This window comes from Caecibacteroides pullorum (assembly GCF_019239235.1).
Lineage (GTDB): Bacteria > Bacteroidota > Bacteroidia > Bacteroidales > Bacteroidaceae > Bacteroides > Bacteroides pullorum.
Genome location: NZ_JAAZTS010000007.1, coordinates 57,672 through 115,342, shown reverse-complemented (window position 1 = coordinate 115,342; position 57,671 = coordinate 57,672). Strand labels below are relative to the sequence as shown.

The window sequence follows — 57,671 nt, the reverse complement described above, 5'->3', positions numbered from 1 at the left end:
CTGGAGTTCCTCCTTCGCCTCGTCCATTTCCTCGGGCTTGGCACCGACCAGTTGCTTGGCGATCTTCGCGCCATACGCGGCATTTACCACATCAATCTTGGCCGTCATTTCCTCGTAAATGGCCTTCACGTAATCCATGCCCGCATCGTGCCGGTCGTCGTTCACTTCGGGCATCGTGCACAGGACGTACCGATCCTCTTCTCCGTCCGAGGATTCCTCCTCTCCGCTTTCCTCGCTGTCCTCGTCCATCGGTTTCTGTTTGATCTTATAGTCGGGATGCGCCTGGGCCACAGCCTTGCAGATGGCAAACAGGTAATCCTGCTCCTTGGGAATCAAAGCGAACTGATCGTCCTGGGGTAACGCCACATCGGCCACGTCTTCCAGATTCATCCGTTCACCGCCCACTTCGACTTCGACCGTCAGGAGGGCGGCCGGCTCGGCCTTCACACCGAAGTGCATGAACTGGTAGTTCATATACACCGCATATCCGTTCATTTTCTGCTGGGCTTCCTGCAACAGCTTATACACAGTCATTCTCATCTGTTTTCCTTTTGGTTATTTATTATTTCAGTTTCAGTTTCACGTTCACAATGTCATTTCCCTTCAGACGAACGAGCGTCTCGGCCGCCTTGCGCCCCTTGACCAGCCGGAGGCGATAGGTGCGATCGACGGGCAGGTTACGCAGTACACAAGGAGCAAAGCCTGCCGCGAGGCCGTTCAGGAAAACGGCCGCATCCACCTCGTCGCACGACACGTTCAGCAATCCGTAATCGGCCAGAGGCGAAATGAGGTTCAACTCCACGCTCTTCCCCGCATCCACCCAGAAGAAGTCGGTGCGCGAGTCCAGCCCCTCTTTCTTCGAACTGACGGCATAAAAGCCTGGCGCCAGCTTTCCCCGCCATTCGCCCTGCCCCACCTGCTCGCGGTTGAGCCAGATTTCGGTGTCGGCGTCGAAAGCGGTAATATGTACGTCGGCCCATTGTTCTGGCTGTACCTGAAGGCTGTCCGAAGCCAAGGAGTCTGCCAAAACCTCATTCGGGAACCCAAGCGTCTCTATGGTCTGTCCTGGCTGCGGGAACGGACGCAACTCGATGCCATGCAGGTCGACCACCTTACGCTCTGCGTTGGCCAGCTCCAACCACTGTTCGTAGTAGAGCGAATCGCCTTGGTCGACGGTCAGCCGATATCGGCCGGGCATCAGACGGGACGTCTCGATGCGCTGCATCCCCAACGGCTGCCCGTCCAGGCAGATGCGGGCATCGGGCCAGTCGGTCTCTACGGTCAGGTAGGCATAAAAAGGCTGCAACACGTAGCGCTTCTCAAAACGGGCGGAGTCTGTCAGTTCGATGGTATCGTTCAAGGTCTGGTAGAAAGGCGATTCAATACGGCAAGCATGCCGGCCCAGTGGCAAGTAAAGGGAAAGGGTCCCGTCCAAAAGAGGATGGATAACGGTATCTACGTAGACGATGGCATGTTCGGGCACCGTCGAAATCAGCGCCCACTGCTTCTGCTGACGGAACTCTTTCTCCAAACTTTCAGTATGGAGATAGGCATGATAGTGCTTTTTCTTTTTCAACACGCCGTCGGGCACCTTCCAGGCCAGCTGCCCGTAGACGGGATGCTTGATGACGAGGAAGCTGGTACGATGGGGCAGCGTCAGGGTGACCATTCCTTCTCCTTCGGTCGTGGCTACAGATGCATCTTCCACGAAAAACTGGAAACCCTTCTCGTTAGTAAAAAAGTCGAGCAGAGCTTGCCGTTTGTCTGTCGTAAAAGGCGACTTTTGCAGGAACGGCCTCTTGTAGCGTCCGAAATCCTCGATGCGCATCCGCTGCGCCATCACGGGAAAAGCCGTCATGCACCACAGAATTATGATCCACCCATATCTCATGCGTACTGTTTCTGAAATCATACCTTGCAAACATACGGAAAAATAACGGAATAACCGACGCTGCTCTCCGATTTTCTTCAAGGGATATCGGCATTATTCCTGTATAAAATGCCACTTTATACTCATAACTATGAACTTTAGCTTCGTCATGTAGATAGTTAGCAAGCGAAAGAAGGCTATTGTCCAAACAAGAGAAAGCAGCCATTTGTCCAGCTTAAAGCATTGCTTTATCCGACTCCAAACATTACTTTATGAATATATCCAAACGGTCAATATTTCACTGACAGATAACTCTCCCTCAAACAAAAGATAAGTCATTTCTCCCGTTTTATCCTTCACCGTTTCACAATGAATGGTAACCGATTGTAAACAAGGCAATAATGGTGAAACATACCCGTCTCATGTGAAACCAGATGCAAGTTTCACAAGAAACCGCTAATTCACACCGAATTACGATGAAACTTCACAAAAGAAATGGAAATAATCTTGTAAAAGAAGGCTTTTTACAGGTTTTCAGCCAAATATTGTCTCAATCGTTTGGGGGCTTTCCCGAATATTTGCTACATTTGAGCAGCCAAACCACAGAAAGCATCTTGCAATGAAAGAAAATGACCCGATACCGACCTTAGCTCCCACATGGGGCGCGGACGTGTTCCCGCTGTTCTCCTGGTTCAAGCAGGAGCGGCTGGACCGAGCCAATGTGATGGTAGTGGGTTGCGGTGCCCTTGGCAACGAGGTGCTGAAGAACTTGGCTTTATTCGGTGTCGGTCACATGGTCGTTGTGGACTTCGACACCATCGAACCATCGAACCTGACCCGCTCCATCCTCTTCAGTCGGGCAGACGCCGAAGCCCGTCGCCCCAAAGCGACCGTAGCAGCAAAGCGCATCCGCGAAATCAATCCATCCATTCAAGTGCTGCCACTCGAGAGCGACATCTGCCACGATGTCGGGCTGGGCCTGCTACGACGGATGGATGTCGTCGTGGGCTGCGTGGACAACCGCTGGGCGCGCTATTGCCTGAACCGCCTGTGCATGCGTGCCGGTGTGCCTTGGGTAGACGGCGGCATAGACGGACTGGAAGGCACAGCGCGGGTGTTCGTACCTGGCAAGAATTGCTACGCCTGCAATCTGGGGCCTGAAGCGCTGAAGGACATGTCGTACCGCCTGTCATGCAGTGCGGCCATCCGACGAAATGAACAGGCGAACCGTGTACCGACCACGCCAGTAATCGCTTCCGTCATCGGTGCCGTAGAAGCACAGGAAGCCATCAAACTGCTACACCCCGATGAACTGGCCAGCGGAGAACTGACCTCGCTATGCGGAAAGATGTTCTATTACGAAGGTCAACACCTGGCCGCACGTATCGCAGACTTTACGGGTTACGACGAAGAATGCCCCGTGCACGACCGATGGGAACCGATAGAAAAAGTAAACCTCACGACGGACAGGCCGATTGGTGAGACACTGGACAGCCTGGCTGGGCAATTGGGATGCCGGGACGTGGAAATCGTACTCAGAGACCACAGCTTCGTGGACTACCTGACCGTACGGAAAGACGAGCGAAAAGTAGCCGCCCTGCTTCCCGACTATGCCATCGCCCGTTTTCTGGAAGAAGAGCCCACCCTACGCCAGCTTCCTTTCCACGCCCTCTACCAACATGAGATAAAAACTGTCGACAGGGATTTTCCCTATCGGGATCTGACTCTGTCACAGATCGGCATTCCGCCGTGGAGCGTCCTGCATGTGCGGACAGAAAACGGCAGCCGCTACGTAGAGCTGGCCGACGAACGAAATTACTCAACCTTCTTATATCAAAACAGACAGGCATGATGAACGAGACAAAACCATTTGACATCAGTGCGGAATTCCTCTTGAATTACCTCTTCCCTGACCACACAGACCAGTGGCAAGCGGAATGCGCCGGCGCATTCTATCGGAACTACAGCCCGGATATCCTGTCGTTCGAAGAGGACAAACGGACGGTACGCCTGGCTCGCGACGGTTTTCTGCGGTTACTCCCCCAAGGAGTTATCGCTCCCGACAATGCCCTGAAAGGAAAAGGTTTCGAACAGAAATACGAACAACTCAAAAAGAAAGAGGAACTTCTGAAAGATCTCTTCAAGCCTGTAGACACCCTGAACTTCAGATTCCGCCTCCACATTGAGAAAGAAACCTCACAACTGTCGGGCGGGAAACTGGCCCTGCTGCTCAAACACTATTTCGGCTACGACCTGGAGAAAGAAGAAAATCCATACATCCGAAAAACAGCCCCGCTGCTTCTCCTCATCAGCCACCTGCGCGCTGATTTCGGTTTCTTGCGAACCCTGCTGAAAAGCCTGTTCGACTGCCCTGTAGAGATGACGACCGGCCGATATACGTGGGACGAAGGCATCGGCTATTCACAACCCGCCATCACCTTCCATCTGATTGTCCCAAACCTGACAACAGAAGCATACAACAAGCTAAAAGCGACCGTAGATCCGTTTGCCGACTTTATTCGCGAATGGTTCATTCCCTTCGACACGCATTGCACCATTGCCATCAAACATCATGAGCGCCCCTTTGCCCTGGGTAACGCCCTGACACTGGACTACAATACCGAGACATCAACCCAGCATATTGACACTAACAGGAACCTATTATGAATATCAACTCAAGAATAGACTGGAAAGCCGGCATGGCAATCTCCGCCCAAACTTTTCTAGAACTGGACGAGAACCTGCGCCACAGACAACAAGCGGCAACCCGAGCCGTCAACGGAAATGAATTCGGCCTCATACCTTTCACCGAATTCGACAGGCAAGGCGGTTTCGTCCGCAACAAACTGGAAATAGACCACCTGGCTTGTATGGCTCTACTCCCCTCCGGAAAAATTCTGCACATCGACGAAAAGGTTGTAGTGACCGTCCCGCTGGTGTATGGCAACGAATACTACCTGGCCTGCGGTTTCGGCGAAAAGGAAGTGGAATTCGACGTAAAGGAGGTACCCTTTGTACGGCCGGAATACACATACGGCATCTATTCCCTGAGCGAACTGGAAGGGACAGACCTTTTCCCGGTCATGAAATTCAAAGTCAGCGACGGTATCTTTTCCATCGACGAATCTTACATTCCTCCTTGTCTATATCTATCGTCTAACAACCGCTTCCAACCGTATTTGGAGCAACTCACAAAGCAAGTCAGCTTACTGGCCGAACATCCGAATCTGGAGTCTGGAGAAGGGAAACGTGCTTTCCAACGCTATGCCTATCTGTTAAAGAGTTATGATACTCAAGGCAGGACATGCCCTTTCATCCAACTGACCTACGAAATAGCCCAAGCCATAGACTACTATATCGTTACGCCAAACACCGAGACACCTGTAACCATACCGGCTTATTCGGGATATGACATCGCAAACTGGCTGGACTGGTTGGACAGCTATCTGCATAACGCGGCAGGCACCCTCGACAAAGTAGTCCTGGAAGACCACACCATCGACTTTGACGAGTTGAAAGCACAAATCAAGGCAGAATTGTACGAACAATTGCGCCCTGAACTGTACGAACAACTTTACACTGAACTTAAGGCCAAACTCTATGCCGAGATTTCCGAAGACCTGACTGTCCGCCTGACCGACTACATCAACCAACAACTCAAGACCGAACTACATGACCTGTTGTCGGGAGAATTGTCGGAAGAACTGTACGAAAGCCTGTACAAGAATCTGTATGAAAGCCTGTACAATGCTCTATATGTCCCAGTAGAAAAAGAAGAGGATGAATTCACACCATTAATTTAAAAGTATGTCATGAACGTTTTACTACCTTTGCAAGTAACAAACGGACGTCTGGCCTACGCTTCCAAGTCGCAAATGGCCATCGACGCGTTCATCGAACTGCTGCTGAGCACACCGTGTGGAGGCTGTGGGGCAGATCCTGAATTCGGATTTATATTCAACAACCTGAAATTCGAGATATTCAACGAAAAGGAAGGGGTCATTTATGACTCATTGCCACAGGACAACTCAAACTCGAAACTTTACGACAAGAAGGTTTCGGGAAACTCCAAAAACCTCAATACATTTGCGGTAGACCTGAAAAAAGCTATCGAACAATACGAGAAAAGGCTGACTGAAGTTTCCGTTTCCATGACATACCTTAAAAACCAAAAAATGATTCAAATCGTCGTTGAAGGCATACTTATGGAGACCAATGAACCCTACAAGTACACAACCAGCATCAACCTCTGGAACTGACTTCCTTCAAGAAACGTCCTGACCATAACTTAAATGAGACAGAAATGAAACAGACGATATTCAATACACGCCAAAGGGCAAAAGAAATCATCAAAGAAGCCATTGCCGTTTGGGAACAAAGCACCAACAGCGAACACCTGGAAGGCATTGAGCAAGATCCGGTTTTCTCCCTGTTTCTGACAGCGCTGGCCTATCAGGCTAACGAAATCGACAACGAAATCGAACAGCTCAAGGCCGAAATCCTTTATGAGCTGGAACAGATGCTCGTCCCCTACGAACGGACTCACGCACTCCCGGCAACAGCTGCCGTAGAAGTGACACCCAGTGAAAGTATCTCAATCCAGACACTGGACCATCGAACGGTCTTCTCCCTTCAGGACACACCGTTCACATTTATTCCACTTCTCAGCACACGGGTATTCAACTGCAAGATATCCTCGATAGTCCGTATAGACAACCGCCGCTGGAAAGTGGGCCTGCAATTCAAAGAACCGGTCAACAACCTGTCTGGCATGACCTTCCTAATCGGCACCCCTCATTTCCAAGATCTGAAGGTTTTTGCCAACGGCCACCCGCTTCCGCTCATCAAGCCGTGGGATTACGCCGATTTGCCCCTGGACAGATGCTTCTCGCTGGAAAACCTGCTCTACAACGAATCGCCCATTTTCCAGCCACGCCACATCTGGTTTGATTTATTTGCGAGACAAAACGTACGACTGTTTGCAATAGATACTTACAAAACCCCGTCGGCCACATCCCTATCAAACGAAAGACTGGAACTGGTTTTCGAATTCTTTGGCATTGACGACCAGTTCCTGTTCGACAAGGAACTGTTGTCGCTGAACTGTACTATCCTGGCCAATGCCTCCATAGCATCTGCCAACCTTTCGTCCAGTTCTCCCATCACGCGCCTAAACGGTGCAAGCGACTTTTCCACATACTGGCAATTCCTGCACCTGCTCCGACCTGCAGATACGCAAATGTTCAAAGAGGAACCCATTGAAATCCGTAAAATGACAGCCAGCCGTTTCAATCCTGAGCATCTGGTCAAATTGGCCACTACGCTTATCAACCGCTTTTCCTCCGATTATTATGCCTTTCAGGGTATCGACTCCCTTCGAGAAGGAAACTTCATGGACAGCTTCTACTCTCTGCTGAAAAAAATGTCGGAAGGATTGGCCAAGACTCCGAACATTTATACGCCGACCCTCTATCTGATGCTCAAGAACGACAACGGTTTCCGTCCCAAAGACAAAAGTCTCCACATAGACTATCTGGTCACTAACGGTAGCGCTGTCAACAGCTTGCTGAACAACAGAAGCCGGTTCAATATCCTGGCAAACGGCTACTTTACAGATGTCAAGCTGGTTGCCGAACCTATGCCCGGCTTTGACGAAGTGCAGAACATGGACGCCGAAAACCTACTCACGCGCTACTACCTGACCACCAACGATCGAATTGTGACACCTGCAGATATCAAAATCTTATGTTATAACGAACTGGGTACCCGCTTTGGCATCACAAACGATATGATAACAAGCATAAGAGTCAGAAACAACCGCCACACGGAACGCTACCATTGCGGCTTGGAGACTCAGGTTTACATATCCCTGAAAAACGATCCCTACATCAAACGAAACTTTCAGGAGAAAATACCAATGACCGAAATGTTGTTGCAAAAAATGATTGAAGTAAGAAGCACCAACATCCTGCCGGTTCAAGTCAGTATCGAGATCAGTTAGGAAGGCGATTGGAAAAACGTCCGACAAACAGAGCTATTGAGAACTCTTAATTTATTATTTTTGCAATCCAAACAAAGACGTAACAATGGAAGATTTCTTTTTAGACATCGTATATAAAGACAAAAAAGTAAGGTTCCGCATCATGAACCCACAGGCTCCCCTGAGTACCCTGATGAACAATCTGCGTCATGCCATCGGGAAAGACGGACGGCTTATCTTCGATTTTCCATCGATAGACCCGACAGGGGCTCCTTTAGACTATTTCTTCGGGAAAGAGGACACCGCGACTCACGAAACACGCGTACTCAGACCCAGGATTGGAAAAACAGACCAGACGTTGGCAGATTACAACGTCAACAATGGAGATACCGTTTTTCTAATTCCTGACCCCTTCCCCGGATAAAGAGTCATACACCCTAACAGAATTCAGCATGCGAACATATCCCACGAATTGGCAAGAGTACTCTTCTCAACAATTGAATGGAAGAAATCGGAGACTGCTCCATGAATGGAGCCAACTGGATCGTGCCCTTGAACAACGAAACGAAATGGAGTATCAAATTATCAGACGTAATGAACAAGGCCTGCCCACAATGTATCTGATAACCTATCATATCCGCTCCATTTGCAATGTAGAACAACTTGAACGATTGAACGAGCCAGGCATAGCCAACAAGCCTATTTTCGCTTCAACCTTTCGCATGCGTATCTACCTGCCCGAGAATTACCCTTGCGTGGATGCACCTGCCGAATTTTATTTCCTGACTTACGATAAAGAAGGCCAAGCAATCCCTCATCCATGGCATCCCAACATCCGATATTTCGGAGACTTTGCGGGAAGGGTATGCCTGAATAGCCCTGACACTTACTCCAGCCTGGCCTGGTGCGTAGAGCGTATTGGACACTATCTGACTTACGACCGTTATCACGCCATTCAAGAACCTCCCTATCCGGAAGACTTGAAAGTGGCAGAATGGGTAGTCAAACAAGGAGAGCCTCAAGGATGGGTTTATTTCGATCAGCAACCCGCTTTAAAATAAGGCAATAGAATAACTATTTTTCAATTTAAATTCGTATTTTTGTTCATACATTTAAATGCTGAAACATGAAATTCCTGAATAATGTCATATATGTTCTCATTCTATTTTGCTTCAGCTGTAACCTGAAAGCACAAACAGTCAAGCAAATAGAAGTGGCAGGAAACGCCCCATACGTGGACCACATCTCACTTATACCGGGAACAACCGACATGGACCTTCTGGTAAAAATCAGCTTCAACGAGCCCAGCAACAAACTGACAGTCAACCTGATATCCTATCGGAAACTGTTCGTTTTCCAAGATAACGTACGCTACTCACATGCTGTCCGCTTTCGCAAACTCCGCCCCAACAGACTGCCCTACGTGGTGGAATCGGATGAAAAGGCAAGATACAAGATGATGAAACCCTTGAGAAAGTCCATCAAGCCCAAAAGAAAACACATCTTCAAGCAGTGGATTGAGTATGAGGGACTTCAACCACAGCCGACCGAATACAAGATGGTGAACGACTACATTGAACAAACATTCGACATTCTTCATGAAGTGGCCGATGTATCTATCACACTCAGAGATATACTCGTCATGAGCGAACAAACAGGTCGAAAGAAAATTAAATACAACCTTTTTTTCCAAACGGACTTGAACCGCAAATACAACATTTCTATCAAAAGAGACCCTTGTTTTGGAAAAGAAGAAGAGATACAGGCTGCAGCAACCCTGCTCGAGAACATCAAAACGGGATATACCACACTCGACCAAAAATTCGGCCAGCACTCCAACCTGAAGAGTCCTGAAAGTGAAGGAATATTCAATGAAATGAAAGCGCTCCTACTGAAACAATACCCCAAAAAGGAAGAAACAAGCGCCTGCCCAGATATCCAATCGAGCATAGAAGCCTACAACAGCTACGTGGACGCTATCCAAAAGATGCAATGTAAATTCCAAGTTATAAGAGAAAAACAGAGCACAAAGTTTGACCTCAGCGCCGACTACATTCTGGCAACAGCCAGACAAATTGACAACAACACCAACAAATGGTTATTGAGTTCAGACGAGATTGAGAAAAAAGACCTGGAAACTGCATGCAAACAAGCTATAACCCTGATTGAAGCGCACGTGCAACGAGCGACAGAAGTCAACCACGACCAGCAGGCAGCCCTCAACATATTCAACAAAGCCAAAGCTTATTTCCGCCAAACCTGCCAAAAGAAATAACGCGTATGAAAGAATTGAGACATCACATACGGCTACTGTTCTGCCTATGCATCGGAATGGTTTTCTCCTGCACCCAAATCTGGGGGCAGGATGAATCAAACAGCTTTGTTGACGAAATGCATCTGCTGGAAATAGAAAGCCGCATGCTCAGCTTTTATCAGGAACTCAAAGATATTTCCGCCAGGGTTGGACAATATACATCGAACGAGCAGCTTACGGAAGCCAGCCAAAAAGTGACAACCATCGACGCCAAATGGAATACCTATTACCAATCGAGGCAGATCGAAATAGCCGAAGACGACTCCCTGCTGCAGATTGTTGCCGACTATCAACTGACCAAACAGAACTTGCTGGACTCGATTGCCATTCAAAAACACTTCTTCGATGCACAAAAAGATTTTGCAGATGCAGAAGTTTTTTTTCAGGCACAAGACAGCGCTTATGCCAAGCTCTATAAGACAGCAGTCGAATATTCACTGATTAAAGCATTGGCTGCTGAACTCGAAAAGGTGAAAGGGAAAGAACAGCTGGTGTTCGCGGAAATTCAAAGCCACTATGACATTGCCAAAAGCCTGTCTGAGGAGTTCAAGAACCTCCTTCCCCGTTTTCAGCCGATAGAAGAAAAGTACATCGAACTGAAAAACATATCCGATAAAATACAGGCCTTGGAATACAAGCCCTGGCTACAGCGAATAAAAGACTATTTGTATAGCCTGGCTGCAGTAGCTATGATATTACTGTTTCTCAACATGCTGCAAGCCAAACTGAAAGCGCTCAAGCAGGCACGAGAGAACGCAAAGAAACTCCGTGAAATGATGGACAAAGACAATAATGACTATCCGACTATCTAATGAAATTATAATCCGAAAATAATCCGCAACAATGAAAAGCCGCCACATCATATCGCTTCTGTTAGTGTCACTCCTCGCCTTGTCGGGCTGCGATCAATTCAACGTCACCAACAATGCGTCCAAGCAAGATTTGAACATCAACATCACCAAAATAGAATTTGAGCCAGATCACAAACGTTTCCATCTGAACGTAGAGATAAACGACACCCTCACGGCAATGTTGCTGAGCAGCAGCGCCGACAGCATTCATTTCGAAACAAAAGAATTTTTAAAAAACAATACCTACGATCCGAAAACCCAGCCCCAACTGGAAAGTTATGAAAACCTTAAACTGAAAGAAATTAACGAGTTAAAATTAGACGCACTTTTCCTGATTGACCTGACATTGGATTCCATTGCGATCAATCAACAAAATCAGATCATCAAAAACCTGGCAAAACTCTTTGCGCTGGATCATCTTCATGTAGCCTTCATGAAAAATGGTGAAGTGACTCCAACCATGATTGCGACAGATTATGTCATGAACAACTATTTCAAATGTGAGCCAGGAGAAAAATACCTCTATCGTGCCCTTTCCTCCAAAATAGACGAGTTCAAAAAGGATTCTTCCGAATATGTCGAGAGAGTCAAAAACACTCCATCGACAGGCCTTCTTGCCTCCGCACGAAAAATCATGTTCATCTTCTCTGACGGAAAGGTCTACAACCATAACAAACCCATTGACCCCAAACACTTCGAACTGCAACACCAAATCATCCAACAAATAGATACAACCCAAACATTACCCATCTTCTATTTCAACCTGGAAAAAGGGAACGAAGGCTACGACGTAGGAGAAAAACAAGACATGCTGGCCAGCCAGGCAGATGAAGAGTCCCAAAACTTCTTGACAGCGCTTTGCCATAAAAGTGGAGGTAAATACATCAATGCCTCCAACCAACAACTGAAATTGAACGACATACTGCATTTGTTCAACAACAATTATATTGACTACACCTTCAACTATGTAAATCCTGACTACAAGATTTACAGAGGAATGGAACGCAAGCTTCAGATTACCTGCTACTCAGGCGACAGCCTGGTTGCTTCCGACTATATTTCCTACAATGTAGGAAGTATCTACAATCCTGTCATTATCAATGGCTCAACAACGCTTCAAATCATCCTTCAAGGCTGTTTGATTGGTATAATAACCATTCTCTTGCTCTATCTGATTTTCCAATTCATTTTACCAGCCATCAGCTATTGGTTGTTCAAGAGAAAATACGTAACCCGATACACTGGTAAGAACATGAGTTACAACGGAATGTTGATTGAGCAATCCTGCTATTTCTGCAAAGCTCCCTTTGTGGAAGGTGACGAAATCGTTGCAAAATGCCGGCATATACTTCACAAATCCTGCTGGGACGAAAACGAATACCAGTGTCCAGAATACGGAAGACATTGCAAACAAGGACGGCACTACTATAACTCAAGAAACTTGTTTGACCCACACAATGCATCGTTTTACCTCGCGTGGATCATCGCCGGAGCCTTTGCAGGCCTTATTGCCTGGATAAACTTTACAGCCAACGTCCATAACAACGAGAATTTGTTACTGGTAAAACTCATATACCTCATTTTTGGTGTAGATTCAGGTTCCCCACAAATCACCACGCTTGTAGAAGAATACGGCAGCCACCTTCTGTTCCTGCCGTTCTACGGTCTGAACATTGGCTTTTTCCTGACTTTCTCATTAAGCCTTCTGACCAGCCATGGCCGTTGGCTATGGAAAAGGACATTGCAAATCATTGCCCGATCGCTCATTGGAGGTCTTTTCAGCTACCTGTCATTTTTCATTGGATGTGTCATCTCCATAGCACTGAACTTCAAGGACAATTCCTTCCTCGTCGATTGGATTCCCTGGATGTTGAGCGGACTCGTCATCGCATCAGCAGTGGCCTATGGAACTGACATCAAATTAAAGAAGGCATTGATCGGTGCGGTCATCTCTATCATTTTCGGACTGGGGTCCATGTACTTGTGGTCATTCTCCTTCAACGCCCAGGTCGATACACGTGAATTCCTGCTCCTGAGCTACATGATCTACTGCATCGGATTTGCCATCAGCGTAGCGGCCACGTGTCCGAAGTCCGAACGATACTTCCTCCGAGTAGAAGGGCCTATCAAGGATATGGATATCGCAATCTATAAATGGATGAAAGCACCTGAACAATCGAAAAGAATATTGATTGGCAAGTCAGTCAACTGTGACCTGCAAATGACGTGGGACATCACCAGCCCCATCGCACCCGAACAGGCCGAAGTGAGAATGGTCAACGGCTACCTTTACCTGACAGCACTGGAAGAGGGCATCCTATTCAATAAGAAGCCACTGAAAACAAACGTCAGGAAGAAACTTTATCATGGAACCAAGTTCGTCATCGGAAAGACGACGTTCACCTACTTGGAAAAAGATCTGTAACCACTATTCCCCCCGTTAGTCGGGTAAAGAAAAAGGCTGTATCAAGAACCTCGATCACTGCTAGTTCTTAATACAGCCTTTTTTCAGGAACAAAAGACCGTTTTTACTCGTTCATCAGATAGTTTTTGAACGCAGTAAACTCTTTCGACATCGCTACGCTTTTCTTTTCGCCTCTCATGAAAGCCTGCAATTTGGCAGGTATATCCACTTCTTCGCCGATGATTTTCTCTACCGTATCCTTGAACTTGGCGGGATGGGCCGTCTCCAGGAAGATACCTGTTTCGCCCGGCTTCAATCCTTCGGACAGGGCACGATAGCCACAAGCACCATGCGGGTCGAGCAGGTAATGATGCGCCTGCCATACGTTCTTCATCGTTTCAGCTATCTGTTCGTCGGTATAGGTAGCCCCACTGATGTCGGCACAGATAGCGTCATGGCTATTGCCATAAAGATCGAGCACACGGGCAAAGTTGCTGGGCGCACCCACATCCATGGCGTTGGCAATAGTGGCTACCGACGGACGAGGTGAATAGACACCTGTCTGCAAGTATTTGTAGAAGATGTCGTTACGATTGTTGGCGGCGATGAAGCGCTTTACGGGCAGCCCCATGCGTTTGCCAAAGAGCCCTGCCGTGATGTTTCCGAAATTGCCGCTGGGCACACAGACAACAACGTTATCGGCTTTACCCGCCTTCTTCAGTTGAGCGTAGGCGTAGAAATAATAGAAGGCCTGCGGCAGGAAGCGAGCCACGTTGATGGAGTTGGCGCTCGTCAGCTGCATGTGGGCGTTCAGCTCCTTGTCCATGAAGGCAGCCTTTACCAGCGCCTGGCAATCGTCGAAAGTGCCGTCCACTTCGAGGGCGGTGATGTTCTGCCCGAGGGTCGTAAATTGTTTCTCCTGTATCTCGCTCACCTTGCCTTTGGGATAGAGCACATAGACGTGGATACCTTCCACACCCAAGAAGCCATTGGCCACTGCGCTGCCTGTATCGCCCGAAGTGGCTACCAGTACGTTGACCTGCCGCTTGCCCTCCTTGCGGATGAAGTGCCCCAGCAGACGAGCCATGAAGCGGCCGCCTACATCCTTGAAAGCCAACGTAGGGCCATGGAAAAGCTCCAGCGAATAGATGTTGTCTGACACGGGCACCAGCGGTGCGTCGAAGCTCAGCGTGTCGCAGACAATCTGCTTCAAGGTGTCGGCCGGTACGTCTTCACCAAAGAAGGCATCGGCCACACGGCAGGCTATCTCCTGAAAGCTGAGATCCTCGATATGGTCGTAAAACGATGCGGGCAGCGACTTGATGACATCGGGCATGTAAAGTCCCTTGTCTGCGGCCAGTCCTTTGACAACGGCCTCTTCCAGGCTGACATCGCGTTCCTGTTGGTTGGTGCTATAGTATTTCATGTTTTTTCGGTATTTGGGTTATTTCATAAATTCGTTCATAAACTCGTCTTCCTTCATCAGGCCATAAGCGCCGTTGCAGGCCGCCACTTCGTCGAAGGTCTGCACCTCGTCGGGTTCGATGCCCGGATACCAGATGAGGAAAGGTACAGGTTCGGCCGTATGTGTGCGCAGTTCGCAGGGCGTGGGATGATCGGGCAGGACAGCAATGGCTATCGGTTCGTCCCAATCCTTCACCACCTCGTAGATGGGGCCAATGGCGCGACTGTCCAAGTTCTCGATGGTGCGTATCTTCAAGTCCACATCGCCCTCGTGGCCCGCCTCGTCACTGGCCTCCACATGAAGGTAAACGAAGTCGTCGGTCTTCAGCGCCTCGAGTGCAGCGGCAGCCTTGTTCTCGTAGTTGGTATCATACAAGCCAGTGGCGCCCTCTACCGTCAGACGTCGCAAACCTGCATAGTAACCGATACCATTGATCAGGTCGACGGCTGAGATGACACTGCCCTTACGGATTTGGGGATATTTCTCAGCCAGCGGCTCCATCTGCGGACGATAGCCAGGGCTCCATGGCCAGATGCTGTTGGCAGGATCCTTCCCCTCGGCCTTGCGCTTCAGGTTGAGCGGATGGTCTTCGAGCAATTCCTGCGAGCGCACGATCAGCTCATTGATCAGGTCGGCTGTCTGCTTGGGGGTCAGTTCGGCACCGCCTTCGGGCCGGGTAATGTGTTCCGTACCTGGCATAGGCTTCACCATCAGAGGGCGGTAGGGCTTGAGCGGCACGTCGTGAGGCGGTGTACAACCGATACGTTTGTCGCCTCCCTTGATCACCAGCAGATGGCGGTACTGCACACCTGTATAGAAGTGTACCCGCTCGTTTCCCAGCTTCTCCTGAAGATACTTCACCAGTATGTCGGCTTCGGGTGTTGTGATGTGTCCCGCCGAATGGTTCTTCAGCAGGTCGCCTTCGATACAGATGATGTTGCATCGCATAGCCATCTCGCCCGGCTTCAGGTCGACGCCAATGCTGGCGGCTTCCAGCGGGCCACGTCCTTCGTACACCTTGGGCAAGTTGTAACCCATGACCGACATGTTGGCTACCTCGCTGCCCGGATGAAAGCCTTCGGCCACAGTAACGAGACGTCCTGTACGCCCCATGCGGGCCAGCTTGTCCATATAGGGTGTATGGGCGGCCTGCAGCAACGTCTTGCCGCCCAGCGACTTGACAGGCCAGTCGGCCATGCCGTCGCCCAATATAATGATGTGTTTCATTTTTTTAATGGATAATTGAAAATTGAAAATGGAGAATTGCGAAGTGACTATACGTTCATTTTCAATTTTCCATTCTCAATTTTCCATTTATTAAACGTTCGCAATGCTCATGATGTCGGCAAAGACGCCAGCGGCCGTCACACTGGCTCCTGCGCCATAGCCTTGAATCATCATTGGATATTCGCGGTAGCGTTCGGTGGTGAGCAGAATGATGTTGTTGCTGCCCTCCAAGCCATAGAAAGGATGGCCGATGCCCACTTCCTGCAGGCCTACCGAAGCTTTGCCATCCTCCAGACGGGCCACGAAACGCCAATGCTTCTTTTCGGCCTCGAGCACCTGGCGACGGGCTTCGAAGTCGGCATCCAATGTAGGCACTTTCTTCCAAAAGTCGTCCAAGGAACCTTCGAAGAAGTCGTCGGGCACGAAGAGATGTTTCTCCACGTCGTCCTGCTCCAGACGGTAACCGGCTTCACGCGCCAGGATGACCAGTTTGCGGATAACGTCCTTGCCGCTGAGGTCGATGCGCGGATCGGGTTCGGAGTAGCGCTCCTCCTGCGCCATGCGGATAGTTTGGCTAAAGGGCACGTCGGCACTGATCTTGTTGAAGATATAGTTCAGCGTTCCGCTCAACACGGCCTCGATCTTCAGGATCTTGTCGCCGCTATGGATAAGGTCGTTGATGGTATTGATGATGGGCAGACCTGCGCCTACATTGGTTTCGAAGAGGTACTTCACCCCACGTTGGCGGGCTATCTGCTTCAGTTCACGATAGTTTTCGTACTCCGACGAGGCGGCAATCTTGTTGGCGGCCACCACGGACACGTTGTGTTGCAACAAGTCTTTGTAGAGAGAAGCAACGCCCGCGCTGGCTGTACAGTCGACAAACACCGAATTGAAGATGTTCATGCCGATAATCTCGTTACGCAACACGCCCAGCGAGCTGTCCATTCCCTTCTGCTTCAAGTCCTCGCGATAGTGCTCCAGGTCGATGCCTTCGCGGCAGAAGAGCGCTTTCGAAGCGTCGGCAATACCCACCACATTCAGCTGAAGGCCGTTCTCCTGCATCAACTTCTGGCGCTGACTCTGAATTTGTTCGATGAGACTTCCACCTACCGTGCCGATGCCACAGATGAAGAGGTTGAGCACCTGGTATTCGGAAAGGAAGAACGAGTCGTGGATGACGTTGAGCGACTTGCGGAGCGACTTGCTTTCGACTACGAATGAAATGTTCGTCTCCGAAGCACCCTGCGCACAAGCTATCACATTGATACCGTTGCGTCCCAGCGTGCCGAACAGCTTGCCTGCGATACCCGGCGTATGCTTCATGTTCTCGCCTACGATAGCGACCGTAGCCAGGTTCTTCTCCGCCTGGATGGGCGAGATTTCACCCATCTCGATTTCCTTGGCAAATTCTTCGGTCAGCACGGCACAAGCCAGATCGGCGTCGGCATTGCGCACACCGATAGAAGTAGAATTCTCCGACGACGCCTGCGACACGAGGAACACGCTGATGCCGTTTTTGGCCAACGCCTTAAAGATGCGGTAGTTCACACCGATAACGCCTACCATACCCAGACCCTGGACCGTGATCAGCGTGGTGTCGTTGATGGACGAGATACCCTTGATGGGCTTGCTCTGCGGATCGGACACCTCCTGCTTGATGATAGTTCCTTCGCCTTCGGGGTTGAAGGTATTCTTGATAAGGATGGGGATGTTCTTGTGGCAAACGGGGTAGATCGTGGGCGGATAGACCACCTTGGCGCCGAAGTTACATAACTCCGTAGCCTCCACATAGCTCAGCTCGTTGATGGTGTAGGCAGTAGATATGACGCGCGGATCGGCAGTCATGAAGCCGTCCACGTCGGTCCATATCTCCAACGAGTCGGCGTCGAGAGCGGCTGCGATGATGGCGGCCGTATAGTCAGACCCGCCCCGTCCCAGGTTGGTCACGTCGCCTGTCGTCACATCGGTGGCAATGAAGCCAGGCACCAGCGAACGTTTGGGCAGGTTGGCAAAGGTGCTACGCACCAGTCGGTTGGTCAGTTCCTTGTCGAGCACATGCTTGGAAAACTTCTTTTCCGTCTTGATGAACTGGCGCGAGTCAAACCATTCGGCTCCCGTCAGCTGGGCAGCAATGATAGACGAAATGCGCTCGCCGTAACTCACGATGGTATCCGACGTTTTCTGCGACAGGTCTTTGATGAGGTAGATACCTTGGAAGATATCTTTCAGCTCGTTCAGCAGTTCGCCCACCTTATGTTGCAATTCCATCTGTTGAGGATCGGCCGGAAAAGCCTCTCTGATCATCTCCACATGGCGGAATACGATTTCACGAAAACCATCCTCGTAAGAGGCATCACCAGCCGCCGCTTTGCGGGAAGTATCTATCAGCTTGTCCGTAATGCCTCCCAAAGCCGAAACAACCACAATCACCGGCTCGTCTGCGGCCTCTACTATCTTTTTGACGCTCAAAATGCTTTTTGCGGAACCTACTGACGTTCCGCCGAATTTCATAACTTTCATTTCTCTGTATATAGATTGAAAGGGTGATACAATGTGTCGGAAGCAAACACCTCGAAAGGGTCTGCACTGACGTTCCTGAAAATGTAAAATTGAAAAAACTGCTGAAAAATAGTGTAACACGTAGAAACACAAATACTATCCCCTAACCCCTAAGGGTCATGGTACACATGGATGTCCCTGTATAAAAATAGTATCCGTTCATAGTCTCTGTTCCTTCGTTGTTTTTTGATAGGTTGCCGCAAATATAGCAATAAAAACATTCAATCTAACACTTTTCCCCACTTTTTTGCGATAAAAGTGCAGAAAGCGCCCCCAAAAGTCAAGACAAATGTCCGAAAGCGCCCTTCTATTTTTCTATTTCCACAGGCGGAAAACAGAACATTCCGCGCTACTTTTCTTTCATTTTGTCAGCACTTTAAAGAAATATAACTATATTTGCAGAGAAATTGTGAAATAAAACATTGTATGGTCGCCAATAATACTTCCGTTTTGCTAATATACACCGGCGGTACTATCGGAATGATAGAAAACCCCGAGACAGGTGCACTGGAAAACTTCAACATGGAGCAGCTCCAGAAGCACATTCCCGAGCTGCAAAACTTCGGTTTCTGCATTGACACATATCAGTTCGACCCTCCAATGGATTCGTCGGACATGGATCCCGAGGCGTGGCAACGACTGGTGCGCATCATTAGCGACCACTACGACCAGTACACGGGCTTCGTCATCCTGCACGGCACCGATACGATGGCCTACACGGCTTCGGCACTGAGCTTCATGCTCGAAAACCTGAACAAGCCCGTCATCCTGACCGGCTCGCAGCTGCCCATCGGCGTCCTGCGTACCGACGGCAAGGAAAATCTGCTGACCAGCATCGAGATAGCCACCGCCTGCCATCCCAACGGACGCCCCGTGGTACCCGAAGTCTGCATCTTCTTCGAAAACCACCTGATGCGCGGCAACCGTACCACCAAGATGAACGCCGAAAACTTCAATGCTTTCCGCTCGTTCAACTACCCCAACCTGGCGTCGGCCGGCATCCACATTAAATATAATAATGTGCAAATCCACGCCCATCCCAGCGCAGCTACGCTGAAACCCCACTACCTGCTGGATACCAACATTGCCATCCTGAAGCTCTTCCCCGGCATTCAGGAAAACATTGTAGCCTCCCTGCTGGCCACCGAAGGGCTGAAAGCCGTAGTGCTCGAAACCTACGGCTCGGGCAACGCCCCCCGCAAGGAGTGGTTCCTACGCCTTCTGCAAGCCGCCAGCCTGCGGGGAATCGTCATTGTCAACGTCACCCAATGCCATGCCGGCATGGTCGAGATGGAACGCTACGAGACGGGCTACTGGCTGATGCAGGCCGGCGTGGTGAGCGGCTACGACAGCACCACCGAATCGGCCGTCACCAAGCTGATGTTCCTCCTGGGTCACAATTACGGCCCCGACGAAGTGCGCCGCCTGATGACTGTCCCCCTGGCAGGCGAAATCACCGTCTGACCCCTATTCCACCGGCGTCAGCTCGCCCGTCACGGAGTCGATGATGTAGCCCGACACGCGTATGTCGTGCGGGATGAGCGGATGGTTCAGGATGGCGTCCACCGTCTGTCGAACCGACTTCTCCGTATCGCCGAAGCCATAAAGCCACGACTCGAAGTCCACGCCACAGAAGCGCATCATGTCAATCGTCTCCTGCTTGATGCCCCGCGCCTTCATGTGGGCTATCATCTGTTCGCTGCTCATGTGGCACGCCCCGCAGTCGGAGTGGGCAATGACCATCACCTCCGTCACACCCAGTTCGTAGATGGCCACCAGCAGACTGCGAATCACGCTCCCAAAGGGATGTGAGATGATGCCTCCCGCATTCTTGATCATCTTCACGTCGCCGTTCTTGATGCCCAGTGCAGCGGGCAACAGCTCCGTCAGCCGCGTATCCATGCACGACAGAATGGCTATCTTCTTGTCGGGATACTTTGTCGTGATAAACCGTTCATAACCCTTTTCGGCCACAAACTGCTTGTTGTATTTCAGAATTTCATCAATCATACGTTTCCTTACCTTTTTTGAGTGAAAACTGTTTCGGAGAGAATACTTCGGCAGGCCGGCATCCGCCACACTTCTCCCCTTGCGTCGATACAGCAAAATTAAAGCTTCACTACGTAACGACCAAAAACAAGCCTCCTATAATCCCTAAAAATCTGTTAACGAAAACCGAATTTCGTGTTAACAAAAACTAAACCGTTGATCTACAAGAACAAGCAGCACGCCCACTCCACACACCCCTTACAGCTGACAGTTGACAGTTTATAAAATCAGGAAGAGACAGAGAGAAAATTGATAATTATAGTTTATATTATATATATATATTTATATATATAATATAAAAGTTGTAAGCGTTTTTTTCCAGACTGAAATTAGAAAACTGTCAACTGTCAGCTGTAAGGGAAATCCTGCAATTTCCAGCCTTACAGTTGACAGTTGACAGTTCTCGTTTTTCATTCACACACCAAATGCATTCCATCCATAAAAACACATAGTGACAGCGTAACGAAAAGAAAACGACGTCCTGCCAGCGCGAAAACGTTGTTTTCTACACTGGAAACCAATGAATTAGTTTTATTAACACAAAACAAGGTTTTTGTTAACAAATTTTTAGCGATTACAGAGGGCCAAATTTTGGACCGTACAAAAAGAAGGAGTATCTTTACAGCGTCGATAACGGAAACGACGACGGATGCCGGCCCCGGCGGAGTTCTCCGAAAAAAGAGTGGAAACGAAAGCATATACACAGAAAAAGCAACAAATGTCCGTCAACAATCGGGACAACAGAAGGAGGAAAGCTGGCAGGGTGCAGCCAAACAAGAGAAGGGCGAAAAAGCCGAAAACTATGTTTTCGCTTTGTGCTTCTCCCGGTTTGCACTATCTTTGAAGCCACAATCTTTTTTAAACGTTCTGATATGGCCAAAGAAAAAACCGTGTACGTGTGCAGCAACTGCGGACAGGAGTCGCCCAAGTGGCAGGGAAAGTGCCCTGCGTGCGGGCAGTGGAATACCTTCGTCGAGGAAATCGTGCGCAAGGAACCCGTAGCCCGACGACCCGAGGCAGGCATCGCGCCGACGAAAGCCAAACCCGTGACGCTGGACGAGATAGAGGCCGCAGACGAACCCCGCATCGACCTGCACGACGCCGAGCTGAACCGTGTGCTGGGCGGTGGACTGGTACAGGGGTCGCTGGTGCTGATAGGCGGTGAGCCGGGCATCGGCAAATCGACCCTGGTGCTGCAGACCGTCCTGCGACTGACGGAGAAGCGCGTACTCTACGTCTCGGGTGAGGAAAGTGCCCGCCAGCTGAAGCTGCGTGCCGAGCGACTGACCAAGCAGTCGTCCGACTGCCTCATCGTCTGCGAGACGTCGCTCGAACAGATCTATGTCCACATCAAGAACACCCGTCCCGACCTGGTCATCATCGACTCCATACAGACCATCTCGACCGAAGCGCTGGAGTCCTCGCCCGGCAGCATCGCCCAGGTGCGCGAGTGTGCCGCCAGCATCCTGCGCTTTGCCAAGGAGACGCATACAGCGGTCATCCTCATCGGCCACATCAACAAGGAAGGCAGCATCGCGGGCCCCAAGGTGCTGGAACACATTGTGGACACCGTCCTCCAGTTCGAGGGCGACCAGCACTACCTGTACCGCATCCTGCGCAGCATCAAGAACCGCTTCGGCAGCACCGCCGAGTTGGGCATCTACGAGATGCGTCAGGACGGCCTGCGACAAGTGAGCAACCCTTCTGAACTGCTACTGAGCCAGGACCACGAAGGCATGAGCGGTGTAGCCATCGCTTCGGCCATCGAGGGTGTACGTCCGTTTCTCATCGAGACGCAGGCACTGGTCAGCTCCGCCGTCTACGGCAATCCGCAACGTTCGGCCACGGGCTTCGACCTGCGCCGCATGAACATGCTCCTGGCCGTGCTCGAAAAGCGCGTAGGCTTCAAGCTGGCACAGAAGGACGTCTTCCTGAACATCGCCGGCGGCCTGAAGGTGAACGACCCTGCCATCGACCTGGCCGTCATCAGCGCCATCCTATCGAGCAACGTGGACACGGAAATCGAAGCCGAAGTGTGCATGGCGGGCGAAGTAGGACTCTCGGGCGAGATACGCCCCGTGAACCGCATCGAACAACGCATCGGCGAGGCCGAGAAGCTGGGCTTCAAGCGCTTCATCCTGCCCAAGCACAACCTGCAGGGACTGGACACGCGGAAGCTGCACATCGAGCTGGTGCCGGTGAGAAAGGTGGAGGAAGCTTTCAGAACACTTTTTGGATAAGGACCTATGACATACGAATATACGATCAGAGTGCTACCCGAGGTAGCAGCCAACGAACAACGATTGAAAGCCTATCTCGTACGCGAGAAAGGCCTTGACGAGAGAACCCTCAACGCCACCCGCATCCTGAAGCGGAGCATCGACGCCCGCCAACGGACGGTCTTCGTGAACCTCACCGTGCGGGCCTACGTCAACGAAGTGCCCAAGGACGACGAATACCAGCATACGGACTACCCCAACGTGGAAGGACGCCCGCAGGTCATCGTCGTGGGTGCCGGTCCCGGCGGCCTCTTTGCCGCCCTGCGCCTCATCGAGCTGGGCCTGCGCCCCGTGGTGGTGGAGCGCGGCAAGGACGTGCGCGAGCGCAAGAAAGACCTGGCCCAGATCGGCCGCACGCAGGCCGTGGACCCCGAGTCGAACTACAGCTTCGGCGAAGGCGGCGCGGGAGCCTACTCCGACGGCAAGCTCTACACCCGCAGCAAGAAGCGCGGCAATGTGGACAAGATACTCAACGTCTTCTGCCAGCACGGCGCCTCCACTTCCATCCTGGTGGACGCCCATCCGCACATCGGCACCGACAAGCTGCCCCGCGTCATCGAGAACATGCGCAACACCATTCTTCAGTGTGGCGGCGAAGTTCATTTCCAGACACGCATGGACGCTCTGCTCATCGAGGGAGACGAGGTAAAGGGTATCGAAACCCACACGGGTCAGACGTTCCTCGGCCCCGTCATCCTGGCCACGGGCCACTCTGCCCGCGACGTCTACCGCTGGCTGGCTGCCAACGGCGTGGAAATTGAGGCCAAGGGTATCGCCGTGGGCGTGCGCCTAGAACATCCTGCCACCCTCATCGACCAGATACAGTATCACAACAAGAACGGACGCGGCAAGTACCTGCCCGCCGCCGAATACAGCTTCGTCACGCAGGTAGACGGCCGTGGCGTATACAGTTTCTGCATGTGCCCTGGCGGCTTCATCGTGCCCGCCGCCAGCGGTCCCGAACAGATTGTGGTGAACGGCATGAGTCCCAGCAACCGCGGCTCGCGCTGGAGCAACAGTGGCATGGTGGTGGAGATACGGCCGGAAGACCTGGAAAATGAAGAATTAAGAATGAAGAATGAAGAATTATTGGGCGATGATAGAAATTCTTCATTCGGAAGCGCAGCTTCCATTCTTCATTCTTCATTAAATATGCTTTCCTTCCAGGAACACCTCGAACGCCTCTGCTGGCAGCAGGGCAATCGCCGGCAGACGGCGCCCGCCCAGCGCATGGCCGACTTCGTGAACCGCCGCCTCAGTGCCGACCTGCCTGAGACGTCGTACGCCCCCGGCCTGATTGCCTCGCCCCTGCACTTCTGGCTGCCCCCGTTCATCGCCGGCCGTCTGGCCAAAGGCTTCCAGCAGTTCGGCCGCAACGCCCATGGCTTCCTGACCAACGACGCCGTGATGATAGCCGTAGAGACCCGCACGTCGGCACCCGTCCGCATCGTGCGCGACCGCGACACCCTGCAACATGTCCGCCTGCGCGGCCTCTTCCCCTGCGGTGAGGGAGCTGGCTATGCCGGCGGCATCGTCTCGGCTGGTGTGGATGGCGAACGGTGTGCCGAGGCTGCGGCAGAATATTGCGAAGGAAATAAATAACCATAACTTAACTCTTGATTATGACATCCACTCCCGAAATCGCCATCATCGACCCCAACACCCTGAGCAACCTGGGGCTGAGCGACCTGCTCGAAGAGCTGATCCCTGGCGCCGTCATCCGTACGTTCCCCTCGTTTGCAGCCTTTATGGACGACACGCCCGACATGTATGCCCACTACTTCATCTCGTCGCAGGTGTACCTCGAGCATACGGCGTTCTTCCTGCCGCGACGGCCCAAGACCATCGTACTGGCCGCGGGCGAAGCCGGTCCGCAACTGGCAGGCGTGCTGACACTGAACATCTGTCAGCCGGAAAAAGAACTGGTGCGGAGCATCGTCCAACTGCATGGACATGGCCATCGGCATGGTCACCCCGGCAAGCTGCCTGCTCTCACCGACCAGCCGACCAATGTGCCTGCCGGTCACGAACTGACGGCACGCGAGATAGAAGTGCTGGTGCTGGTGGTCAAGGGATTTATCAACAAGGAGATAGCCGACCGCCTGAACATCAGCCTGACTACCGTCATCAGCCATCGCAAAAACATCACGGAGAAGCTGGGTATCAAGTCCGTCTCGGGCCTTACCATCTATGCTGTGATGCACGGCTATGTGGAAGCGGACCAGATCTGAAAAGATAAAGTAAACATTAAATAGACAAGCCACAACACATAGATATCAAAGTTTTTTGTAAGAAAAGATAACTCGTTTAGAATAAATCGGTTGGTCGGATTGCTTGAAAATTGGGTAACGAGATAGCAACCGTTCGTATTTCTGAGTTCTTCATTGTTATGCTTCAATGTGATAACTCTGACGGCACAAAGGTAATAAAAGAAACGCAGACAAAAACGAATGATGATTATTTTCTTTTGTCTGCGTTCTTATTTATAGTAGTTTCTTTAATTCTTCAATATCGGGTAGTGCATTGCGCAATCGCTCGGGCATATCTTTCGTTGCCCTATAAGTTGCAACGCCCATAGGCTTGTCATAGTCTCGAATAGCAAACTCAACGAATGACTGATTCATATCGCGACATAACAGGATGCCAATTGCAGGGTTTTCGTGTGGTTTCCTTACATATGTGTCAAGAGCCGACAGATATGTACTCAATTGTCCTAAGTATGAAGAACGGAATTTCCCTGATTTTAGCTCGACGGCAACGAGTGAGTTTAGTTCTCGATTGAAGAAAAGCAAATCAACAAACATTTCCTCTCCCGAAACCTCCAATCTGTATTGGTCGCCTACGAAAATAAAATCTTGTCCGAAGGTCAGGATAAACCTTTTGATGTTATCCACAATGGACTTTTCGAGCACACGTTCGTTCAAGTCTTCATCTTGTGTATCAAGTTCTTCTACATTGATAAAATCCAACAAGTATTCATCCTTGAATGCGTTTACTGCCTTTAATGCCTGCTTTGTACTCGGCATTGTAGCGGTGAAATTATTGGGGAGCGTTCCTCGGTGGTTGTACAAATCAGCCTTGAGATAATCTCGCAAAACGTATTTATTCCAAAACCGTGTGGCTGATTCGTGGATATAGAACAAGCGGGCTTCTAATGATTTTGCTTTTGTTATAATCTCAATATGATGGCTAAAACCGATGGCAACAAAGTCCGCCCAATTAAATTCGTCAGCCATCGGCTGGCGAATTTCAATAAGCAACATTTGCTCGTTAAGTTCCGAATCGCTAACCGCAGTTAGCGTTTTATTTTCGTCAGCCATTGGCTGGCGATTTATAACAGGCGACCACTCTTCGTAGAATGAACGCATATTCTTTATGTTCGATGCCGAGAAACCACGAAGCCCGGGCAACTCCTTTTGCAGTTGCTGGCTAATGGACTCAATTGCACCTTTGCCCCAGAAGCCCTCACGAGAATTTTTAGAAACATAACAACCTATACCATAATACAATGACAATTGTTCCTTATTAGCAGAAGATGCTGCACGATACTGACTACGCAATATCGCTTCCTTAATAACCCGTACCGCCTTGGCGTATGTCTGTAAATCGCTCATATGCTTATTATTTGCCAACAAAGGTACAAAAAGAAATGTGGATAATACGGATGTTGTCTCTTTTTCTTTCTACAAATCCAGCAAGGTTAGTCTATAAACAAATCTTTTGAGATTTGAAATATTACAAAAAGACACCCCAAAAAATTGTAATATCATTTATTTATACTATCTTGGTATACAGGATAATAGCATGGTAATATTGTTAATAATTATATAATCCATATTATTATGAATGATAATAGTTTTAAAATGTGTATTGATTGTGCTAATAAACAATCGAGAGTTAATTTAGCAAAGGGGACATATTATTGTCCTTTTATAAAAGAGATTCTTCCTAATGGAATTGTGTATTATGATACAGATGCTACAGAATGTGTTAATAAAGGCATTTTTAGAGAGATTAGCTCAACAGACAGTGGCAAATAACTTATCTTTGACAGGAAGAGCCCGTCCTAACAATTTGAGACAGGCTCTTTTAATATCACCAAGATTCTTATCTACTCGAATAGTGTAAGCTATGGTTATTATGCCTACTATGATTTGTGAACAACTTAAAATCGGCTGTGGTTATTAAAATCTTTCTACTATTGTTGCAGAAGAAACTTTTACATATTTCTGTCCTGCATTATGTATTATTGGAGTATACTCATTCTTCATCGCCCCATATTCTCCACTACTGGTAGTATTACCTGACACTGCATGAAATTTTATACGTAGACCATTATCTGCTATTTTTGATATACAATGAAAATAGCAGATAATCAAGCTACCCACTTTAACCTCTATAAACTGGACCTCATCACTTGGACATTTTACATTTAGTTTTGCTTTTGTAAAATTTTCCCCAAAGATTGTTTGTAATCTGTTTATGTTGTTGTTTGAAAGATGAGCATTATATTTATTCGAAATAGGAGACATAAATTCTTTAACAGCACTAATGTCCGCTTGTAAGGAATTTAATTTATATCGTTCTTCTTTAGAAACATGAATTTCATTGATGATATTCTGGAGTTCGTCTAAACGGTTGTATATTTCTTCATTTCGTATTTGCTCAGTGGGAAGTTGTAAAAAAGCTTCTATTAAATTATTAAAATCAGTATATGCAACATCACAAACATTATTATACTGCGCAAAACTATTTGCAGAAGAAAATAATAAGCACAATGAAAATAAAATATTCCTCATAAAAATCATTTTATTGAACTGGTAATCGTTTGATGGTTTGTTCTACTAATCCCCATTGTAGTTACTAATATAGAATATCCGTTCCTTTCTTGTAAACTAAATATCAATGCAGGCATTGTTACTACACCTTTGTGTATTTCATAAACTATTAATGTATCATTCTTTTCAACTAATGTCAAGCCCTCACTATCTTTTGTCATCTTCTGAGAAAACTTATCAATATCCCAACCATTTTCAGATTTGTTCCACATAAAGTTTACAAACTTTCCATTACCCTCAAATAACATAGAAGAATTATCTTCTTTTGATTTGTGCATATATGACGGAACATTAAAACATAGAGATGTTTCCGAGTTTTTATATTCTATCATATCATAAGCTTTATTTTTACAAGCAAACAAAGTAATAACAATCATTATTATATACAAAATTTTCTGCTTCATTTTTTAATCTTTAAGAATTACAACTTCTAATAATACTTCCCAATATAGCCAATACAAAACCTGCAATTATCCAAGAAACAGCATATTGTAGTGATTTTTCCGCAGTTCCTTTTACAGCTGCCTTAGAAGCCTCTTTAAATGATTTTAAAAATTCATCTACAAGTTCTTTGGCATATTTTCTTGCATCTGCGATATCGTCTTTTAGAATATCATCTTTTATATCATAGTCATATTCGTACTCTTTTGAAAAATCGTTGTCTGATACCTTATGAGAATTAAAGGATAATTGTGCGTAAAAGATATCATATTCTTGATTATATCTTTCTCGTTTATTCGTATCTTTCAATATTGCATACGCCTCATTTATATCTTGCATGATATTTGTCACATCAGTTCCTGGATTTTTGTCTGGATGCCATTTCATAGACATTGCACGATATGCTGATTTGATTTCTTGTGCAGTAGCGTGTCTATGAATGTCAAGTATTTTATAATAGTCTTTAAACATATCGCTTACTTTTGCAAGACAGGGGTATCGTTATCATTATTATCTTTTTTCTCGCTTTTCCAAATCGCTTTTATACCTCCTATTAACCCCATAAGGAGAATCAAATTGATAAAAGTAGGCGAACTCCCTGAACTTTTAATACCCGCAGTTATTGGAATTGTAATGATAAAAAATAAAAATACAACTCCTACTGTAACTAAAATTTTTGCTAACTTGCTCATTATCTTTCTTTTTTGTTCCTTGGTGTGCCTACAAAGTTAGTTTATTACAAGAAGCGTGGCACTGCAATGCCATCTTCTAAGTCGGAGGTCGTAGGAATAACCTTAATTCAGAGGGTATGGTAATAGCAGCCCACGCTATAGCGCGAGAAACCATTACGCTTTTTCTCTCTGAATAGTCTTGAATTTCCTACGTTCCCGACTTCGAGATAAGCATAACGCTTCTTCTTTTTCTCATATGTCTTTGGATGGAGTTGCCTCAATCCAACTGCAAATTACAAAAAAGCCGTAATAATAAGCACACTATGGGCAAATTATTACGGCTAAAGGTTGCGTTTTATAGCTTCATAGGCATTGCGTACCATTTCGGCAGTTACATAGGCTTCTCTATCCGACAGGCGTTGATAGTGCTTGATGATTTGAGCCTTAATATTATCCAAAGCAAGATTGATTTCTCTTGCTTCCTTGCTCTTACCTTTGGCTCTGTTGCCTTTTACATCCCAAAGCTCTTTTGCAATGGTACGCTTACAACTGAATTGGGCTACTGAGCCGTTGATTGTCACTCGTCCCATGATGGGAACAATACCGTTTTTCTCCTTGCTTGCGTTCACGTAGAACAGCACCTTAAATGTACTTCGCATAATCCAATCTTTTTTGGTTACAAAATTAGTTGTCAGCGAGTTATACATTGATACGCAATATGATGCAGAACTATGAAACGTGACGACACAAAGAAAAATCTTACTCGTTTTCGGGTAACGATTAGGCAACCGTTCTATTTCATTACCTTGCGTTTCTTTGCTAAATTGCTATTTCCCGTATTTCCGAGATTTTCAGTGTAATGCGTTTATTATCAGTACAAGATGCACTATTATTCCGATTTCGGTTGATTATTCCAGCGTTTTCTATATCTTTGTATCTAACAAAATCCCAAGCAACACCTGATTATGGAACTGGACGCATACAAATTAGAACTGGTACGTGAAATCATCAATGGTTTCAATAGCGAAGCTTCCTTGACCAAACTGGCTGCAGCCTGCCACCTGATACGTAACGAAGAAGCAGGCGAACAACTGGCAGCCATGCCCTCCGATTTGCTGTACAAACTAATGGACAAGGCTGTATGTGAGGACAAACAAGGAGAAAGCTTAAGTGACAAAGAACTGGCTCAAGAAATACAGTCATGGTAATACGCTGGTCGAAACAAGCTATTGAAAGCCTAAGGAACATTTTCCGCTTCTATCAACCTCAGACTGGGGCTGATACAGCCCGTAGAATTGTCGGGGAGATTCGAAACGAAACGCGCTATCTACTTATCTTTCCAGAAATGGGAAGTCGTGAAATCATAAACGGACAGCCTTCGGACTACCGTTATATCGTCAAACATCATTGCAAGATTTTCTACCTAATTTATGCTGACCATGTCCTCATTGCTTTTATATGGGACACACGACGCAATCCGCAATATCTGGAAAGCTTACTAAACCAATAAACCTTCCTCTTTTTCTCCTCTCGATTTCCTCATAAGTGAGGATTGCACGTTCCGTGGATTTTCCCTTACTTTGCGGCCGAAAAAATAAGACTGCAATGAAGAAATCTGTTTGGACCTTCCTCGCGTTGCTGACCGTCGGAGTAACGCAAACAGCCTGGGGCGAAGAAGCCCCCAAAGACTCTACCAAAGTAGTGGACATCGAAGAAGTGGTGGTCATCGCCACGCCCAAGGAAAACAGCCGCCTGCGCCAGCAAGCCCTCTCGGCCACTTCTTTCTCGCAGGCCGACATGCGGGGTAATGCCGTCCGCTCGGTCAAGAGCCTGTCGTCACTGGTGCCCAACCTCTTTATACCCGACTATGGCTCGAAACTGACAACCTCGGTCTATGTGCGTGGCATCGGCTCGCGCATCAACACGCCGGCCGTGGGCCTCTACGTGGACAATATCCCCTTCATCGACAAGTCGGCCTTCGACTTCAATTACTCCGACATCGAGCGCATCGACGTGATGCGCGGCCCGCAAGGTACACTATACGGACGCAACACGATGGGCGGACTGATACGTGTCTTCACCAAGTCACCCTTCACCTATCAGGGGACGGACCTCACACTGAGTGCCGCCACCTACAACAACTATAAGGCCAGCGTCAGCCACTACCACCGCATCAGCCCCCAGTTTGCCTTCTCCGCCAACTTCTTCTACGAACACAAGGGAGGTTTCTTCAAGAACTCTTACTTGAACGAGCGCGTGGACAAGGACGACGAATTCGGCGGCCGCTTCCGTGCCATCTACCTGCCCAAGGAGAACCTGAAGCTGGATTTCACTCTGAACTATGAATATACCAACCAGGGCGGATACCCGTATGAATATACCGGCGTGACCGAGGGCGAGGAAGACCGTGCCGACTACATCGGCCGCATCGCCTACAACCACAAGAGCGGCTACAGGCGCAACCTGCTGAACGGCGGCCTCAACCTGGAGCATCAGGCTGATAACTTCATCCTGAGCAGCGTGACGGGCTTTCAGTTTCTGGACGACCACATGGACCTGGACCAAGACTTCACGGAACAAAACATCTACACCATGATGCAGAAGCAGAATTCCAAGACCGTGAGCGAGGAACTGGTGCTGAAGTCCAAACCCGGCCGCCGCTGGCAGTGGACCACAGGCGCCAGCGCCTTCTACCAGTGGCTCGATACCGACGCGCCCGTCACCTTCGAGCAAGATGGTGTGAAAACGATGATTGAGGACAATGTGAATAGTGCTTTCCCTCAAGATAATCCTATGGCTCCCCAGCTGAAGTTTACGGTCAACAATACGACCTTGCCTGTGCCTGGTGTCTTCAGCACTCCCATTCTCAATACAGCCTTCTATCATCAAAGTACTATTAACGATATTTTGGTCGATGGACTGTCGTTTACAGTCGGCTTGCGCCTTGACTACGAGAAACTCATGATGGATTATAATACGGGATGTCAAATGAACTTCGACTTCAGCATGAAGATGCAGATGCCGGGTATGCCCTTCCCCATCCAGGCCGAAGCCCTCGACAAGGATGCTGTGGCCAGTTTCATTGGGCATGAGCAAACCGACTATCTACAGTTGCTGCCCAAATTTGCCCTGCAATACGACTTTGACCGACAGAACAATATCTATGTTTCCGTCACGAAGGGTTACCGCTCAGGCGGATATAACATACAGATGTTTTCCGATGTCATCAGCGGCTCTCTGATGGGAGTGACGATGGATGTACTGGCTCGAGACGAGCAGTTCAAGAAGTATGCGCAAATGTTTGAACAGTTCAAGAAGGAACCGCAGGACATCCGCGAGGCCACGCTCTACCGCCCCGAATACTCATGGAACTACGAGGTAGGCTCTCATCTGACCCTCTGCGACGGCCGCCTGCAGGCCGACCTGGCAGCCTTCTACATGGACACGCACGACCAGCAGATTTCGCGCTTCGCCGCCAGCGGACTGGGACGCATCACCGTCAATGCCGGCAAGAGCCGTAGTCTGGGTGCCGAAGCCGCCCTGCGTGCCCAACTGACCGATGCCTTAAGCCTGAGCGGTAGTTATGGCTATACGTACGCCACATTTACCGACTACGTGGTGAGCAACGAAGTGAATTATAACGGGAAATATGTGCCTTTCGTTCCCAAACACACGTTCAACGTGGGTGGTCAATACATTTTTGCGATGAAGGCAGGCGCATGGCTGGACGACATCACCCTCGACGCCCACTATAAGGCTGCAGGCCGCATCTACTGGACGGAGGCAAACAATGCCAGCCAGGCCCTCTACGGTACGCTGAACGGACGGTTGAGTCTCAATAAAGGCAACGGGCAGATTGCCCTGTGGGTGGACAATGCACTGAACAAGCGCTATCAGGCCTTCTGGTTCGAAACCATGAGCCGCGGCTTCGCCCAGATGGGACGTCCCATACAGGTAGGCATCGACCTGCGTTGCCGCTTCTGATGCCCCCAGCCTGGCATTTTTCTTCCCCAGTCAAGGATTTATTTTTTCCCAGTTAAGAAAAAACCATTTCTTAACTGGGAAAATTTTATAATGTTTCACCAACTTTCTTTTCAGGGAAATTGATGCGGAAACGTGTCAGCCCGTCGGGCCAGGTGCGAAGCGAGAACGTACAGCCATGCTTGCTGAGCACTTCGCGGATAAAGATAAGTCCGATGCCCTGTCCGTTGGGCTTGGTAGAGAAGAAGGGACTGAACAATTTCGCCTCCACCTCGCGTGAGATGCCTGCACCTGTATCTGCCACTTCCAAGACGGCAGGTGAGGCCGACGTGCGAATGTAAATGTCGCCCGACCGGCCGATGCTTTCCGCCGCATTCTTGATGATGTTCACCAGTACCTGTTCGAAGAGGACAGTATCCATCCACACCAAAGGATTGTCTGCACACAATTCATTGTGCAGGGTGATGTCGCGGTCGCGGCAGATGGTCTCCATAAACCGCTTGCAGGCAGACACGCGATCGTTCAGGCGCACCTGCTCCAGTTGCGGGTCGGGTATCTTCACCACGTTGGCGAAGTTGGTGATGAAGCGGCTCATGCCATAGCAACGCTCCACACAGACCTTCATCACGTCGCGTAGGTCGGCGGTGTCGTCCATCTCCTCCAGCGCTTCATTAACGGTCTCTAGTGTGGATGTGATACCCGCCGTCGTGTTGTTCACCTCGTGGGCTATCATACGAATCACTTTCTCATATGCTTTCTTTTCCGCCTTCACCACTTCCGACGTCAGACTCTCGATGAGGATAAACGGATGGGGGAAGCCACGATCGACAAACGAAAGGCGCGAGCAGCGATAAATCATGGAGTCGTTCAGGCGAATGGTATCGGTAGAATCCTTGTCCAGCCGGTTGATTTCTTCTGCCAGCGGAGCATCAAGCGCACTGAAGTTTTTGCCAATCAAATCGGTCTGCGACGTATAGCCCAAGAAACGGAGTGCGGCGGCATTCAGCATCGACACCTTGCCGTCGAAGTCGAGAATGATAACGCCCATCGGCGACACGCTGATGAGCAGGTCGAGAAAATGGTTCTGTTCACGCAGGCGCAGGCGTTCGTTCTTCAGCTGGTCCATCATGCCGTTGAACATGGTCACAATGCGATCGGCCTCCGCCTGCCCCACTTTAGAGAGGCGACTGCTGAAGTCCTGCTCGCGTAGCAGGTCGATACCGTTGGCAATGCTGTTGAGGGGCATCACCAGCTTGCGATAGAAATAGACCAACACTATCAGGCTGAGCGTAGTCACTCCCTCGCCCACGTAGAACAAGGTCTTTCCCGACTCAAGCGCCAGCATAAGCAGAATGCCCCACACCACAATCAGCAGCAGGGCCAAGAGGAAGAACAAGGTTTTCAGTCGCATGGCACAGCAGGATTAATCGTTGGTGCTGATACCGTATTTCTCCAGACGGCGATAGAGTGCCGCACGGCTGATGCCCAAGGCTTGGGCCACCTGCGAAAGGTTGTTCCCATGCTTTTCGAGAGCCTGAAGGATGGTTTGCCGCTCCATCTCCTCGAGCGTCATGCCTTGCAGGGAGACGGTCTGCGGTGCACTTGTAGGATGGTACTGCTGCTTGAAGTCGTCTGCCGTCAACACCTCCTTGCCACATACCAGCAACGTCCGCTCCACAAAGTTCTTCAGTTCGCGAATATTACCCGGATAGGGCAGGCTGCTCAGGTAGTCCAAAGCATCGTCAGTCAGGCGGACGGGTGCGAAACCATCAGTCTGGCAACGTTTTTCTATAAAATGGCGGGCCAGCAGAGGGATGTCTTCACGCCGTTCACGCAAAGCTGGCAAGTGAACCGTTATCAGGTTGATGCGATAGAAAAGGTCTTCGCGGAAGGTATGCTCACGCACCATCTGCTCCAGGTCGGCGTTGGTGGCACAAACCACGCGGACATCCACCTTGCGAGGCTGACTGTCACCCAACGGCTCGAAGGTCTGCTCCTGAAGCACACGCAGGAGTTTCACCTGGCACGAGAGGTCGAGTTCGCCAATCTCGTCGAGGAAGATGGTACCCTTGTCGGCCAGTTCGAAGCGTCCCTTACGGTCGGACACAGCATCGGTGAAAGCGCCCTTCTTGTGGCCGAACATCTCGCTCTCGAACAACGTCTGCGACACACCGCCCAGGTTGACCTTGACAAAAGGCTTGCCACGTCGAGGACTATTGCGATGCACCGCCTCGGCTATCAGCTCCTTACCCGTACCGCTCTCGCCCGTCACCAGGATGGAGGCGTTCGTCCGTGCCACGCGCTTTACCGTGGCCAACACGTCCATCAACGCCTTGCTGCGTCCGATGATGTGGCTGCGGTCAAAGCCGTCGTTGTCCGTCAGGGGCTCGTCGGCTTCCTGTCCTCCTGCCGTTAGTTCAAGGGCTGTCTCGATGCGCTGCATCAGGGCCGCGTTGTTCCACGGCTTGGTGATGAAGTCGAAGGCTCCTGCCTGCATGCCCTGCACGGCCAGAGGAATACTGCCCCATGCCGTCATCAGAATCACAGGCGTCTGGGGGCAGAATAGCTTGACTTGCTTCAACAAGGTCAACCCCTCCTGACCATTGGTGGAGAGGCTGAAATTCATATCCATCAGAATGAGTTGCGGCGTGGTGGAACGCACCGCCTCAATGGCCTCCTTGGGACCGGAGACCGCCTTCACCTCGTACTTCGCCCGCTTAAGCATGAAGCTAAGCGAAGAACGGATGGCACTGTCGTCATCTACAATTAGTATCATAATGGCGCAAAAATAAACATTATTCCGCGAACCGCCGCCTCATCGGCGCACAATCTTGTCGAAGTCAGCATCGATACCCGTGCCGGCCACGAAATCCCACAACGTCAGGCTGCGCAGCTGGTAGTAATAGTACCAGTAGTAGAACAGCTCGGTGATGTGCTTGCGACGCGCCTCGTCCTTCTGTGTCTGTGAGTCGTTCAGGTCGAGGGTGGAGATTTTGCCGATGAGGAAAGTCTCCACGTTGGTGTGGTAACGCTTGCGGGCGATACGGTCGGCTTCGTCGGCCAGGTGGAGCTGGGCCTGCTGGTTGTTGAACTGCTCTACCAGGATGAAGATGTTCTGGTTGAAGTTCATCGACTCCTGGCGCAGCTTGCTCTCGGTCACCTCGCGGTTGCTCTGTGCCACCTTCACCTGACCGCGACGCTTGCCCCAGTCCAGAATGGGTATCTTAAAGCCCACCTCCACCACCTGATTGTCTTTCAGACGGCGATAAGCACTGTCGAAGCGATTGTCCGTACCCGTAAAGCCCACCTGAGCGAAGAGGGTGATTTCGCGCATGTTGCCCTTTGCCTTGGCTACCTCGTAATCGGCCTCCAACTGACGGCGGCGAATGTTGTGGGCAAAAGAATTGTTTTTCAACGCCTTGTCCAGCACCTCGTCATAGTTGAGCAGGACATCGGGCACAGAGTCGGGCACCACAGGTTCCAACTCCTCGTCCTCGCCCAAGGCCAGGAACGAGCGCAGGGCGAACATGTTGCTCTTCAGCGAGCTTTCGTTCGAAGTCAACGTGGAGCGGGCATCGAGCACGTTCAGCTCCAGCTGCAGCAGATCGTTCTCGCTGATCTGTCCCATGCGGCGCTTGGCCTTCGCCACCTCGTGAAGCTTCTCGGCGTTGGCCAGATTCTGACGGGCGATGTTAACGTTCTCGCGGGCCAGCAGAAGGTTGAAGAAGTGGTTGATGGTGGTCATCGTCACCTCCTCCGTGGCACTGAGGAAGGCTGCCTTCGCCTCGGCGTAACGCACGGGCTCGATACGGCGGTCCCACTTAATGGTATTCACGCCGAAGATGGGCTGGTTCAGCGTCAATGCCAGAGGCACGGACATGAAGCGGTTGCCCACGGTGCCGTCCATCTGGCGCAGGAAGTCAAGCGACGTGTTCAGTGAGAGCGTACCGCCCGTCAGCCAGATATTCTGGTCGATAGAAAGCTGGCCGCTCATCTGCATGTAGTTGTTACGCACGAAGGTGTACGAACCGTCGTCCTGCTGGTAGGAGTTATAGCTCTTGTTATACGAAGGTAGGGTAGCCGTCAGGTTCACTTCCGGCAACAAGTCGGCACGGAAGGTGCGGTACTCCCAGTAGGCGGTTTTCAGTTCGTTCAGGGCCACAGCTGCGTCCACACTCTGCACGCGAGCCAGCAGGATAGCCTCATCCAGCGTGATGGGACGATGATGCACACTGTCGGCAGCAGCAGGAGCGGCGGCGAAAGATGCCAGCGGCACCCATGTCATCAACAGGAAACAGAATTTCATTCTCATATCATATATACTATTAATCGTTAGCAAAAGTTATTCATCGTGCAGCGCCTCGGCGGGCTGTATCTTCATGGCCTGACGGGCGGGATACCAGATGCCGACCATGATAATCAGTGCCATCAGTAACAGTGCCAAACCAAAGCAGCCTGCAAAACGCCCGCCCGTCGCATCCATCAGCGTGTGAACGGTCAGGTCAGCCAACTGGATATTGAAAGCGATGACCAAGGCGGGCACGGCAGTCATCAACAGGAGCAGAAGACCCTCCAACAGGAAATAGGCCATCACCGACTGACGGTTACTGCCCATCGCCATGCGGAGCGCCACCTCGCAACGGCGCTTGCGCGTGCGGTACCAAAATGTGGCAAAGACGCACAGGAAGACGTTGAACAGGAAGAAGGCCGCCACGGCATAGACCGTGTTCAGGTAGTTCACCGTGCCCTGCTGCACGTCGTAGGCCGCCTTCATGTCGTCGTACGAACGAATGGTGTTCAGGTAGAAGATGCCACGGTCGAACACAGGCTGCATGTCGCGGCGGAAACGCTCGGCGAAACCGGCCACCTGGTCGGGCGCGACACGTATCGCCACGTTCTGCCAGAAGAGAGCCTTCTGGGCAGGCAGATAGATGAACGGCTCGTAGCGTTCGTAGTCGCTCAGCTTGTGGCGGGGCAGGACGGCTGCCACACGATAATTGGTCTGCGGGCGGGCCGACTTCAAGAAGTAAGGGTTAAAGCAGGTCTTGCCCACGGCGTCGGCCACATTGGGCAGATGAAACAGCGAATCGGCCAGGTCGGCACTCATCCATACCGGCATGGGATATTCGGCAGGCGACCAGTGCGCCTCGTCGGGCTGCCCGGCCAAAGGCTTCAGGCGAAACACGTCGAAGTAAGAGGACGTGACGTAGCGGATGTAGCTGTGCACCACGTGCGTCGAGTCGCTGTGCGGTGCATAACCCTCGAACATGGCGTCGTCCGTATAGGGAATGCTGCCATGGTAGGCGCAGACGGCCTCCACGCCGGGATAATCCTTGATCAGATTGTACAGGTAGGTGAAGTCCTCGCCCGCCCGCCGGTTGTCGGCGTCGTTGATGACCTCCAGGGGCTTCGTTGCCACCGTCAGGTCGAAGACGCACGAGGTGTCGTAGCCCTTGGGCTGCCAGGCCGCCCCTTCGTAGTTATAGACCAGATCGATACCATACCACAGCAGTACGGTCACGATGCACAGCTCCGTCCACAGCCAGACGTTGGCGCGGCGCTGATTCCATATCTGATTGAACAATTGTCTCCACATGTTTATTCTCCTCCGGTTAATGTGTACGAAATACTGCGATGCACCGCCATCCAGGCCGGGAGCAGGGTGGACAGCGCATTGAAGACTAGGCACGCCGCCAGCACTGCCAAGAACAACGACGGACGCAGCAGCAGGTCGCTTCCTAGCACAATGCCCTGCAACTCGACACCACCCGTGCCGAACAGCCACGTGCCACCCGCCACGACCAAGACACACGACAGGGCGTAGCCCAGCACGCCACCTATCAGCGTGGTGCCCAGACTCTCGATGAAGAGGTGGCCGATGATGTTGGCATTCGAAGCACCATACGCCTTGCGGATGGCAATCTCGCCCAGGCGGCTCTGCATCTGGGCATGGACCAGCCCCGAGATGCCCACCGCGGGAACGACCAGCAACACTACCAACAGCAGGGCGTAGACCAGTCCCGCACTGATGTTACCGTCGCGGAAAAAAGTGTATTCCGTATGCGTATAGAGCTTCGGATCCTTCAGAATGTATTCCAGGCCCTGACTGTTGAGCTGTGCCAGGCGGCGGTCTACCTCGGCGCGGACGGCGGCCGCCGATGTGCCGGGCGACAGGTGGAGGACGGCATAGCGAAAGCCTATCAGACCCGCAGTGGCGAGGTTCGGATCGAGGTTGTCCTCATTCATCAGGGTGAAGGGCTCCCAGACATCGGCGTAAGCGGTCTGAAAGATGGAGCTGACGTCGGCCACCACGCCCACTACACGAGCCTCCTGGAAATCCAGCAACAGCTGCTTGCCCACCGCCTCGGCGGCTCCGCCGTACAGCTGGCGTGCCAGGCGCTCGCTGATGACAATGAAACGCCGCACCACGCCGTCCTCACGATTGCGGACGAGCCGCCACTCGTCATCGGCCTGCTCGAAAGCGGCGCGACCGGCATCGTATTCAGCCTGTGTGAAGGGACGGCCCGCCACGAAACGGTAGCGAAAGAAGTCGAACCAGTTGGCAGCCACGGCACGAAGCATCACCGACCGGCGGTCGGACGAAGCGGGCAAAGCACAGACCGCTTTGCTCAGTCCGCCATGCCACGTCAGCTCGTCCACGCCGGGCAGATTGTCGAAAAAAGCATGGAAAGCGGTGGGGCCCAAGGCGCGGTAGCCCCACATGTTCGAACCATCGGGACGCATGCATTGGGTGCCGTAGTTGTAGAGCACACGGCTGCGTCGGGTTTCAGGAGCCACGTCCGCCGTACGGAAGTCATAGACCATGACCACTACCATAACGAAGGCGATGGTGACTGCCGTACCCACCACGCACACCGCCGTGTAGAAGCGGTGCTGGCCCAGCAGGCGGAAGAACGAACGCAGGTTGTGTAACAAAGAATGTTTCATGTCAAAAAGCGGTTTATCAGAGATTCATGATTACTCGTCGTGCAGCGCCTCGGCGGGCTGAACCTGCATGGCGCGGCGGGCGGGATAGCATACGCCCACGACAATCATCAGCGCCATCAGCAGCCACGAGAGCGCGAGGGCGAGCACGAAGCGCGGCGCGTCGAAGGGCAATCGGCCGACGTCCACCAGCTCCGCCACGCCGAGGTTCAGCGCCACAAGGGCGGCAGGCACGGCGGCCAGCGTGAGCAGCAACAGGCCCTCGGCCACGAGGCGGAGGAAGATGCCCCGCCGCGTGCTGCCCATCGCCATACGGAGCGCCACCTCCTGACGGCGGTGCTGCGTGCGGAACCAGAAGGTGCCGACCACGCCCAGGAAGATGTTCAGCAGCAGGAAGCCCAGGATGCAGAGCTGCGTCTTGACTTCGTTGACGTCTTCCAGCTCCTCGATGTGCTGCAGCTGGTCGAACGAGAGGACGTCGAGCACGTAGACGTTGCCCACGCGGTAGAGGCGGTCGGCCTCGGCCATGAGCGTCTCGGCGAAGCCGTGGTCGGCCTCGGGCGTGACGCGCACGCTCAGTTGCAGGTAGGCGGGGTTCTCGTACTCCACCATCACCTCGCGCGGGAAGTCCGTCGCCAGGAAGGGTCCGCCCCACTGGTCGGCGGTCGTGAAATGGTTCCAGCGCATGGGCTCGGCAACGCCCGCCACACGCAGGCTGTTGTCAGTGTCCGGCTTCCACAAGGACAGCCGGCGGCCCAGCAGCTCCGTGGCGTCGGGCCGACCCAGGGCGTCGCAGTCCGCCGCCGCGTTGCGCGAGAGGACCATCGTGCCCGGCCCCAGCACGGCGGCCAGCGAGTCGGAGCTCGCGGTGTACACCGTCCGCCCGTCGGCGCCCTGCACGGCCACGCCGCGGATGCGGAACAGGCGCATGTAGTCGGGCTGCGTCAGGCGTAGCATGGCGTAGACGGGCACCGTGTCCACGAAGGCCTCAATGCCGTTGCTGCCGTCGCCGTAGGGGATGCAGTTCTGCGAGATGGCCACCGCCTCCACGCCGGGACGGTGGCGCAGGCGCTCGGCTATCTCCAGCAGGTCGTCCATGTCGTCGCCCACGGTGCGGCCGGGCGTGTAGAGGGCGGAGTTCGGCGTCAGGCGGTTCACCATCAGGCAGTAGCAGTGGCGCGTGTCGAAGCCCATCGGGGCGAAGTAGACGCGCGCCGTCACGCAGCACCAGTCCACGATGTACCACAGCACCACGAAGACCACCAGCAGTTCCAGCGCGAGGAAAAAGTTGCCGCGCCATTCGTTTCGCAGTTGAGTAAAGAGTTTTTTCATCATCGTTTCTTTCGTTCGCCCCCCTCCCGCTGTGGGGAGGGGGAAAATTAGTAATCCATTCTGTCAAGTCTCCGCGTCCGCCGCGGTTGTCGGGCGGAAACTCCCGGGTTTTGCCCCGTTTACCACGGTTGACGGGCAGAAACTCCCGAGTTTTGCCCCGTTTACCACGGTTGACGGGCAGAAACTCCCGAGTTTTGCCCCGTTTACCACGGTTGACAGGTAGAAACTCCCGAGTTTTGCCTCGTCCACCACGGTTTTCGGGCGAAACTCCCGAGTTTTGCCCCATCCACCACGGTTGACGGGTAGAAACTCCCGAGTTTCGGCCTGTCCGCCTACCGCTTCCCGTTGATGGCCTCCACGATGTTCATCCGCGAGGCGCGCCAGGCGGGGATGCCCGCGCTGAGCAGGTTCATCAGCAGGCAGAAGAGGAAGGCCGCCAGGAAAATCCAGGGGCTGAGCAGGGCGCCCGCCGTCAGGCTGGTCTCGCCCGCCAGATAGGCGTTGGTAGAGTTGCCGAAGAGGAAGCCGTTCAGCACGAAGGTGGCGGCGTAGCTCAGCGCCAGCCCCAGCAGGCCCGCCAGGCAGGTCAGTAGCAGGTTCTCCAGGAAGACCTGCCGCATCAGTTCGTTCGCCGTGGCGCCGAAGGCCTTGCGCACTCCGATTTCCGCCATCCGCCGGCGCATCCGCGAGAGGGTCATGCTCGAGAGGTTGATGGCAGGCACGATGAGCAGGATGAGCATCACCACGACGTAGCGCAGCACCACGCCCTGCACGTCGGGCTCCTGGCTCCACGTGCGATAGAGGTGGGTGAACTGCGTGTCGGGCTGGCCGCGGTAGAACACCTCCACGCCCTCCTGCGCATCGTTGTACTTCTGTCGCAGGCGCTCGCACTCCTCGCGGATGGCGGGGAAGTCCGCCCGGCTGCGGGCCAGGATGACAGCGCGCATCGGCCCCATCAGGTTGTAGCCCCACGAGTTGGCCTCCGCGTTGCCGGCCGTATAAGGTATCCACACTTGGGCGTAGGCGTCGGTGGCCAGCATGGAGACGTCGGCCACCACGCCGCACACCTGGAAGTCCACGTGGTTCAGCTCCACGTGCTGCCCGCTGACGTCCGTCCGCCCGAACAGGCGGCGCGCCACCGAAGCGGCGATGACGGCGCGGGGCAGTCCGCTGCTCACGTCGGCCGTCGTGAAGGGCTTGCCGTCGAGGAAGCGGAAGCGGAAAACCTGCCAGAAGTCCTCGTCGGTCTGCACCATGTCGGCCGACAGCTTGGCACCGGCGGGCAGCGAAACGCGCACCTTGCCGGGGTTCGACGCCAGGGTGACAGCCTCGGCCGTAGTCAGCGCCTTGAAGCATTCGCGCCCGGTCTGTACCGACATGCTCGAGTTGGCAGAGCTGCCGCTCAGGTCGCCCTTGGCACGGTAGGACATGTTGGGCACGTAGAGCGAGCGGCTGCGGTTCACTTCCGGCTCGCAGTCCGCCGTCCGCACGCGCAGGGTGATGACGATGACCATGATCATGCAGATGGACAGCGCCGTGCCCAGCACGGAGATCCAGCTGACGACGGGATTCTCGCGCAGGTGATAAATAGCTTGTTGAATATAGAATCGTATCATGTTCAGCGAGTGATTAACGGTTAATAGTTAGAGGCCTTACTCATCGTGCAACGCCTCCGCCGGCTGTACCTTCATGGCACGACGGGCAGGAAGCCCGATACCGATACCGATCATGGCGGCGATGAGGACAAACGTGGCGGCGACGCAGAAAGCCAGGCGCGTCCACTCCAGCGTAGTGCCGTTGCGCCAGCTGTTCAACTCGAAATGGGCCAATAAGACGTCGATAATGATGGCAGGCACGGTGACGATCAGCAGCAAGAACATGCCTTCGCTCATCAGGCGGCCGAACACCGCACCGTCCGTGGCGCCCATCGCCTTGTGCAGGGCAATCTCGCCGCGCCGTTGCTGCGTGCGGAACCAGAACGTACCGAGCAGTCCCAGGAAGATGTTCAGCAGCAGGAAGCCCATACCCACAACCAAGTTGCGCATCTGGCTGGTCTCGCCTTGCTGGAAGCTGTGACGGATGTCCTTGAAGCTCCTGACGTCGCTGATGTAGAGATTACCAATGCGGAACTGCTTCTCGCTGTCGGCCTTCAGGTTCTCCATAAAGTTCTGGTCCCGGTCGGCACGGACGCGGACGCAGAGCTCGCGGTCGGCGTTCCACCACCCTTCGTCCAGCAGGTTCATGTTGAACACCATGGAATAGCTGGAACGTGCCTGACTGAAGTCGTCGTAGCGCACATTCTGCAAGACGGCGCCCAGGCGAAACGTTTGGGTTGTGTCCCCGAACAGATAGAATTCCTTCTTGCCTACCAGCGACGTCATCGGGACGCTGTACTTGCGATACAGGTTGTCCGAAGCCAGGAAGTCTCCCCGCTCCAATATTTCAGCCAGCTGCTCGGGCGTCTCGCCACGCGCCCCCCGGTAACGGAACACGCGTACGAAGTCGGGCGTCACAATGCGGCGGATGGTCCAACGGGGCGCATGAAGCGTGTCGTAATCCACTTCCGCAGAGCCGTTGCTACCATTATAAGGATAGGAATTTTGCGACAGGCTGACCGCTTCCACCTCGGGGCGGCGGCGCAGGCGTTCCACCAGCTCGCGCACTTCGTCGGTCTGTTTGTGGGTATCGCTATAGGGGGTATAGTCGGGACTCTTGTCGGTGAGCACGCCCATGGTTATCAGGTAGCAATGCTCCGTATCGAAGCCGCGCGGCTCCATATAGGTGGCCAGGCGGCAGTAAAGCAGGTCGATGATGTACCACATCACCACGCTCACCACCAGCAACTCCAGCGCCAGCCACAGGTTGCTGCGCCACTCGTTGCGTATTTGGGTAAATAGTTTCTTGTTCATAATGTAATCCTATTTTATACATTCACATCACTGCGCCTTGCCGTTAATCGCCTCCACGATATTCATCCGCGACGCCCGCCAGGCGGGAATGCCGGTGCTGAGCAAGTTGAGCACGAAGCAAAAGAGCAACGCCCAGCCGAAAGTGGAGGCATGTATCAGGATGGAGGCATCGACCACGGGCGGATTGAGCGCAGTAGTCCAGTCCTGCACAAAGAGGGTATCGCCCAGCAGGAAGGCAAAGAGCAGGCTGATTATCAGCCCCAGCACACCTGCCAGCAGGGTGACGATGAAATTCTCGCCCAGTATCTGCCCCAGCAGTTCCATGCGCGTGCAGCCAAAGGCACGGCGCACCCCGATCTCCGCCACGCGACGGCGCAGGCGACTCTGCGTCATGCTGCTCAGGTTGATGGCAGGCACGATGAGCAGGATGAGGAAGATGATGAAACGGGTCCAGCGGGCAGCCGTCACATCCGGCTCCACATTGGCGCCGGCTGTCAGGGCGTTCTTCTCCTGGTCGTAGGGACGGTTGCGGTTGATGATTCGATAGCCGTTCTCGCCTATCACCTTATTGAATTCATCCAACCGGCGGGCAGCCTCCTCGCGGATGGCGGGGAAGTCGCTGCGGTCGCGGGCCAGGATGGTGCAACTCATTTGGCCCATCAGGTCGTTCTCCCACGTGTTGTTCACCTGGTCGGTCGAGGTATAAGGAATCCATACCTGCGCGTAGGCCGTTTCGGCCAGCGTCGATACGTCCTTCACCACGCCGCACACCCGATAGGGCGCATGGGCCAGCAGGAATTCTTTTCCCACGGCCTTCGTCGTACCAAACAGCAGGCGCGCCACACTTTCGGTGATGACGGCCACCGGTCGACCGGCATCGAACGTGGCCTGATCGAAAGGCTTACCGTCGGTGAAGGCGAAGTCGAACACCGTCCAGAACTGGCTGTCCGTCTCGCGCACATCGACCGCCGTAGTGGGCTGGCCGGGCAGGCTGACCGGCTTGGGCAGAGAATATACCACATAGACGGTGACGGCCTCGGGCGTCGTCAGCTTGCCGTAGATTTCTTTCAGCGAAGCTGCGCTCCACGGACCGTTGCTGTTGCTGTCGCCCCACGCTTCGTTAGTGATGCTGCCCCACTTCACGTGCAGGAAGCGGTCGCGGTTGCTTTCGGGCGCAAAAGGTTCGACCTGCACCTGTTGCATCATCACCACCAGCATGATGAGGAAGATGGAAAGGGCCGTACCCGCCACCGTCACCCCGCTGATGAGCGGCTGCTGGCGGAGCTGCGCCCAGGCTTGTTGAAAATATTGCTTGATCATCTTTTTAATGAAGAATTATGAATGAAGAATGAAGAATTTAATGAATAAGAAAGGTGGCATAGGAAGAGCCAATTCTTCATTCCTCATTCTTCATTCTTAATTTTTAATCGTTTCGTATTCACACTGCCGATGCCGCTGCGCGATATGTCGGCCTCATCGGCACTCCCCTTCAGTTCCAGGCTACCTACGCCGCCCATGCGTGCTTTCAGGTAGTCGCAATCAACGTTCACCTCGGCATCGCCCACTCCGTTCAGGCTGACGGTGAAGCGGCTACAGGTCAGGTCGGCCACTTCGGCAGAGCCTACGCCGTTGATGCGAAGCGTGAAGTCGTCCAGCTTCAAAGGCTCCTTACACTCCAAGCTGCCCACGCCGGTCAGCTCAACCTCCTCCAGCGTGGGAGCGGTGACATAGAGCTTCAGGCCGTCAATGTTCTTGACAGATCTCTTCTCCCCCTTCTTGAAAGCGATGATCAGGCAACCGCCTTTCACCTCGGTGGTGGTAAGCTTCACCCATTTCTCCTTGCCCTCCAGGCGGAGCGAATACCGGTCGCCCTGCGTGAAAATGACATTGGCCACCGATGTTATCTTGATGGAAGAAAAGCCGTTCACTTTGCGCACTTCGCTCACCTTCCCGTCCTGCGCCCATGCGCCTACTGCCGCGGCAAATGCCAGTACCAGTGCAATCATGATTCCTATAATGTTTGTTTTCATTGTCTGTCTGTTTTGTCGGTTTGTTATGCGTTATCCTATCTGGCGACCGTCAAAGAAGCGCACCGTGCGGCTCGTCTGCTTGGCCTGGTCTTCGTTGTGCGTCACCATGACGATGGTACGCTTGTCTTCCTCATTCAACTGATGCAGCAGGTCCATGACCTCGGCACCCATCTTCGAGTCCAGGTTACCTGTCGGCTCGTCGGCGAGGATAATCTCAGGATTACCGATGATGGCGCGGGCGATGGCTACACGCTGGCACTGACCGCCGGAAAGCTGCGTGGGCATGTGGCGCATACGATGGCTGAGGCCCACCTTCCTCAACACCTCTTCGGCGAGACGACGGCGTTCCTTGGCAGAGACCTTACGGTAGAGCAGCGGAAGTTCCACATTGTCTATCACGTTGAGCGAGTTGATCAGATGGAACGACTGGAAGACGAAGCCCAGGTTCTGGTTACGGAAAGCAGCCAGTTCCTTATCTTTCATACCCTCCACGCGGGTACCGGCTATTTCGATGGTGCCGCTGGTGGGTGTGTCGAGCAGCCCCATGATGTTGAGCAACGTGGACTTGCCACAACCCGAAGGTCCCATGATGCTGAGGAATTCCCCCTGCTCTACAGTCAGGTTCACGTTCTCCAATGCCTGTGTTTCAATCTCGTCTGTACGGTAAATCTTGTTGATACCTGTTAATTTGATCATGTCCATAATTGTATGTTGTTTATAGTTATTGTATTCTCTGTGGTGAACTTAATTCAAAAGTCGTGCCAAAATCACGCATCACTGATTATCTGTATTTTAGCAAAAAGAAGGGTGTCCGAAAATGAACACCCTGTCCGTTTTTAGCGTACGATTTCACTCGTCTCTCAACGCCTCGGTAGGCGGAATGCTGCTGATGCGGCGGGCCGGGATGTAAATACCCACCAGCACCACAACCAGCAGAATGAGGTAGATGATGAGCGACACGATGGCGAAGTGCTGCCCGAAGTGGTCCACCCAGCAGGGCATGGTACTCTTCATCCAGGCGCTGCCCTTGCTCAGTCCCTCGCTGAGCCCGTATTGCAGGTAGAGGAAGCAGCCTATCAGGGTAGCTATCGTCGTGAGCACCACACCTTCGCCCAGCAACTGGAGCCGGATGCGGCGCGGCGTAGCACCGTAGGACAGCATGATGCCTACCTCCTCGCGCCGTGTACGGGTCTGTAGCCAGAAGGTACCGACAACACCTAAACAGAGGTTGACAAGGAAGAACAGGGCTATACTCAGGTTGCGGCGATAGAGTGACGTCGCAGTACCAAACTCACTGATCCGGTTGATGCTGTCGTACGACTGCAAATCGCGTGCATAAAGGTTACCAACCCGCATCTGGCGAACCATCCAAGGACGGAACTCATGCAGGAAGCGGTCCATGCTGACACCCTCCTTCAAACGGATGACTACGTGCATATCGTTCACACTGGAAAGAATATCGGGATGCAATATCGGCTCGAAGGCGACAGGAACAGGACGCCAGTCATTGGTGTACTTGAAAGTTCCTACCGCACCTACGACAACGGGCAAATAGATCGTATCCGTCTCGTTCGTCATCCAGCAACGCAGATTCTTGTTGTAAACACGGGTGTGAAACAAGGCTTCCTGTGCATACTCACTCAATACAACATTCATCCCGCCATACGTATGGTCCGACAATTCTTCGGGCGTCATGCTGCCCTGCACGGGCCTGAAGCCGAATGTTTCAAAGAAATGGGTATGTGGCAGAAACTCAACATACATAAGGTCGAGTCCCACTGTATCACCTTCTGCCATCAGGGTGGAAGTACTGCTTCCTTGCGAACCGGGATATATGAAAGAAAGTACGGGAGTGGCCTGCTCTACATCGGGATGCTGGCGGGCACGTTCCACGATATTCAGATACGCCTGCATCATCGAGGCAGAGTCGGTAGCCTGGGCATCATAGCCCGGCGCCTGCGGTTGCAACATACCGACGGACACCATGCAGAGGCGGTCGGCATCGTAGCCAAGCGGGAGGTGACGGTCGTAGGTCACCACAATGACGGGGTCGAAGATGCTCCACGAAAGGACAGCGACCAGTATCAGTTCGGCCAGCAGCCAGCCGTTGCGGCGGCGACGGGCCCATAGGGTTTTCAAGATAAGGGTAAACATAAAAATGAAGAATGAAGAATGAAAAATGAAGAATTTATACGAATGAGGAATTTATAGAAATGAGGAATGAAGAATTTATACGAATGAGGAATGTCAATGTCAGCATCCGCATGGCAATTCTTCATTCTTAATTCTTCATTCTTCATTAAATAATTATCTTTTCTCATACAGCGAATACACAATCGGTTTGCGGAGCGACATCCACGCCGGCAGAAGGGCCGACAGCAGGTTCAGCGCCAGACAGAGTAGGAAGGCGATGCCAAAGACGGCAGGCGCGAAAAGCATCTCGCCCGACACGTAGACGTTGGCATCCTGCGGAGCCTCCACCATCCAGTCGTTGAGCAGCGTGAAGATCCATTCGCGGCTCAGGTAGACGGTGGTCCAGGCCAGTATCAGGCCCAGCAAACCGCCCGCCAGCGTCAGGAAGAAGTTCTCCCACATCACCTGCGAGAGCAGCACCCTCCTGCCCGCACCAAACGACTTGCGCACGCCCATCTCGGCCAAGCGGCTCTCCATGCGGCTGGCAATGAGGCCGCTCAGGTTGAGCGCGGGCACGAGCAGGAGCACCAGCACCACAACAACCAGATAGGCCACCGTCTTCCAGGGGTTGAAGCTGGCGTCCGACGGATAGCTCTGGAAGACGCTCAACCAGTGCGAAGTGGGCTGCTTCCATAGCTCCATCTGCCACTGCTCCTTGTTCTGCAGGTTCAGCCGCCTCGTCACGTCCGCGATTTCCGCCCGCAGGGCATCGGCCTGCGCCCCGTCCTTCACCAGGAAAGTGACGGAAAAGCCGCCGCAATAGGGGAAGTAGGCGGCAAGCGCTTTTCTGTAGTTCGGGGCGGTCGAATAAGGCAGGTAGACCTGCGCATACGACTGCGAGGTGAGGAAGCTGGCACCGCGCACCACGCCGCAGACCCGACAATTCACATAGTCCAGCGAGAACGAACGCCCCACGACTCCCTCGACGGTGCCGAACAGGCGGCGGGCCAGATCGTCGGAGATGACGGCCTCGCGGATGCCGCTCTCCAAGTCGGCTTCGGTAAACGGATGCCCCTCCAGAAAACGGAGCGGATAGATGCGGAAGAAGGCAGGGTCCACCAGCTTCACCGCCGGACGGAAATCACCGCTGCGGTCGGCGGGCTGGATGTAGCCGCTCTCCTCCATGTCGTTTTCCAACCGGGCCGACACCGCCACCACGTTCTTCAGCGGATACACCCAGTCCTGAAGAGCCTGATAGGACAAGCCGGACTGCCACGTCGATTTCTTCTCATCCGAATGGAAACTGGCGCTAGTGAGGTACAAGATGTTCGCCCGGTTCTCCTCGGGGTACACAGGTGCCAGCTTCACGTAATAAACCAGCGCCATCACAACCGTCATGGCGATAGCCAGCCCCGTGCCGGCAATGTAGAGCGTACTGAACAGGCAGTTCTGCCTGGACAACGCAAGGGCTTGTTTGAAATAGGTCTTTAGCATAATCATCAAAAGCCTCATCCCCGGCCCCTCTCCCAAAAGGATGGGGGAAGGATAGGGCGGTCATTTTATTTGTTACATTCTATAATATATCCTTTATCGTGCGGGGCTGTCAGACGAAGTGTCGCCAGCCGACGCCCCTCAAAATCCATCATCCATTCGGTCCAGCCTCCGCATCCACCGCGGTTGTCGGGCAGAAACTCCCGAGTTTCGAGCCGTTTACCGCGGTTTTCGGGCGACTTTCCCGAGTTTTGCCCCGTTTACCACGGTTGACGGGCAGAAACTCCCGAGTTTTGCCCTGTTTACCACGGTTGACGGGTAGAAACTCCCGAGTTTCATGCCATTTACCGCGGTTTTCGGGCGACTTTCCCGAGTTTTGCCCCGTTTACCACGGTTGACGGGTAGAAACTCCCGAGTTTCATGCCGTCCGCCGTCTCGGATGGGGCAAAACTCCCGAGTTTCGGCCTGCCGCTTCCCCTTGCTTCGGGGCTGAGGCTTTATTCATCCCTCAACGCCTCTACCGGCAGCGTACGGGCCGCACGGCGCACAGGGACATACGTTCCGACCAGCGCTATCAGCATCAGAACAACGTAACTGAGTGCCAGTACCACGGTGAAGTGGAAGCCGAAACGGTTTTGCCCGTAGGCGGGATTGGGCACGAACTTGTCATTCATCTCTACCGTGTACAGGCCGTTGACATGGGCATGATAGAGCAGGAAGGGAATGACCAGCACGAAGGCCACCGTCAGCAACAGCCAGGCTTCGAGGAGGAACTGCCGCACGATGCACCCTTGCGAAGCGCCCATGCTGCGCATCACTCCAATCTCGCCGCGACGGGCGTTGCTGCGTATCCAGAAGGTGCCCACCATGCCCAGGAAGATGCAGAGCAGGGCGAAACCCGTCAGGGCGTATTGCAGGCGGAGCTTGTTGGTGACACCACTCTTCATGGCATAGTCCTCGCTCAGTTCCGAAAATTCCTTCAGACTGTCGAAGTAGAAGTTGCCTACAGAGAGTTGCGGTGCCACTTCCTGCTGGAAACGCTGCTTGAAAGCCGATACGTCCACACCCGGCTTCAGACGGATAACAAAATTGTACCACCACGGCATATATTGGCTTCCGTACATCTCGCTGTACATGGTGACAATGAGCGGATAAGGCTGCTCGTAGTCGCGGTGCTTGAAGTCACGGAATACACCAGCTACCTCCAAAGCATCCTCGCTTTGGTAGACTTTCTTCCCCACGGCATCGGCCGTACCAAAAAGGCGTTGCGCCAGCCGTTCGGAAATGAATGCCTTGTCCTCCACCTGCTCAGGCAAGCGGATGTCACCGCTCGTACGGGCATCCTTCATGCCGTAGGTGCGGAGCAGGTTGCTGCCGTCGAGGGCTACAAAGCTGTAGGACTGGGCATGCACATAGCCCTCCTCCCGATGCAGGGAGGCGGTGTCGGCAAAGACCTGCGTACCGCTCCACAAGCTACTGTTGGGGAAACTTTGATTGCCGGCAATGGCCCAGCTGTCCACTTCGGGCTGCTCGCGCACGATGCGGGCCAGGCGCGTGTAGGCCACCAGGTTCATCGAGTCGGAAGCCATGTCGGGGTCGAAGTTGCCGTTCGTCTCGTCGTACATGCCGATGTTCACCACGTAAAGCCCCTCGGGGTCGTAGCCACGGTCGATGGCATGGTTGGCGGTCAATACATAGATAGGGTCGATAACAGTCCAAAGGAAGAAACTGACGACCAGCAGTTCCAGGAATATCCAGCCGTTCTGACGACGCTGGTTCCATAGTTGATGTAAGATGGTTTGAAGCATGAGATTTTATCTTTTCGTATTCAACGATTCCATAATCGGGTGACGCATCGCCCCCAGCGCGGGCACGAGGGCCGACACCACATTGAGCACCACACACACGGCCAGCGCGCAGCCGAACACGGCGGGATTGAACAGCATCTCGGGCGTGAGCGACGTGGAGAGCGAAGTGTCGTAGATGTTCTTGTCGAACAGCGTCAGAATCCAGTCGCTGGCCGTCAGCACAATCAGGTAGGAGAACAACAGGCCTGCCAGACCGCCCAGCAACGTGAGCAACAGGTTCTCGCAGAGCACCTGCTCCAGCAGGCGGCGGCGCGTAGCCCCGTAAGCCTTGCGGATGCCCAGCTCGGCAATGCGGCTGTCCATGCGCGAGGAAATCATGCCACTCAGATTCAAGGCAGGGATGAAGAGCAGGGCCAGCAGGATGTAGAGGAAGTCCTTGGCCAGTTCCATCGTGTCGGGCGCCTTCTCCACATCCTGGCGGAAAGTGCTGAGCCAGTATGGATCGGGTTGCCCCATCAGGTCGTATTCATAATCCTTGTCCTGCAGGGTATAGCGCCGGAACACACCCTGCACCTCGCTGCGCACGGCTTCGAAGTTCTCCGCATCGTCCACCAGCAGCGATACAAACACATTGCCCAGCAATCCCTGCCTGTCCAGCTCCTTGGAGATATACTGCGCATTGAGCAAGGGCAGCCACAGGTCGCCTGCCGTTTCGGGTGTGGCATTGGAAACATCCCGCACCACGCCACACACGCGGTAGTCGCGCCCGTTGAAAGCGAAGTGCCTGCCCGTCACTCCCTCGACGGCGGCAAACAACCGCTTGGCCAGCGACTCACCGATGACGGCCACTTGCGCCTTGGCCTCCACATCTTCCTGCGTGAATGGCTGGCCGTCAACAAAACGGAAGGAAAAGACTTTCCAGAAAGCGCCGTTGGCAAAACGGGGAGTAGCTTTGAAGGGCTTTACGTCTGTGGCAGACACCTGATAATCTCCCCAAAAATCAATCACACTGCCCGCCACCTGCTCCACATGAGGCAACCCCGGCAGCATCTGGTCCACCACATAGTAGGCCACGCCGCCGTAGATGTTCCAGTTCTCGGGCTTGCCCTTCGGGTAGCGCTTTATCGGCTTCACCACCAGCGTGCGGTCGCGGTTATACTCGGGGTAGACGGGGCCGAACTTGACGTAGAAGATGATGAACAGTGTCATCACCAGCGCAATGGACAGGCCCGTGCCCACCACATAGATGCCTGTAAAGAGGCGGTTCTGCCGCATCAGGGTCCAGGCTTGTTTAAAGTAGTTTTTCAGCATATCTGTATGTACTTTTAGTTTGTTCCATTCCCATTGTTTTCCGGCCGGTGCACCCCACGAATGAAGTGCTTTTATACCCCACTCGTGGGGTACTTTCGGGTACAACTTGCGGTGGGTCAGTCTTTCAGTTTCAGCTTGTTCTTGTTCTTATACTGGCTCATGTCGCTGACGACCACCTGGTCGCCCGGCTTAAGGCCCGAAACTACTTCGACATATTCGAAGTTGGAGTCGCCCAGCTGCACCTTGCGCTTCACGAGCTGGCCCTCGCCGTCGCGCACAAAGAGGTCGTATTCGCCACGGCCCACATAGTACGAAGCGTTGGCCACACGCATCACGTCTTCCTTCACGGCGTTCATCACATAGACATCGGTCTTCAGGCCCGAACGCAGGCGGCGGTTACTGTCGTCCTCCAACTGCACGGTGAAGGAGATGACACCGTTCTTCGAAAGCGGGGTGACGCTGCTCACCTGCCCTTCCAGCTTCTCGCTGCCTATCTTCACGATGGCCCGCCCGCCGGCTGCCACACGGTCGCCGTAAGTATCGGCTATCTCGCCCTCCACCTTGAAGTGGCTCAAGTCGGAGATGACGGCTATCTGCGTGCCCTCGCCTACCTGCGCGCCAATCTGGTTATTAATATAGGTAAGGATGGCCTTGCGGGGCGAGCGTACCTGCGCATCGTCCAGCGTACGTTTGGTTTCGGCCAGGCTCTTGCGGAAGATCTCATACTCCAGCTGCTTCACCTTCAGGTCGGCGGCTTTCACCTTACGCTCGTTGGCCAGCTGCTGACGCAACTGCTCCAGCTCCAGTTTGCCCGTCTTGAAGTTCAGTTCCGCCTGATGCACACGGTCGGTCGTTCCTGATCCCAGGCTGTCCAGATAACGTTCGTTGCGCAGCTCCACCTCCATGCGGTTCAGCTTCATCTCAGACACCTTCACCTGCATCTCCAGGTCGCTCAGGTAAGTGCTGTTGTTCACCTCCAGCTGCTCCAGCTGGTAGCGTTTCATCTGTTCCTCGTCGAGTTGCTTCTTGTATTCGGTCTCGGCGCTCTGCAGGTCCAGCTTCAGGATGGGCGTACCTACATCCACACTGTCACCTCCCTTTTTGTACACCTCGAGGATGCGCGTATTGATGGGCGAATTGATAATTTCTTCGAAGGCAGGCACCACCTTGCCCGAGGCGCTGACACTGACCTCGATGGTCCCCTGGTCTACGGTAGAAAACACCAGATCTTTCTCTTTCACGCCTGTCCGCATCAGCGAAATGAGCACACTGAGCACCACCACGCCTGCGACTCCTGCTACACCATAACGAATCAGTTTCTTGTTGCGCTCTCTACGGCGCTCTTCTTTGGGAATTTCTCTATCCATGGCAATAATTTTGAATTAGCTGTTTCAATCCATACACAGCCCACAACTATTATGCCAAAACCACAATTCACTGATTTTCAAAGATAAGTCATTATTCAGAGGTGTTCATTTTCGGACAGGTGTCCGATTTCGGGCGGACAGTTTCACTCGTTCACAGCTCCACAATGCGGACACACACCCTTGTGCATCAGCTTGCCGCCGCAACGGCCGCAACGGTAGCGGGGCGAATGAAGCGAATGCTTCAGTCTTCCGATGAAGATCCAGATAAAAGCCGCCAGAAAGACATAGCCCACGTAGATGTGCGTAGTCAGGATAAAGAAGAAATAACAGAAGATACACGACGAAGCCAGTCCCAGCAGGTAGAACACCGCTGCCGCGGGCGAAAGCTGGCGGAAAAGGTCGTCGAGCACGGCCAGCAGTACAACCAGAAACAGCCACAGCCCCACCAGAAACATCGAAAGCACGAAGGGCACCTTGAAAGGCGAAAGCGTGGGATTGTAATAATAGTGTTCCCACGTGTCGGGTGCAAAAACCTGTATCGACTCGTAGACCGTCGCACAGAAAGCCATCAGCAAGCAAAGCGCCAGGGGATAAAGGCTGTCGATGTCGTTGAAGTAAACCAGCTGCAACTGCTTGCGTCGGAATACGCGTACCAGCCAGACGGCCACAAAGATGGCAAAAACCACGATGAAGTACGAAGCATGCGTGTCGCTGAACACGTAGATGGCCTGCGAAATGCTGTCCGTAGGCACAAAGGCGCGCTTCAGGTCGACTTCGCGCAGCCACCCCTGTACCTCCTGCGAGTGGGCCAGCTTCACCCAGACGGAGTCTATCGAGTCGGCCGGATGGACAGCAAACTCGGCTACTACTACGCGGTCGCCCTTATGCAGCTGGTAGTAAGCCCCTTTCACGGGCAGAAGCTCCAGCTGGACGGAGTCGGTCTTCACCTCCAGATTGGTGTCCCACGTATAGTGTCGTTCGTACAGGTAGGTCAGCGAGTCGCGCATCTGCTGCGACAGGCCTTCGTCTTCCAGATTGGGGCGGGAGTAATGACAGGAAGAAAAAAAGAATAAAATGAAGAATAAAAAATGAGGCATGAAGAATCCGATGCGCCAAGGGGCATGAACCGTCCCGCGCTTTCTTCCAAGGCCATCTATCTTTAATTCTTCCTTCTCCATGCTTCACTCACCATTTATTCATTAGCCAACACCTTCATCTGACAGTTCTTGCAATCGAACTCCAGCCGGAAGCGGCGTCCGTCCGAGCTTGCCAGATAGTACGGTTCCCGATAGGGCGAACGTCCTTTCTGATGAACAGGACACCAGCCCATGCTGTAGCGCAGACAGTGACGGCAGAACATCAGCACCGCCCCATCCGCAGGTTGCTTTTCGTAGGCAGGCGCCACAGCTTTCACTCCATGATCCAGGTAGAAACGTCGTGCCTCGTCGTTCATTACGTTGCCCAGATAGGTCAGCGTGGCCGCAGGATAAGCATGGCGCGTCGGCTTCCACACGGCCAGTTCGCGGCGGTAATTGATGCGGCGTGCAGCCGTCAGCCGCTCCACCACCTGCCTGCGCCAGTCGGCCACGACCGACGAGGGTACAAACCACTCTTCCGTCAGGGCGATTTCGGCCGGTTCCGTCAGTTCATAAGGCGTACCGCCAAGCTTGGCCAGCTGCGTGCGCAGGTTCTCTACCTGCGGCGTGCGTGCCCGCTCCTTTGCATAGCCGAAAGCCAGCGTCACGCGGTTGTCGTCCTCGTCGTCTGCCGTCAGCGAGAAGCCAAAGGCATTCTCCTCCAGCCTGAGGCGCACCCCTATCTTCCGCTCGGCCGACTTGCGTGCCAGGGCCCGTTCGAACTCCTGATCCAAGTTGCGGAAGAGCGGCGTACGCGGCCGTATGCGCGCCACGTTGCCTGCCGGAAAAAGCTTGTTGCCCTCTACGCGATTGATGCGGAAGCCCTGCAGGCGCCCCTGCTCGTCGAGGTAGCACACGCCGTCGCCGTTGTGGAAAGGCTTCACACCCGCCACGCTCACCCATCCGCCACGCTGTTCCTTCAACGTACCCATGGCCTCGCCCAGTGATTTGGGCGTGTCGAACGAAGCGATATCCTCTCCCCTTCCCTCCAGAAAGTAGTGTGTGAATCCGCGGCTGAAGCTCTTCTCCGGCTGCGGACGGAAGTCCAGTCGGCACGTGCCCGACGAAGCACGCACATATTCCTTCCTGCGCTTCAGGATGGCGTCCAGGCGTTGGCTGTAGGCAGCCGTCACGTTCTTCACGTAGGCCACGTCTTTCAGCCGTCCCTCTATCTTCAGCGAGGTAACTCCTGCGTCGAGCAGCTGCTCCAGCATGTCCAGGCGGTTCATGTCCTTCAGCGACAGCAGGTGCTTGTCCTTCACCACCACCCGTCCGTCGGCATCCACCAGCGAGAAAGGCAGGCGGCAGAACTGGGCACACTCCCCACGGTTGGCGCTGCGCCCGAAGCAAGCCTGGCTGGCGTAACACTGTCCGCTATAACTTACACACAAAGCCCCGTGCACAAACACCTCGAGCGGCGTGTCGGGACAGGCCTTGTGGATGGCGGCTATCTCGTCGAGCGACAACTCGCGTGCCAGTACCACCTGTCGGAAGCCGGCCTCCGCCAGGAAGCGCACCTTTCCGGCCGTTCGGTTGTCCATCTGCGTGCTGGCATGCAGCGGGATGGGCGGTAGGTTCAGGCGTGTCAGGCCCATGTCCTGCACGATGAGTGCATCCACACCCCTGCGATACAGTTCCCAGATCATGTCCTCCGTTTCCTTCAGCTCCTCGTCCTTCAGGATGGTGTTCACCGTCACATAGATGCGCACTCCGTAGAGGTGGGCATAGTCTGTCAGGCGTCCGATGTCGTCCATCGAGTTCGTAGCAGCCGCCCTAGCGCCAAACTTCGGCGCACCGATATACACCGCGTCGGCCCCGTGGTTCACCGCCTCGATGCCACACTCCAGATTCCGTGCCGGTGCCAGCAGTTCTATTTTCCTCAGTACCTTCATTCCCCGATCTCGTTGATGTTGTACGGCGTTTCCTGATAGACGAAGTAGTTCAGCCAGTTTGTAAAGAGGAGGTTCGCATGCCCCCTCCAGCGCACCAATACCCCCTTTTCGGGGTCATTGTCCCGATAGTAGTTTTTCGGCATGTCGATGGGCAGTCCCTTGCCCAGGTCTCGTCTGTACTCCGTGTCCAGCGTCAGGGGCGAGTACTCCGAGTGTCCTGTCACGAAGAATTCTCTTCCTCCGCGTGCCATCACCATATATACTCCCGACTCGTCCGACTCCGAGAGCAGTGTCAGTTCCTTCACCTTCAGGATATCCTCCCGTCTCACCTCCGTATGCCGGCTGTGAGGCACGTAGAACACGTCGTCGAATCCTCGGAAGATGG

Annotated in this window: 48 protein-coding genes and 1 pseudogene (2 of these 49 cut by a window edge); 18 read left to right on the top strand and 31 right to left on the bottom strand. The window is 52.8% G+C overall.

All coding sequences use genetic code 11. From position 1 onward, the window contains the following. Nucleotides 1-540, bottom strand: partial view of a ribosome recycling factor gene (locus tag HF894_RS07060; protein WP_204972021.1) — the 5' portion only. Its footprint begins 192 nt before the window's first position; 540 of the gene's 732 nt are visible here — the first part of the coding sequence; it begins with the start codon at nucleotides 538-540; the stop codon falls past the left edge of the window. A gap of 22 nt (nucleotides 541-562) precedes the next feature. Continuing rightward, nucleotides 563-1,912, bottom strand: a complete 1,350-nt coding sequence (locus tag HF894_RS07055) for a peptidase associated/transthyretin-like domain-containing protein (protein ID WP_218417849.1) — start codon at nucleotides 1,910-1,912, stop codon at nucleotides 563-565. A 577-nt stretch (nucleotides 1,913-2,489) separates the two neighbouring features. Between HF894_RS07055 and HF894_RS07050 the strand changes: the two genes are divergently transcribed. The 10 genes from HF894_RS07050 to HF894_RS07005 all read left to right on the top strand — a co-directional run bounded on the left by HF894_RS07050 (nucleotide 2,490) and on the right by HF894_RS07005 (nucleotide 13,440). Next, entirely contained in the window at nucleotides 2,490-3,722 is a 1,233-nt protein-coding gene (locus HF894_RS07050; RefSeq protein ID WP_204972017.1) for a HesA/MoeB/ThiF family protein, read from the top strand. Further along, nucleotides 3,719-4,537 (top strand): hypothetical protein, encoded by an 819-nt coding sequence (locus HF894_RS07045; protein WP_204972015.1) that lies wholly within the window; start codon nucleotides 3,719-3,721, stop codon nucleotides 4,535-4,537. Before HF894_RS07050 ends, HF894_RS07045 begins: the two co-directional genes overlap by 4 nt. Continuing rightward, complete coding sequence (locus tag HF894_RS07040; protein WP_204972012.1) at nucleotides 4,534-5,673, top strand: hypothetical protein; 1,140 nt, start codon at nucleotides 4,534-4,536, stop codon at nucleotides 5,671-5,673. Before HF894_RS07045 ends, HF894_RS07040 begins: the two co-directional genes overlap by 4 nt. Nucleotides 5,674-5,682: 9 nt before the next feature. Beyond that, nucleotides 5,683-6,129 (top strand): GPW/gp25 family protein, encoded by a 447-nt coding sequence (locus HF894_RS07035; RefSeq protein ID WP_204972011.1) that lies wholly within the window; start codon nucleotides 5,683-5,685, stop codon nucleotides 6,127-6,129. A gap of 44 nt (nucleotides 6,130-6,173) precedes the next feature. Beyond that, entirely contained in the window at nucleotides 6,174-7,871 is a 1,698-nt protein-coding gene (locus tag HF894_RS07030) for a hypothetical protein (protein ID WP_204972010.1), read from the top strand. An 85-nt stretch (nucleotides 7,872-7,956) separates the two neighbouring features. Then, a complete protein-coding gene (locus HF894_RS07025) occupies nucleotides 7,957-8,274 on the top strand; it encodes a hypothetical protein (RefSeq protein WP_139247481.1) in 318 nt (105 codons plus the stop codon). Between the two features lie 145 nt (nucleotides 8,275-8,419). After that, entirely contained in the window at nucleotides 8,420-8,911 is a 492-nt protein-coding gene (locus tag HF894_RS07020) for a ubiquitin-conjugating enzyme family protein (protein WP_204972009.1), read from the top strand. A 65-nt stretch (nucleotides 8,912-8,976) separates the two neighbouring features. Next, on the top strand, nucleotides 8,977-10,125 hold the full coding sequence (locus HF894_RS07015) for a hypothetical protein (RefSeq protein ID WP_204972008.1): 1,149 nt from the start codon (nucleotides 8,977-8,979) through the stop codon (nucleotides 10,123-10,125). 5 nt (nucleotides 10,126-10,130) lie between these two features. Then, the gene (locus tag HF894_RS07010; RefSeq protein ID WP_204972007.1) at nucleotides 10,131-10,976 is read left to right on the top strand and encodes a hypothetical protein; all 846 of its coding nucleotides are present in this window, start codon (nucleotides 10,131-10,133) and stop codon (nucleotides 10,974-10,976) included. 31 nt (nucleotides 10,977-11,007) lie between these two features. After that, nucleotides 11,008-13,440 carry an E3 ubiquitin protein ligase gene (locus HF894_RS07005; RefSeq protein WP_204972006.1) on the top strand — a complete coding sequence of 811 codons (2,433 nt, stop codon included), beginning with the start codon at nucleotides 11,008-11,010 and terminating at the stop codon, nucleotides 13,438-13,440. Nucleotides 13,441-13,543: 103 nt separating this feature from the next. Here the strand turns inward: HF894_RS07005 and thrC are convergent, their stop codons facing one another. The 3 genes from thrC to thrA all read right to left on the bottom strand — a co-directional run bounded on the left by thrC (nucleotide 13,544) and on the right by thrA (nucleotide 18,634). After that, on the bottom strand, nucleotides 13,544-14,845 hold the full coding sequence (thrC, locus tag HF894_RS07000; RefSeq protein WP_204972005.1) for a threonine synthase: 1,302 nt from the start codon (nucleotides 14,843-14,845) through the stop codon (nucleotides 13,544-13,546). Nucleotides 14,846-14,863: 18 nt separating this feature from the next. Beyond that, nucleotides 14,864-16,111 carry a cofactor-independent phosphoglycerate mutase gene (locus tag HF894_RS06995; RefSeq protein WP_204972003.1) on the bottom strand — a complete coding sequence of 416 codons (1,248 nt, stop codon included), beginning with the start codon at nucleotides 16,109-16,111 and terminating at the stop codon, nucleotides 14,864-14,866. 90 nt (nucleotides 16,112-16,201) lie between these two features. Then, nucleotides 16,202-18,634: a bifunctional aspartate kinase/homoserine dehydrogenase I gene (thrA, locus tag HF894_RS06990; RefSeq protein WP_204972001.1), complete on the bottom strand. Its 2,433-nt coding sequence runs from the start codon at nucleotides 18,632-18,634 to the stop codon at nucleotides 16,202-16,204. 465 nt (nucleotides 18,635-19,099) lie between these two features. Between thrA and HF894_RS06985 the strand changes: the two genes are divergently transcribed. Then, on the top strand, nucleotides 19,100-20,137 hold the full coding sequence (locus HF894_RS06985) for an asparaginase (protein WP_204971999.1): 1,038 nt from the start codon (nucleotides 19,100-19,102) through the stop codon (nucleotides 20,135-20,137). Between the two features lie 3 nt (nucleotides 20,138-20,140). Here HF894_RS06985 and HF894_RS06980 read toward each other — a convergent pair whose 3' ends face one another. Then, complete coding sequence (locus HF894_RS06980; RefSeq protein WP_021846955.1) at nucleotides 20,141-20,683, bottom strand: beta-class carbonic anhydrase; 543 nt, start codon at nucleotides 20,681-20,683, stop codon at nucleotides 20,141-20,143. Between the two features lie 911 nt (nucleotides 20,684-21,594). On the opposite strand from HF894_RS06980, the gene radA reads away from it, so the two are divergent. From radA to HF894_RS06965, 3 genes are read left to right on the top strand one after another with little or no spacing between them, the layout of a single operon-like run. Beyond that, nucleotides 21,595-22,962, top strand: coding sequence for a DNA repair protein RadA (gene radA, locus HF894_RS06975; RefSeq protein ID WP_021846956.1), 1,368 nt, complete (start codon nucleotides 21,595-21,597; stop codon nucleotides 22,960-22,962). A gap of 6 nt (nucleotides 22,963-22,968) precedes the next feature. Then, nucleotides 22,969-24,603, top strand: a complete 1,635-nt coding sequence (locus HF894_RS06970) for an NAD(P)/FAD-dependent oxidoreductase (protein WP_204971997.1) — start codon at nucleotides 22,969-22,971, stop codon at nucleotides 24,601-24,603. Between the two features lie 20 nt (nucleotides 24,604-24,623). Continuing rightward, complete coding sequence (locus HF894_RS06965) at nucleotides 24,624-25,232, top strand: response regulator transcription factor (protein ID WP_204971995.1); 609 nt, start codon at nucleotides 24,624-24,626, stop codon at nucleotides 25,230-25,232. A 252-nt stretch (nucleotides 25,233-25,484) separates the two neighbouring features. Here the strand turns inward: HF894_RS06965 and HF894_RS06960 are convergent, their stop codons facing one another. Then, nucleotides 25,485-26,615, bottom strand: coding sequence for a PDDEXK nuclease domain-containing protein (locus HF894_RS06960; protein ID WP_204971993.1), 1,131 nt, complete (start codon nucleotides 26,613-26,615; stop codon nucleotides 25,485-25,487). A gap of 228 nt (nucleotides 26,616-26,843) precedes the next feature. On the opposite strand from HF894_RS06960, the gene HF894_RS06955 reads away from it, so the two are divergent. After that, nucleotides 26,844-27,041 carry a hypothetical protein gene (locus tag HF894_RS06955; protein WP_204970295.1) on the top strand — a complete coding sequence of 66 codons (198 nt, stop codon included), beginning with the start codon at nucleotides 26,844-26,846 and terminating at the stop codon, nucleotides 27,039-27,041. 144 nt (nucleotides 27,042-27,185) lie between these two features. Here HF894_RS06955 and HF894_RS06950 read toward each other — a convergent pair whose 3' ends face one another. The 5 genes and pseudogenes from HF894_RS06950 to HF894_RS06930 form a co-directional block, all read right to left on the bottom strand. Further along, a complete protein-coding gene (locus tag HF894_RS06950) occupies nucleotides 27,186-27,800 on the bottom strand; it encodes a hypothetical protein (protein ID WP_204970294.1) in 615 nt (204 codons plus the stop codon). A 5-nt stretch (nucleotides 27,801-27,805) separates the two neighbouring features. Next, on the bottom strand, nucleotides 27,806-28,243 hold the full coding sequence (locus tag HF894_RS06945; RefSeq protein WP_204971991.1) for a hypothetical protein: 438 nt from the start codon (nucleotides 28,241-28,243) through the stop codon (nucleotides 27,806-27,808). Between the two features lie 10 nt (nucleotides 28,244-28,253). Beyond that, on the bottom strand, nucleotides 28,254-28,751 hold the full coding sequence (locus HF894_RS06940; RefSeq protein ID WP_204971989.1) for a J domain-containing protein: 498 nt from the start codon (nucleotides 28,749-28,751) through the stop codon (nucleotides 28,254-28,256). Between the two features lie 5 nt (nucleotides 28,752-28,756). Continuing rightward, complete coding sequence (locus HF894_RS06935; protein WP_204970291.1) at nucleotides 28,757-28,972, bottom strand: hypothetical protein; 216 nt, start codon at nucleotides 28,970-28,972, stop codon at nucleotides 28,757-28,759. A gap of 335 nt (nucleotides 28,973-29,307) precedes the next feature. Beyond that, nucleotides 29,308-29,613: pseudogene (locus HF894_RS06930) on the bottom strand (Arm DNA-binding domain-containing protein); the annotation flags it as partial. Nucleotides 29,614-29,916: 303 nt separating this feature from the next. Here HF894_RS06930 and HF894_RS06925 point away from each other — a divergent pair. The 3 genes from HF894_RS06925 (at nucleotide 29,917) to HF894_RS06915 (ending at nucleotide 32,935) form a co-directional block, all read left to right on the top strand. Continuing rightward, entirely contained in the window at nucleotides 29,917-30,159 is a 243-nt protein-coding gene (locus tag HF894_RS06925) for a hypothetical protein (RefSeq protein ID WP_021846959.1), read from the top strand. Further along, entirely contained in the window at nucleotides 30,153-30,461 is a 309-nt protein-coding gene (locus HF894_RS15355) for a type II toxin-antitoxin system RelE/ParE family toxin (RefSeq protein ID WP_021846960.1), read from the top strand. The genes HF894_RS06925 and HF894_RS15355 overlap by 7 nt, the downstream gene beginning before the upstream one ends. Before the next feature lie 95 nt (nucleotides 30,462-30,556). Beyond that, nucleotides 30,557-32,935: a TonB-dependent receptor gene (locus tag HF894_RS06915; protein ID WP_204971987.1), complete on the top strand. Its 2,379-nt coding sequence runs from the start codon at nucleotides 30,557-30,559 to the stop codon at nucleotides 32,933-32,935. Between the two features lie 85 nt (nucleotides 32,936-33,020). Here the strand turns inward: HF894_RS06915 and HF894_RS06910 are convergent, their stop codons facing one another. The 19 genes from HF894_RS06910 to metA form a co-directional block, all read right to left on the bottom strand. Then, the gene (locus tag HF894_RS06910) at nucleotides 33,021-34,343 is read right to left on the bottom strand and encodes a sensor histidine kinase (RefSeq protein WP_204971985.1); all 1,323 of its coding nucleotides are present in this window, start codon (nucleotides 34,341-34,343) and stop codon (nucleotides 33,021-33,023) included. 12 nt (nucleotides 34,344-34,355) lie between these two features. Then, complete coding sequence (locus tag HF894_RS06905) at nucleotides 34,356-35,708, bottom strand: sigma-54-dependent transcriptional regulator (RefSeq protein WP_021846963.1); 1,353 nt, start codon at nucleotides 35,706-35,708, stop codon at nucleotides 34,356-34,358. A 39-nt stretch (nucleotides 35,709-35,747) separates the two neighbouring features. Then, nucleotides 35,748-37,238, bottom strand: a complete 1,491-nt coding sequence (locus HF894_RS06900) for a TolC family protein (RefSeq protein WP_204970163.1) — start codon at nucleotides 37,236-37,238, stop codon at nucleotides 35,748-35,750. Between the two features lie 36 nt (nucleotides 37,239-37,274). Then, a complete protein-coding gene (locus HF894_RS06895) occupies nucleotides 37,275-38,528 on the bottom strand; it encodes an ABC transporter permease (protein ID WP_204971983.1) in 1,254 nt (417 codons plus the stop codon). A 2-nt stretch (nucleotides 38,529-38,530) separates the two neighbouring features. Continuing rightward, nucleotides 38,531-39,880: an ABC transporter permease gene (locus tag HF894_RS06890; RefSeq protein WP_204971980.1), complete on the bottom strand. Its 1,350-nt coding sequence runs from the start codon at nucleotides 39,878-39,880 to the stop codon at nucleotides 38,531-38,533. Nucleotides 39,881-39,910: 30 nt separating this feature from the next. Then, nucleotides 39,911-41,209 (bottom strand): FtsX-like permease family protein, encoded by a 1,299-nt coding sequence (locus HF894_RS06885; protein ID WP_204972045.1) that lies wholly within the window; start codon nucleotides 41,207-41,209, stop codon nucleotides 39,911-39,913. A 332-nt stretch (nucleotides 41,210-41,541) separates the two neighbouring features. Further along, nucleotides 41,542-42,825: an ABC transporter permease gene (locus HF894_RS06880; protein WP_204971978.1), complete on the bottom strand. Its 1,284-nt coding sequence runs from the start codon at nucleotides 42,823-42,825 to the stop codon at nucleotides 41,542-41,544. Nucleotides 42,826-42,861: 36 nt separating this feature from the next. Continuing rightward, nucleotides 42,862-44,118: an ABC transporter permease gene (locus tag HF894_RS06875; protein WP_204971976.1), complete on the bottom strand. Its 1,257-nt coding sequence runs from the start codon at nucleotides 44,116-44,118 to the stop codon at nucleotides 42,862-42,864. A gap of 27 nt (nucleotides 44,119-44,145) precedes the next feature. Next, nucleotides 44,146-45,438 carry an ABC transporter permease gene (locus tag HF894_RS06870; protein WP_204971973.1) on the bottom strand — a complete coding sequence of 431 codons (1,293 nt, stop codon included), beginning with the start codon at nucleotides 45,436-45,438 and terminating at the stop codon, nucleotides 44,146-44,148. Nucleotides 45,439-45,521: 83 nt separating this feature from the next. Next, nucleotides 45,522-46,148, bottom strand: coding sequence for a GIN domain-containing protein (locus HF894_RS06865; RefSeq protein ID WP_204971972.1), 627 nt, complete (start codon nucleotides 46,146-46,148; stop codon nucleotides 45,522-45,524). A 30-nt stretch (nucleotides 46,149-46,178) separates the two neighbouring features. Next, nucleotides 46,179-46,844 carry an ABC transporter ATP-binding protein gene (locus HF894_RS06860; protein WP_204972044.1) on the bottom strand — a complete coding sequence of 222 codons (666 nt, stop codon included), beginning with the start codon at nucleotides 46,842-46,844 and terminating at the stop codon, nucleotides 46,179-46,181. Between the two features lie 153 nt (nucleotides 46,845-46,997). Continuing rightward, nucleotides 46,998-48,302 carry an ABC transporter permease gene (locus tag HF894_RS06855; protein ID WP_204971970.1) on the bottom strand — a complete coding sequence of 435 codons (1,305 nt, stop codon included), beginning with the start codon at nucleotides 48,300-48,302 and terminating at the stop codon, nucleotides 46,998-47,000. Between the two features lie 153 nt (nucleotides 48,303-48,455). Further along, nucleotides 48,456-49,775: an ABC transporter permease gene (locus tag HF894_RS06850; protein ID WP_204971968.1), complete on the bottom strand. Its 1,320-nt coding sequence runs from the start codon at nucleotides 49,773-49,775 to the stop codon at nucleotides 48,456-48,458. Between the two features lie 494 nt (nucleotides 49,776-50,269). After that, nucleotides 50,270-51,580: an ABC transporter permease gene (locus tag HF894_RS06845; RefSeq protein ID WP_204971966.1), complete on the bottom strand. Its 1,311-nt coding sequence runs from the start codon at nucleotides 51,578-51,580 to the stop codon at nucleotides 50,270-50,272. 6 nt (nucleotides 51,581-51,586) lie between these two features. Then, nucleotides 51,587-52,891 carry an ABC transporter permease gene (locus HF894_RS06840; RefSeq protein WP_204971964.1) on the bottom strand — a complete coding sequence of 435 codons (1,305 nt, stop codon included), beginning with the start codon at nucleotides 52,889-52,891 and terminating at the stop codon, nucleotides 51,587-51,589. A 116-nt stretch (nucleotides 52,892-53,007) separates the two neighbouring features. Further along, nucleotides 53,008-54,258, bottom strand: coding sequence for an efflux RND transporter periplasmic adaptor subunit (locus HF894_RS06835; RefSeq protein ID WP_021846577.1), 1,251 nt, complete (start codon nucleotides 54,256-54,258; stop codon nucleotides 53,008-53,010). Nucleotides 54,259-54,401: 143 nt separating this feature from the next. Then, on the bottom strand, nucleotides 54,402-55,355 hold the full coding sequence (locus tag HF894_RS06830) for a hypothetical protein (RefSeq protein WP_246593165.1): 954 nt from the start codon (nucleotides 55,353-55,355) through the stop codon (nucleotides 54,402-54,404). A 95-nt stretch (nucleotides 55,356-55,450) separates the two neighbouring features. Further along, nucleotides 55,451-57,286: a peptidase U32 family protein gene (locus HF894_RS06825; RefSeq protein WP_204971963.1), complete on the bottom strand. Its 1,836-nt coding sequence runs from the start codon at nucleotides 57,284-57,286 to the stop codon at nucleotides 55,451-55,453. After that, nucleotides 57,283-57,671: the final stretch of a homoserine O-acetyltransferase MetA gene (metA, locus tag HF894_RS06820; RefSeq protein ID WP_204971961.1), read on the bottom strand. 532 nt of this gene lie beyond the right edge of the window; the window shows 389 of its 921 coding nt (coding positions 533-921); its start codon lies beyond the right edge, outside the window; its stop codon occupies nucleotides 57,283-57,285. The genes HF894_RS06825 and metA overlap by 4 nt, the downstream gene beginning before the upstream one ends.

Excerpts from the sequence above, each read along its gene's own strand:
- HF894_RS15355 (WP_021846960.1), top strand. The coding sequence starts at position 30,153 with ATGGTAATACGCTGGTCGAAACAAGCTATTGAAAGCCTAAGGAACATT.
- HF894_RS07005 (WP_204972006.1), top strand. The coding sequence starts at position 11,008 with ATGAAAAGCCGCCACATCATATCGCTTCTGTTAGTGTCACTCCTCGCC.
- HF894_RS06995 (WP_204972003.1), bottom strand. The coding sequence starts at position 16,111 with ATGAAACACATCATTATATTGGGCGACGGCATGGCCGACTGGCCTGTC.
- thrA (WP_204972001.1), bottom strand. The coding sequence starts at position 18,634 with ATGAAAGTTATGAAATTCGGCGGAACGTCAGTAGGTTCCGCAAAAAGC.
- HF894_RS06925 (WP_021846959.1), top strand. The coding sequence starts at position 29,917 with ATGGAACTGGACGCATACAAATTAGAACTGGTACGTGAAATCATCAAT.
- HF894_RS06895 (WP_204971983.1), bottom strand. The coding sequence starts at position 38,528 with ATGTGGAGACAATTGTTCAATCAGATATGGAATCAGCGCCGCGCCAAC.
- HF894_RS07050 (WP_204972017.1), top strand. The coding sequence starts at position 2,490 with ATGAAAGAAAATGACCCGATACCGACCTTAGCTCCCACATGGGGCGCG.
- HF894_RS06865 (WP_204971972.1), bottom strand. The coding sequence starts at position 46,148 with ATGAAAACAAACATTATAGGAATCATGATTGCACTGGTACTGGCATTT.
- HF894_RS06830 (WP_246593165.1), bottom strand. The coding sequence starts at position 55,355 with ATGCCTCATTTTTTATTCTTCATTTTATTCTTTTTTTCTTCCTGTCAT.
- HF894_RS06970 (WP_204971997.1), top strand. The coding sequence starts at position 22,969 with ATGACATACGAATATACGATCAGAGTGCTACCCGAGGTAGCAGCCAAC.
- HF894_RS06835 (WP_021846577.1), bottom strand. The coding sequence starts at position 54,258 with ATGGATAGAGAAATTCCCAAAGAAGAGCGCCGTAGAGAGCGCAACAAG.
- HF894_RS06850 (WP_204971968.1), bottom strand. The coding sequence starts at position 49,775 with ATGCTAAAGACCTATTTCAAACAAGCCCTTGCGTTGTCCAGGCAGAAC.
- HF894_RS07055 (WP_218417849.1), bottom strand. The coding sequence starts at position 1,912 with ATGATTTCAGAAACAGTACGCATGAGATATGGGTGGATCATAATTCTG.
- HF894_RS07025 (WP_139247481.1), top strand. The coding sequence starts at position 7,957 with ATGGAAGATTTCTTTTTAGACATCGTATATAAAGACAAAAAAGTAAGG.
- HF894_RS06905 (WP_021846963.1), bottom strand. The coding sequence starts at position 35,708 with ATGATACTAATTGTAGATGACGACAGTGCCATCCGTTCTTCGCTTAGC.
- HF894_RS06855 (WP_204971970.1), bottom strand. The coding sequence starts at position 48,302 with ATGTTTACCCTTATCTTGAAAACCCTATGGGCCCGTCGCCGCCGCAAC.
- HF894_RS06840 (WP_204971964.1), bottom strand. The coding sequence starts at position 52,891 with ATGCTGAAAAACTACTTTAAACAAGCCTGGACCCTGATGCGGCAGAAC.
- HF894_RS06985 (WP_204971999.1), top strand. The coding sequence starts at position 19,100 with ATGGTCGCCAATAATACTTCCGTTTTGCTAATATACACCGGCGGTACT.
- HF894_RS06910 (WP_204971985.1), bottom strand. The coding sequence starts at position 34,343 with ATGCGACTGAAAACCTTGTTCTTCCTCTTGGCCCTGCTGCTGATTGTG.
- HF894_RS06935 (WP_204970291.1), bottom strand. The coding sequence starts at position 28,972 with ATGAGCAAGTTAGCAAAAATTTTAGTTACAGTAGGAGTTGTATTTTTA.
- HF894_RS06950 (WP_204970294.1), bottom strand. The coding sequence starts at position 27,800 with ATGAGGAATATTTTATTTTCATTGTGCTTATTATTTTCTTCTGCAAAT.
- HF894_RS07035 (WP_204972011.1), top strand. The coding sequence starts at position 5,683 with ATGAACGTTTTACTACCTTTGCAAGTAACAAACGGACGTCTGGCCTAC.
- HF894_RS06940 (WP_204971989.1), bottom strand. The coding sequence starts at position 28,751 with ATGTTTAAAGACTATTATAAAATACTTGACATTCATAGACACGCTACT.
- HF894_RS06980 (WP_021846955.1), bottom strand. The coding sequence starts at position 20,683 with ATGATTGATGAAATTCTGAAATACAACAAGCAGTTTGTGGCCGAAAAG.
- HF894_RS06955 (WP_204970295.1), top strand. The coding sequence starts at position 26,844 with ATGAATGATAATAGTTTTAAAATGTGTATTGATTGTGCTAATAAACAA.
- HF894_RS06945 (WP_204971991.1), bottom strand. The coding sequence starts at position 28,243 with ATGAAGCAGAAAATTTTGTATATAATAATGATTGTTATTACTTTGTTT.
- HF894_RS07045 (WP_204972015.1), top strand. The coding sequence starts at position 3,719 with ATGATGAACGAGACAAAACCATTTGACATCAGTGCGGAATTCCTCTTG.
- HF894_RS06960 (WP_204971993.1), bottom strand. The coding sequence starts at position 26,615 with ATGAGCGATTTACAGACATACGCCAAGGCGGTACGGGTTATTAAGGAA.
- HF894_RS06845 (WP_204971966.1), bottom strand. The coding sequence starts at position 51,580 with ATGCTTCAAACCATCTTACATCAACTATGGAACCAGCGTCGTCAGAAC.
- HF894_RS07010 (WP_204972007.1), top strand. The coding sequence starts at position 10,131 with ATGAAAGAATTGAGACATCACATACGGCTACTGTTCTGCCTATGCATC.
- HF894_RS06885 (WP_204972045.1), bottom strand. The coding sequence starts at position 41,209 with ATGAAAAAACTCTTTACTCAACTGCGAAACGAATGGCGCGGCAACTTT.
- HF894_RS06825 (WP_204971963.1), bottom strand. The coding sequence starts at position 57,286 with ATGAAGGTACTGAGGAAAATAGAACTGCTGGCACCGGCACGGAATCTG.
- thrC (WP_204972005.1), bottom strand. The coding sequence starts at position 14,845 with ATGAAATACTATAGCACCAACCAACAGGAACGCGATGTCAGCCTGGAA.
- HF894_RS06860 (WP_204972044.1), bottom strand. The coding sequence starts at position 46,844 with ATGATCAAATTAACAGGTATCAACAAGATTTACCGTACAGACGAGATT.
- HF894_RS07015 (WP_204972008.1), top strand. The coding sequence starts at position 8,977 with ATGAAATTCCTGAATAATGTCATATATGTTCTCATTCTATTTTGCTTC.
- HF894_RS07040 (WP_204972012.1), top strand. The coding sequence starts at position 4,534 with ATGAATATCAACTCAAGAATAGACTGGAAAGCCGGCATGGCAATCTCC.
- HF894_RS06890 (WP_204971980.1), bottom strand. The coding sequence starts at position 39,880 with ATGAAACATTCTTTGTTACACAACCTGCGTTCGTTCTTCCGCCTGCTG.
- HF894_RS07030 (WP_204972010.1), top strand. The coding sequence starts at position 6,174 with ATGAAACAGACGATATTCAATACACGCCAAAGGGCAAAAGAAATCATC.
- radA (WP_021846956.1), top strand. The coding sequence starts at position 21,595 with ATGGCCAAAGAAAAAACCGTGTACGTGTGCAGCAACTGCGGACAGGAG.
- HF894_RS06880 (WP_204971978.1), bottom strand. The coding sequence starts at position 42,825 with ATGATACGATTCTATATTCAACAAGCTATTTATCACCTGCGCGAGAAT.
- HF894_RS06915 (WP_204971987.1), top strand. The coding sequence starts at position 30,557 with ATGAAGAAATCTGTTTGGACCTTCCTCGCGTTGCTGACCGTCGGAGTA.
- HF894_RS06875 (WP_204971976.1), bottom strand. The coding sequence starts at position 44,118 with ATGAACAAGAAACTATTTACCCAAATACGCAACGAGTGGCGCAGCAAC.
- HF894_RS06870 (WP_204971973.1), bottom strand. The coding sequence starts at position 45,438 with ATGATCAAGCAATATTTTCAACAAGCCTGGGCGCAGCTCCGCCAGCAG.
- HF894_RS06900 (WP_204970163.1), bottom strand. The coding sequence starts at position 37,238 with ATGAAATTCTGTTTCCTGTTGATGACATGGGTGCCGCTGGCATCTTTC.
- HF894_RS07020 (WP_204972009.1), top strand. The coding sequence starts at position 8,420 with ATGGAGTATCAAATTATCAGACGTAATGAACAAGGCCTGCCCACAATG.
- HF894_RS06965 (WP_204971995.1), top strand. The coding sequence starts at position 24,624 with ATGACATCCACTCCCGAAATCGCCATCATCGACCCCAACACCCTGAGC.